The sequence below is a fragment of the Comamonas testosteroni genome (genome assembly GCF_030505195.1).
GTDB classification, from domain to species: domain Bacteria; phylum Pseudomonadota; class Gammaproteobacteria; order Burkholderiales; family Burkholderiaceae_C; genus Comamonas; species Comamonas testosteroni_G.
Genome location: NZ_CP129672.1, coordinates 3,560,652 through 3,618,322, shown reverse-complemented (window position 1 = coordinate 3,618,322; position 57,671 = coordinate 3,560,652). Strand labels below are relative to the sequence as shown.

The 57,671-nt window shown below is 63.3% G+C and carries 48 protein-coding genes (2 of these 48 cut by a window edge); 6 read left to right on the top strand and 42 right to left on the bottom strand.

From position 1 onward, the window contains the following. Positions 1–436, top strand: partial view of a LysR family transcriptional regulator gene (locus tag QYQ99_RS16605; RefSeq protein WP_302089179.1) — the 3' portion only. 455 nt of this gene lie to the left of the window's left edge; only the last 436 of its 891 coding nucleotides appear in the window; the start codon falls outside the window, past its left edge; the stop codon is at positions 434–436. A gap of 149 nt (positions 437–585) precedes the next feature. Here QYQ99_RS16605 and QYQ99_RS16600 read toward each other — a convergent pair whose 3' ends face one another. The 9 genes from QYQ99_RS16600 to arsC all read right to left on the bottom strand — a co-directional run bounded on the left by QYQ99_RS16600 (position 586) and on the right by arsC (position 10,424). Then, entirely contained in the window at positions 586–891 is a 306-nt protein-coding gene (locus QYQ99_RS16600; protein WP_114863172.1) for an MliC family protein, read from the bottom strand. Positions 892–1,074: 183 nt separating this feature from the next. Continuing rightward, positions 1,075–2,544 (bottom strand): sensor domain-containing diguanylate cyclase, encoded by a 1,470-nt coding sequence (locus QYQ99_RS16595; protein WP_302089178.1) that lies wholly within the window; start codon positions 2,542–2,544, stop codon positions 1,075–1,077. Positions 2,545–2,661: 117 nt separating this feature from the next. Next, positions 2,662–3,684: a sensor domain-containing diguanylate cyclase gene (locus QYQ99_RS16590; protein WP_302089177.1), complete on the bottom strand. Its 1,023-nt coding sequence runs from the start codon at positions 3,682–3,684 to the stop codon at positions 2,662–2,664. A gap of 155 nt (positions 3,685–3,839) precedes the next feature. Further along, positions 3,840–5,207, bottom strand: a complete 1,368-nt coding sequence (locus tag QYQ99_RS16585) for an ATP-binding protein (RefSeq protein ID WP_302089176.1) — start codon at positions 5,205–5,207, stop codon at positions 3,840–3,842. Next, entirely contained in the window at positions 5,204–5,863 is a 660-nt protein-coding gene (locus QYQ99_RS16580) for a response regulator (RefSeq protein ID WP_302089175.1), read from the bottom strand. Before QYQ99_RS16580 ends, QYQ99_RS16585 begins: the two co-directional genes overlap by 4 nt. Positions 5,864–6,006: 143 nt before the next feature. Continuing rightward, a complete protein-coding gene (locus QYQ99_RS16575; protein WP_182284477.1) occupies positions 6,007–6,411 on the bottom strand; it encodes a hypothetical protein in 405 nt (134 codons plus the stop codon). Between the two features lie 85 nt (positions 6,412–6,496). Continuing rightward, entirely contained in the window at positions 6,497–8,056 is a 1,560-nt protein-coding gene (locus QYQ99_RS16570; protein ID WP_302089174.1) for a phosphatase domain-containing protein, read from the bottom strand. Between the two features lie 285 nt (positions 8,057–8,341). Continuing rightward, positions 8,342–9,883: a Do family serine endopeptidase gene (locus tag QYQ99_RS16565; RefSeq protein WP_302089173.1), complete on the bottom strand. Its 1,542-nt coding sequence runs from the start codon at positions 9,881–9,883 to the stop codon at positions 8,342–8,344. Positions 9,884–10,043: 160 nt separating this feature from the next. Further along, a complete protein-coding gene (gene arsC, locus QYQ99_RS16560; protein WP_302089172.1) occupies positions 10,044–10,424 on the bottom strand; it encodes an arsenate reductase (glutaredoxin) in 381 nt (126 codons plus the stop codon). Between the two features lie 133 nt (positions 10,425–10,557). On the opposite strand from arsC, the gene QYQ99_RS16555 reads away from it, so the two are divergent. Next, positions 10,558–11,568 (top strand): Bug family tripartite tricarboxylate transporter substrate binding protein, encoded by a 1,011-nt coding sequence (locus QYQ99_RS16555; protein ID WP_302089171.1) that lies wholly within the window; start codon positions 10,558–10,560, stop codon positions 11,566–11,568. Between the two features lie 18 nt (positions 11,569–11,586). Here the strand turns inward: QYQ99_RS16555 and QYQ99_RS16550 are convergent, their stop codons facing one another. The 9 genes from QYQ99_RS16550 to QYQ99_RS16510 form a co-directional block, all read right to left on the bottom strand. Then, a complete protein-coding gene (locus tag QYQ99_RS16550; RefSeq protein ID WP_302089170.1) occupies positions 11,587–12,942 on the bottom strand; it encodes a nucleobase:cation symporter-2 family protein in 1,356 nt (451 codons plus the stop codon). A gap of 308 nt (positions 12,943–13,250) precedes the next feature. Continuing rightward, a complete protein-coding gene (locus QYQ99_RS16545) occupies positions 13,251–14,636 on the bottom strand; it encodes an 8-oxoguanine deaminase (protein WP_302089169.1) in 1,386 nt (461 codons plus the stop codon). 101 nt (positions 14,637–14,737) lie between these two features. Further along, complete coding sequence (locus QYQ99_RS16540) at positions 14,738–15,646, bottom strand: LysR family transcriptional regulator (protein ID WP_302089168.1); 909 nt, start codon at positions 15,644–15,646, stop codon at positions 14,738–14,740. Between the two features lie 50 nt (positions 15,647–15,696). Then, positions 15,697–16,458, bottom strand: a complete 762-nt coding sequence (locus QYQ99_RS16535) for a lysophospholipid acyltransferase family protein (RefSeq protein WP_302089167.1) — start codon at positions 16,456–16,458, stop codon at positions 15,697–15,699. A 187-nt stretch (positions 16,459–16,645) separates the two neighbouring features. Further along, a complete protein-coding gene (locus QYQ99_RS16530) occupies positions 16,646–17,938 on the bottom strand; it encodes a dihydroorotase (protein ID WP_302089166.1) in 1,293 nt (430 codons plus the stop codon). 186 nt (positions 17,939–18,124) lie between these two features. Continuing rightward, positions 18,125–19,087: an aspartate carbamoyltransferase catalytic subunit gene (locus QYQ99_RS16525; RefSeq protein ID WP_003051536.1), complete on the bottom strand. Its 963-nt coding sequence runs from the start codon at positions 19,085–19,087 to the stop codon at positions 18,125–18,127. 2 nt (positions 19,088–19,089) lie between these two features. After that, the gene (pyrR, locus tag QYQ99_RS16520) at positions 19,090–19,608 is read right to left on the bottom strand and encodes a bifunctional pyr operon transcriptional regulator/uracil phosphoribosyltransferase PyrR (protein WP_003075383.1); all 519 of its coding nucleotides are present in this window, start codon (positions 19,606–19,608) and stop codon (positions 19,090–19,092) included. Beyond that, positions 19,605–20,117, bottom strand: a complete 513-nt coding sequence (gene ruvX, locus QYQ99_RS16515) for a Holliday junction resolvase RuvX (protein ID WP_302089165.1) — start codon at positions 20,115–20,117, stop codon at positions 19,605–19,607. The genes pyrR and ruvX overlap by 4 nt, the downstream gene beginning before the upstream one ends. Next, complete coding sequence (locus QYQ99_RS16510; RefSeq protein WP_302089164.1) at positions 20,114–20,713, bottom strand: YqgE/AlgH family protein; 600 nt, start codon at positions 20,711–20,713, stop codon at positions 20,114–20,116. The genes ruvX and QYQ99_RS16510 overlap by 4 nt, the downstream gene beginning before the upstream one ends. Before the next feature lie 22 nt (positions 20,714–20,735). Here QYQ99_RS16510 and QYQ99_RS16505 point away from each other — a divergent pair, with 22 nt between their 5' ends. After that, positions 20,736–22,226, top strand: coding sequence for a cryptochrome/photolyase family protein (locus QYQ99_RS16505; protein ID WP_302089163.1), 1,491 nt, complete (start codon positions 20,736–20,738; stop codon positions 22,224–22,226). Positions 22,227–22,932: 706 nt separating this feature from the next. On the opposite strand, the gene QYQ99_RS16500 is transcribed toward QYQ99_RS16505, so the two are convergent. From QYQ99_RS16500 to QYQ99_RS16475, 6 genes are read right to left on the bottom strand one after another with little or no spacing between them, the layout of a single operon-like run. Then, the gene (locus QYQ99_RS16500) at positions 22,933–29,742 is read right to left on the bottom strand and encodes a hybrid sensor histidine kinase/response regulator (RefSeq protein ID WP_302089162.1); all 6,810 of its coding nucleotides are present in this window, start codon (positions 29,740–29,742) and stop codon (positions 22,933–22,935) included. A gap of 59 nt (positions 29,743–29,801) precedes the next feature. After that, positions 29,802–32,045 carry a methyl-accepting chemotaxis protein gene (locus tag QYQ99_RS16495; protein WP_302089161.1) on the bottom strand — a complete coding sequence of 748 codons (2,244 nt, stop codon included), beginning with the start codon at positions 32,043–32,045 and terminating at the stop codon, positions 29,802–29,804. Between the two features lie 19 nt (positions 32,046–32,064). After that, the gene (locus QYQ99_RS16490) at positions 32,065–32,592 is read right to left on the bottom strand and encodes a chemotaxis protein CheW (protein WP_302089160.1); all 528 of its coding nucleotides are present in this window, start codon (positions 32,590–32,592) and stop codon (positions 32,065–32,067) included. Between the two features lie 15 nt (positions 32,593–32,607). After that, positions 32,608–32,970: a response regulator gene (locus QYQ99_RS16485; protein ID WP_302089159.1), complete on the bottom strand. Its 363-nt coding sequence runs from the start codon at positions 32,968–32,970 to the stop codon at positions 32,608–32,610. Next, complete coding sequence (locus tag QYQ99_RS16480) at positions 32,967–33,374, bottom strand: response regulator (protein ID WP_302089158.1); 408 nt, start codon at positions 33,372–33,374, stop codon at positions 32,967–32,969. Before QYQ99_RS16480 ends, QYQ99_RS16485 begins: the two co-directional genes overlap by 4 nt. 50 nt (positions 33,375–33,424) lie before the next feature. After that, positions 33,425–33,577, bottom strand: coding sequence for a rubredoxin (locus tag QYQ99_RS16475; RefSeq protein ID WP_034399566.1), 153 nt, complete (start codon positions 33,575–33,577; stop codon positions 33,425–33,427). A 115-nt stretch (positions 33,578–33,692) separates the two neighbouring features. Between QYQ99_RS16475 and thiD the strand changes: the two genes are divergently transcribed. Both thiD and hemL read left to right on the top strand, forming a co-directional pair. After that, positions 33,693–34,661, top strand: a complete 969-nt coding sequence (gene thiD / locus QYQ99_RS16470; RefSeq protein ID WP_302089157.1) for a bifunctional hydroxymethylpyrimidine kinase/phosphomethylpyrimidine kinase — start codon at positions 33,693–33,695, stop codon at positions 34,659–34,661. Beyond that, positions 34,645–35,949, top strand: a complete 1,305-nt coding sequence (gene hemL, locus QYQ99_RS16465) for a glutamate-1-semialdehyde 2,1-aminomutase (RefSeq protein WP_302089156.1) — start codon at positions 34,645–34,647, stop codon at positions 35,947–35,949. The genes thiD and hemL overlap by 17 nt, the downstream gene beginning before the upstream one ends. A gap of 98 nt (positions 35,950–36,047) precedes the next feature. Here hemL and QYQ99_RS16460 read toward each other — a convergent pair whose 3' ends face one another. The 8 genes from QYQ99_RS16460 to QYQ99_RS16425 form a co-directional block, all read right to left on the bottom strand. After that, positions 36,048–36,683, bottom strand: a complete 636-nt coding sequence (locus QYQ99_RS16460; RefSeq protein ID WP_302089155.1) for a DNA-3-methyladenine glycosylase I — start codon at positions 36,681–36,683, stop codon at positions 36,048–36,050. 138 nt (positions 36,684–36,821) lie between these two features. Beyond that, positions 36,822–38,306, bottom strand: coding sequence for an amino acid permease (locus tag QYQ99_RS16455; RefSeq protein ID WP_302089154.1), 1,485 nt, complete (start codon positions 38,304–38,306; stop codon positions 36,822–36,824). 293 nt (positions 38,307–38,599) lie between these two features. Then, entirely contained in the window at positions 38,600–39,295 is a 696-nt protein-coding gene (locus QYQ99_RS16450) for a phosphatase PAP2 family protein (protein WP_302089153.1), read from the bottom strand. A 113-nt stretch (positions 39,296–39,408) separates the two neighbouring features. Further along, entirely contained in the window at positions 39,409–39,861 is a 453-nt protein-coding gene (locus QYQ99_RS16445) for a c-type cytochrome (RefSeq protein ID WP_302089152.1), read from the bottom strand. 183 nt (positions 39,862–40,044) lie between these two features. Beyond that, positions 40,045–41,643, bottom strand: a complete 1,599-nt coding sequence (purH, locus tag QYQ99_RS16440) for a bifunctional phosphoribosylaminoimidazolecarboxamide formyltransferase/IMP cyclohydrolase (RefSeq protein WP_302089151.1) — start codon at positions 41,641–41,643, stop codon at positions 40,045–40,047. Between the two features lie 88 nt (positions 41,644–41,731). Next, positions 41,732–41,965, bottom strand: coding sequence for a Fis family transcriptional regulator (locus tag QYQ99_RS16435; protein WP_158393409.1), 234 nt, complete (start codon positions 41,963–41,965; stop codon positions 41,732–41,734). Continuing rightward, positions 41,962–43,026, bottom strand: a complete 1,065-nt coding sequence (gene dusB / locus QYQ99_RS16430) for a tRNA dihydrouridine synthase DusB (RefSeq protein WP_302089150.1) — start codon at positions 43,024–43,026, stop codon at positions 41,962–41,964. Before dusB ends, QYQ99_RS16435 begins: the two co-directional genes overlap by 4 nt. 155 nt (positions 43,027–43,181) lie before the next feature. Next, complete coding sequence (locus tag QYQ99_RS16425) at positions 43,182–43,835, bottom strand: M15 family metallopeptidase (RefSeq protein WP_302089149.1); 654 nt, start codon at positions 43,833–43,835, stop codon at positions 43,182–43,184. A 289-nt stretch (positions 43,836–44,124) separates the two neighbouring features. Between QYQ99_RS16425 and QYQ99_RS16420 the strand changes: the two genes are divergently transcribed. Continuing rightward, on the top strand, positions 44,125–44,646 hold the full coding sequence (locus QYQ99_RS16420; RefSeq protein WP_012839739.1) for a YqaA family protein: 522 nt from the start codon (positions 44,125–44,127) through the stop codon (positions 44,644–44,646). Between the two features lies 1 nt (position 44,647). On the opposite strand, the gene QYQ99_RS16415 is transcribed toward QYQ99_RS16420, so the two are convergent. The 10 genes from QYQ99_RS16415 to QYQ99_RS16370 all read right to left on the bottom strand — a co-directional run. Further along, positions 44,648–46,015, bottom strand: coding sequence for a carbohydrate porin (locus QYQ99_RS16415; RefSeq protein ID WP_302089148.1), 1,368 nt, complete (start codon positions 46,013–46,015; stop codon positions 44,648–44,650). Positions 46,016–46,257: 242 nt separating this feature from the next. Then, positions 46,258–46,878, bottom strand: coding sequence for a response regulator transcription factor (locus QYQ99_RS16410; RefSeq protein WP_302089147.1), 621 nt, complete (start codon positions 46,876–46,878; stop codon positions 46,258–46,260). Further along, positions 46,871–47,971 (bottom strand): sensor histidine kinase, encoded by a 1,101-nt coding sequence (locus QYQ99_RS16405; protein WP_302093197.1) that lies wholly within the window; start codon positions 47,969–47,971, stop codon positions 46,871–46,873. Before QYQ99_RS16405 ends, QYQ99_RS16410 begins: the two co-directional genes overlap by 8 nt. Before the next feature lie 89 nt (positions 47,972–48,060). Continuing rightward, complete coding sequence (locus tag QYQ99_RS16400) at positions 48,061–49,386, bottom strand: TolC family protein (protein ID WP_302089146.1); 1,326 nt, start codon at positions 49,384–49,386, stop codon at positions 48,061–48,063. A gap of 38 nt (positions 49,387–49,424) precedes the next feature. After that, positions 49,425–52,595 (bottom strand): efflux RND transporter permease subunit, encoded by a 3,171-nt coding sequence (locus tag QYQ99_RS16395; protein WP_302089145.1) that lies wholly within the window; start codon positions 52,593–52,595, stop codon positions 49,425–49,427. After that, positions 52,592–53,737 carry an efflux RND transporter periplasmic adaptor subunit gene (locus QYQ99_RS16390; RefSeq protein WP_302089144.1) on the bottom strand — a complete coding sequence of 382 codons (1,146 nt, stop codon included), beginning with the start codon at positions 53,735–53,737 and terminating at the stop codon, positions 52,592–52,594. The genes QYQ99_RS16395 and QYQ99_RS16390 overlap by 4 nt, the downstream gene beginning before the upstream one ends. 423 nt (positions 53,738–54,160) lie before the next feature. Continuing rightward, positions 54,161–55,159: a tripartite tricarboxylate transporter substrate binding protein gene (locus QYQ99_RS16385; protein WP_302089143.1), complete on the bottom strand. Its 999-nt coding sequence runs from the start codon at positions 55,157–55,159 to the stop codon at positions 54,161–54,163. 102 nt (positions 55,160–55,261) lie between these two features. Continuing rightward, entirely contained in the window at positions 55,262–56,131 is an 870-nt protein-coding gene (gene nadC, locus QYQ99_RS16380) for a carboxylating nicotinate-nucleotide diphosphorylase (protein ID WP_302089142.1), read from the bottom strand. Positions 56,132–56,281: 150 nt separating this feature from the next. Further along, positions 56,282–57,220: an NUDIX hydrolase gene (locus QYQ99_RS16375; RefSeq protein WP_302089141.1), complete on the bottom strand. Its 939-nt coding sequence runs from the start codon at positions 57,218–57,220 to the stop codon at positions 56,282–56,284. Positions 57,221–57,266: 46 nt separating this feature from the next. Beyond that, positions 57,267–57,671: the 3' portion of a sensor domain-containing diguanylate cyclase gene (locus tag QYQ99_RS16370; RefSeq protein WP_302089140.1), read on the bottom strand. The gene runs 984 nt beyond the window's last position; the window shows 405 of its 1,389 coding nt (coding positions 985–1,389); its start codon lies beyond the right edge, outside the window; its stop codon occupies positions 57,267–57,269.

Sequence of the window (57,671 nt, the reverse complement as noted above, 5' to 3'; positions counted from 1 at the left end):
GGCCATTGGCTCTCCTGAACTCAACGCAAGCGTTCTGCATCAGACCCAGGCCGTCTGCGTCATGCATCCGGGCCATCCGCTGGCACAGCACAGCAGCCTGCATGTCCAGGACCTGGAAAACCAGCTGCTGCTGACTTTGAATTCGGACGACAACATCTACCTGCAACTGCAGCGAACCATGCTCGAGCATGATGTCCGGCCCAGCTCAACTGTCGAGACCACCTACTCTTCCACCATCTGCTGCCTCGCAGCGCAAGGTACAGGCTTGGGCGTAGTGAACCCCTACGTGGCGGCAACATTTGCGTCAAGCCTCTGCATCAAACCGTTCCTGCCCGAGTGCTCAGTAGAGGTGGCGCTAGCACTGCCAAGTCATTCGGCACCTTCGGAACGCACGCAATGCTTCGTCGAGGAGCTGCAAAAACAGCTGGCAACATAAGCAGCCCAGCTCTGCGGCATAGGCTAACCACTCAAGAAGACTCCAGCGTCAGATGGCTGCGAACGCCAAATGCGCCTCAACGGGCTGCGCCCGCAACAGTGCACATGCGCATGGATGCAGTTGAATTCCGGCGATAGTCAGAGGGCCCCTTACCGGGCCTTGCATTGGATCGGCACCATGCGGCCGACCTCGACCGTCAGATCCAGTCCTTTTCCTCGGATGGTATTGGGCCCGTTGCTGTAAACAAATCCGGAGCCGCTTGGCTGCTGTGGAAGCTCTATGCCTTGACCGCCGCGTATCAAGACTGCTTTGCTGTTGGCAGGCGAGAAACGCACCGAAATGGATTCTCCGTTTGCACAGGTGAATGCAACTTCACGGTCTGCATCTTGAGACGGCGCAGAACTGCAGGCACTGACGGCGATTGCGGCAAGCATGGCAAGCCCGATGACTTTCATAGACTTCTCCCGTGATATTTCAGGGCAAGACTCAAGCAGCCATGAAGAGCGCTTGTGTCTTGTAGCACTTCCAGAACTTGGCGGATCGCCTTTGCCTCGACAGGCTGGAATGCTCCAACCCGCTACAAGCTCCTGCAGTCAGACTGCAACGCGAAGCGGAACTTGATTGAGGCATGCCTGAGCTCAGGCTGAGTTCACACGTCTGTCGCGCTCCTTGTCCCGGTAAAGGCGTGCTTTTTCGGCATACATGGCCTTGTCCGCCCCTTGAACAATGCTTTCTATCGGCGTGCCTTCCTGGCCACAGGCATGGCCCATGGAGACATGGATGCTGTGACCCGGATAGAACTGATTGTTCAGCTCCAGCAAGGACAAGATGCGCTCCTTCAAGGCCACGGCACCGCGTTCATCGGTTCCCGGCAAAAGCACGACAAACTCATCGCCACCGATGCGCGCGGCGCAGGCCGGCGCATCCACTGCCTTGGCGAGAACTTCTCCCATACGCCTCAGCATGGCATCGCCTGCAGTATGACCATGCTCGTCGTTGACGACCTTGAGTCCATTCATATCGATGGCAAGCATGGACAAGGGCCAGGGCCCTTTGCGCGAAAGCCTGTTCAGCTCTTCGGTATAGAACGCGCGGTTGCGCAACTGGGTCAACACATCATGCTTGCCCAGATATTCAAGATAAGCCTCGGCCTTCTTGCGAGCGGTGATATCCACGAGCGACAGCAGCACCAAGCCCCATTTCTCCGCATGGCTGCTCATGATGGCGAACTCCATATGAATATGGAGCACATCGCCAGCCAGCCCGTAGTTCACCACTTCCCGCTGCTGCACCAGCTTACCCTCCCAAAGGTCTATCAGCTGCTCGGCAAACGAATCGTACATTTCGCCCCTGAAAACCTTGGACAGATTCTGCAGCAGTTGCTGCTTGCTCTGGGCACCGAACATTTGCAGCGTCTGGCGATTGACATCGAGCACCTGGATTTCCTGCAGGCAGCGGGTCACGAATTCCGGATGCACTTTCAGAAAAGTCCGGAAATCGGTGATTCCGCGCGCTCGAACATCGTCCATCAGGCGCTTGACCACGCTGAAGTCCTCGACCCACAGCGACACCGGCGAGTACTCGAACAGGTCTCTGGAGTATTGCTCGCTGCGCTGAAGCTTCATCGTGCTCTGCACCTCCGCAGTCACATCCTCCAGAGAAACCAGCACCCGGCTCCAGCTTTTCTCGTAACCCGGCAGTACACGCGCCCTCACCTGCACATCAAGTCGCCGTCCATCCAGGGCATAGTTGACCGAACGGGTCTCGAAATTGAGCGCACCTTCCCAGAGAGCGACCAGTTCGCTCATGATGCTGTCGAGCATGTCGCCGCGAAAGACCTCGCTCAGCCGGCTCTTCAGGGTTTCCTCATCTTCGGCCTTGAACAGCTCAAGCGTGTATTGATTGACCCGCAGCACCTTGTAGGACTGACTGCAAAGCTTGAGCCGCTCCGGATCTTCTTTGAGAAAACTGAGCAGATCGCTCACGCCCTGCGCCCGCCATTGATCGAAAATCTGTCTCAGGCCGCTGTAATCCTCCATCCAGAGCGATACCGGGGCCAGGTTGAACATATCCTCGAAGTCCAGACCTTCTGCGAGCGAATTTTTCACAAACAATACCTCCGCCAACGATTATTACCGAGACTTCAAGCCTGCACGCGGCCCTCTTTTACCAGGTCGATCGACTGTCGTGCAGCAATGAAAAAGACTCCCAGGGAGTCTTTTAAGTCAGATCACCTCAGGCTGTCTCTGCCTTGCGGCTTTCACTTTGTACATCGCAGCATCGGCTTTCTGCAAAGCATCGTCCACATCGGTGTCATCGGGCATCAAACAGACCATGCCCACGCTGGCTCCTGCGTACTCGATCTCGCGCCCGTCGGCCAATGGCAAGCTGGCGACAGAGGCCTTGCTCAGCCTGAGCTGCATCTGCCCGATCACAGCCTCAGCGTCTTCATCGAGCAAAGGCCCTGCACCGACCACGACGAATTCATCGCCACCGAAACGAGCCAGCATGTCACTGCTGCGCAGTCCTGCTCGCAGTTGTTCGGCCATGGCACGCAGCAACGCATCCCCAGCCTCATGACCAAACTGGTCATTGATCTGCTTGAAGCGGTCAAGATCCACAAAGCCCACCAGTACCCATTCACGGGTGCGGCGGCACTGAGCAATGAGCCGGTTGAGCTCCTCGGTCACGCAGCGGCGATTGGGCAATCCCGTCAAAGAATCGAGCATGGCCAACGAGGCCAGCTCCTCGTTGGCATGCTGCAGCGATCTCACCAGTTGCTCGCGCTCGGCAAAACCTGCAATGATCTTGGCAAACAGGCGCATCAGATCCTCTGCCTCTGCTGCCAGCGCGACGGAATGGTCGCTGGCTGCACACAAAGTGCCGAACAGCGCACCATTGGAAAAACGCACGGGCGTGCTCACATAAGTCTGGATACCCAACTGACGCGCCGCATCCGAGTCGCCCCAGCACTCGCCAACATTGTCAGTAAAGGTACGCCCTTCGTCGAGCGACCGCTTGCACAAGGTGTCGTGCCAGGGCACCTCCAGCCCTTCGGGGATCTTCATTCCTCCCGTATTCAAGGAGTACAGAACATTCTGAATGCCGCGTGCCTCATCAACGGTGGTGAGATAGGCCGACTCCAGATCAGTCACTTCCACCATGATTTCCAGAAGAGGTCGCGTGAAGCTGGGCAGATTCTGAGATGCGGAGACTGTCTGAGAAAGACGTTGAATAATTGATGGCATGGTGCAATTTGGGGTACGACCGAACGACAAGTGCGGCAGCTCAAGCAAAGCCTAGAGCCTGGGCATCATCACTTTCATTCGACTGAGACTATCTTTCAATCATGCAATGAAAGCCAGATTCCAACGCTCATATTTTCAAGCAATCGATTGTCAGACTAGGACCGAGGCCACAGAACCCTGACACGCAAACCGCCCAGTTGCGGCGACTCGTCAAGCAAAAGCTCAGCACCGCTGCTTTGCGCAATGCTTTGCGCAATCGCCAGTCCCAGGCCACTGCCGCCGGCCATGCCACCAGCGCCTTGACCTCGCACAAAGCGCTGCAGGACGCGCTGACGCTCGGCCTGTGCAATGCCAGGACCCGAGTCTTCCACCACCAGTGCACGTCCGTGTTCGTCCTGCAACCAGCCCACATCGACCCGTCCTCCGCCAGGCACGTATTTGATCGCGTTGTCCAGCAGATTGCGCAGCAGCACCGCCAGTGCCCCGGCGTCTGCAGGCACGCTGAATGCGGACTGCTGCTGCGGGTCTTCACTCAGGCCCATGTCCAGCCCCTTGGCCTGGGCAGCCGGCGCGGCATCAGCCAGGGCCTGCTCGACCAACACGCGCAAGTCAGCCAGCGGCGCATCTTCACTCTGCGGCCTGGCTTCCTGCCTGGCCAATGCCAGCAACTGCTCCACCAGTCGCCTGGCGCGCTCGATCCCTTGGGCCAGACGAGCCTGCGCTGCCTCGCGCTCAGCGCTGTCCGTCGCTTTGCGCAGCAGTTGCAATTGCAGCTGCAACGCGGCCAGCGGCGAGCGCAGCTCATGCGCTGCATCTGCCACGAAATTCTGCTGGGCCTCAAAAGCCTGCCGTACGCGCTGCAGCAGGCTGTTGAGCTCCTCTACCAGCGGGCGCATCTCATCCGGCAGATCATGCTCCGCCACGGGTGCCAGATCCTGGGGCTGACGCAGGGCCAACTCCCTGCGCACCCGATGCACGGGAGTCAGTGAACGGCGAATCACCCACCACACGGCCAGCGCCAGCAGCGGCAACAGCAACACCACAGGCAACAAGCTGCGCCAGGCGGCATCACGCGCGAGCATCTGACGCACGCGCATGTCCTGTGCAATCTGAATCACCTGAGAGCGTGTCTGCAGTGAAAACACACGGTAGGTCGTGCCACGCGCAGGCACATCGGCAAATCCCAGCACAGCCATCTGGGGCAAGGCATCACCCAGAGCCGACTCGAAGATTCTCAGTCCCTCATTGGTCCAGACCTGGACGATGAACTCGTTGTTTTCATCTTCAGGCGGCGTTCCCTGCGGCCGGCCTTTGGCGTCGACCGGCAGACCTGCCCGCAGTGCAAACGCCGTCTGCTGCATCTGGTAGTCGAACAGGGTATCGGTCTGCTCCAGAGCATTGCGATAGGCAAAAGCCCCCTGCAGAACAGCCACCAGCAAAATCGCCATGCCGATGAACAGCAGCAGGCGTGCGCCCAGCGAACCAGGCAGCTTCAGCCGCTTCAATGCCTGGTTTTTGCTCACGGTCTGGGCACCATATATCCAAGACCGCGCACATTGAGCACTGCTGCAGCGCCGAGCTTTTTGCGCAGCCCGTGGATATAGACCTCCACCGCATTGCTGCTGACCTCGTCGCCCCAGCCATAGAGCTTGTCTTCGATTTGCTGACGTGACAGCGTGGCCCCCGGCCTTGCCAGCAATGCCTGCAGCACTGCCCATTCACGACCTGACAGAGTGACCGGCAGACCATTCACGCTGGCCTCGCGAGTATTGGGGTTCAGCATGACGCCGCCATGTTCGTACACCGCATCCAGATGCCCCGCAGCACGCCGCGTTAGCGCGCGAATGCGGGCCAGCAGCTCATCCATGTCATAGGGTTTGATGACATAGTCATCGGCCCCGGCGTCCAGCCCCGCAATGCGGTCACCCACGGCGTCCCTGGCGGTTGCAACCAGCACCGGCGTGGCATCCTTGCGCGCACGCAACTGGCGCAGCACCTGCAAGCCATCAAGCTTGGGCAATCCCAAATCGAGCAGCACCAGATCGTACTGGTGGCCATGCAAGGCCGTATCGGCCTGGGCTCCATCCTGAACCCAGTCCACCACATAGCCCTCACCGCGCAGCAGCGCCAGCACGGCCTGGCCGATCATGGTGTCATCTTCAACGAGCAGTAAACGCATGGCGCAAGGATAGCGCCGCTACAGCAGGAATGCCCAGCACCAGAAACAAAGGGTGCAGCGCAAAGCCCAGTGCCCGCAAGGCGGCAAGCGAGGCAGCCCCACCCCAAGCAGGCAAGCCGCCACCTCACATGAGGGGCTGCCGGTTACACCGCAGCTTCGATGCCGGGCATCGCCATACGAGCCTTGGTCAATGCCATGCCCAGGTTGGCGGTACGGCGACAGACAAAGACTGCCACATAGTCGGGCACTGCCTTGCTACGCAGAAAGACGTGAATCAGGTTATCACTGTTGACGATGATTTCCTGAAAATAGTGGTGACCATCATCACTGAGACCGCGCGAACGCTTGAACAAGGTCTCGATCATGGAGATATTGGGGCCGTTGAACAGGTCGGCCGTAGCCGCCGCCACCAGATCAATCACCTCACGCGGATGGGAGTCCACGGTGCGAATCGACAGCAACATGCCCGAAGCAGCATCCACATAACCAGCGGCCAAGCACTCAGGGACCGAAGCCACGGCCTTCGTCAATACGGTATCCAAACTCATTACGCTCTCACTTTCCTGTTGCTAATCTTTCGCGTCATGGCCGTTTGCTGTCCGCAGCGGCCATGCTTTGGTGGTCCTGAAAACATCACGCCATCTTTTGCAGCAGTGCGTTTTCGAATTCATAAAGAAGCGCTTCCTGCGCCTCGGATTGCACATACTGAGCATCAATCAATCGCACACGGCGCAAAGCCTCTTCGGCAGTCAGGCCCTCGCGCACCAGCCAGGCGGCAAGCACGGTTCCGGTGCGGCCCAATCCGGCAAGGCAGTGCACGGCAAGCACTTCTCCACGGCGCAGGGCGACCGACATGCGTGCCAGCAGCATCTGCATCTGAGCCACTGTCGGTGGCTCTTGGTCATAGACCGGCAGGTGAAAGTTCTTGAGCCCATTGCGGGTCAAGGCATCCTGCGGGAAGTCCTTTTCCGTCAGCGTGATCAGCATGGTGATACCGCAACGGCTCAGAGCTTTGAGGTCGGAGTCCATGTCGTGCACCACGCCCGGCCAGGGCGTACCTGCCAGCCTCCCTGGCACCAGCCAGGAAAATCCGTTCGGGCCGCGGCTGGCTGGCATGGCATTTTCAGCAGCCAGCAATGGCTGCATTTCCATCAGCACAGCCGCATTCGGGGTGCGAGGCTGATAGCGGGCTGCGGGGGACAGGCCAGATGACGCGACCGCTGCCGGTTGCGGCAGAGCAGGTTCAGGCGCAGAGACCGACGTTGACGCAGGCAGCACGGGTTCCAATTTGAGGGGAGCCACGACCTCACTCACGACCGCCGAAGATGCAGGCAGGTCGGAAAATTCGGCAATGGCCGCCAAGGCGGCGGCAGGCAAGGGAGGTGGCGGCAGCACATCGTCGGCCAGCTCATTCAAGGGGGTACCCGGCATGGGGACAGCGCAGCTGCCGGTACGCAGGAATTGCTGACCGGCGGCACTGAGCGGCCGCTGAGTGAACGCAGCCATTGCTGCGGCTTCCTGGATACGCCCGCCTGCGAGCAACAGCATCTGCTGCGCAGCAGCCTGGGCATGCTGCTGCTGGTGCGTGATCAGCAGCACACTGCGCTGCTGACCGATCTGCCTGATCACGTCCAGCAGCAAAAATGCCTCATAGCCCTCCAGCTCAGCCGTGGGCTCATCGATCATCAACACCGCCGGCTTGGCCCAGGCCTCGCGCAAAATGGCCACGGCGCGTTGCTGCACCGCACTCAACAGCATGGTGGGCTTGTCCAGCATCTGGGCCAGCTCGGCCAGTCCATAGTGCTGCAGCTGCTCGCTCACCCAATGGCGCCACTCCAGTGGCGCACGCGGATCCCTCTGGCGCGCCTTCTCGATCAGTGCATCCAAGGTGTTGGCGCGCATGAGCCGGGCATGCTGCTGTACCAGGCTCGGCAAGGCCTGCACGCCGTTGGCGCTCCAAGGCATGTCCAACGGGCGATCGGCATAGACCACCTGTCCCCAGCTGCGAAAGCGCGGATTGCTCGCATTCAGCCCGGCCAGCGTGCGCAGCAGCGTGGACTTGCCCGTGCCCGCAGGACCCAGCAATGCGGTTACGCCTAATTGCGGCAGCGTGAAATCCACTTCAGCCAGAACCACGCGTTGACCAAATGAAGCGCCCAGGCCTTGCACCTGCAGACTGTGTTGCTGATTCAAAAACTCCTCCCGTCGCAACGCCTGCTCGGAGGAGCCGTCACGATGTATTTGCGGTCAAGCTGAATCGCCACCACATGACGTCAAAAAGACAAATGAATACGTCAACTTGACAGTCTATGGCATTACCTCTCCTGAAACTCGTTACTTCTTGAAATATGACAACATTATGTAAAAAATCATCGGATATTCATTTATTCATATATTTATTGTTTTAAATCAATAAAAGCAGATAAAGAAAAACCGCAACCCGGGAGGTTGCGGTTTTCTGCTTATTAAGTGCGTCAGTCAGCCCAGTCGCACCGGCACAAAGATTTTGTTGCCATCACGCCAGATCAGCACGGCCACGGTCTTGTCCGCTTTGGCGACTGCGGCCCGCACCTCATCGATATTTCCGGCAGGTGCGCCATTGATGGACAGCAGCACATCTCCCTGGCTGATGCCTGCTGCTGCAGCCGGGCCGCTGGCCTGAGCCACCAGCAGGCCGGTGTCCACACCAATCTGCTTTTTCTCCTCTGGCTGCAGGGGGCGCAGCGCCAGTCCCAGCTTGCCCTTGTCTCCATCGGGTGAAGACTTGGCCACCTTCACCGACTTATCGCTGGCATCGCCAAGGGTCGCACTCAGAGTCTTGGATTCACCCTTGCGCCAGACTTCCAGCGTCACTTTCTGCCCCGGCAAGGCCTGGCCGATAAAGGCTGGCAGATCGCCCGAACCAACAACGGGCTTGCCATCCACCTTGCGCACCACATCGCCTGGTTCCAGTCCGGCCTTGGCGGCAGGGCCATTCTTTTCGACACTGGCCACCAATGCACCTTCGGGCTTATCCAGCTTGAAGGAATCGGCAAAGGCCTGATTGACCTCCTGCACACTCACGCCCAGCTTGGCATGCTGTGCCTTACCCGTTGCCTGAATCTGCTGTTGCACTCGGGTTGCCAGTTCGATGGGAATCGCAAACGACACCCCTTGATACCCGCCCGAGCGGGTGTAGATCTGGCTGTTGATACCCACGACCTCACCCTGTGCGTTGAACAGCGGGCCCCCAGAGTTTCCGGGGTTGATCGCCACATCCGTCTGCAGAAAAGGCACAAAGGAGTCGTCAGGCAGAGAGCGCCCCTTGGCACTCACCACGCCAGCCGTCACGCTGTTCTCAAAGCCGAAGGGCGAGCCGATCGCCAGCACCCAGTCGCCCACACGCAGTTGGCTGGTCTGGCCCAGCTTGACCGTGGGCAGGCCGCTGGCGTCAATCTTGAGTACCGCCACATCGGTCTTGGGGTCGGCTCCCAGCACCTTGGCCCTGAACTCGCGACGGTCGTTGAGCTTGACCGTCACCTCCTTGGCTCCGCGCACCACATGGGCGTTGGTCAGAATCACGCCATCGCTGGACACGATAAAGCCCGAGCCTTGTCCGCGCATGGGTGTATCGGGCTGCTGTGCACGCGGCCCCATGCCCTGACCACCGGGCATGCCTGGAATGCCGAACTGGCGGAAGAATTCAAAGAAGGGATCGTCGGGGCTGATGCCCGGGCCCTGTTGCTGGCGTTCGCTGGTCTGGTCGCCTTCATCGTCGCTCATGGCACGAGAGGAACCCACCACGCTGATATTGACCACGGCCGCGCCGTTGCGCGCCGTGATATCTGCAAAATTGGGGGCATTCACCGCAGGCAGGTTAAGGGCTGCGGGCTGCGCAGCCACTGCAGATTGCGTCACCTGCGCCTGGGCAGCGCTGCGGGTTCCCACCAGGCCGGCGCCAGTAGCGCCCAGTGCGCCAATCGCACCAGCAGCCACCAGGGCCATCACCAGTCGGCGAGGTGTGGACAGAATTGTGTTCATGGTCATCCTTTCAAAGAAAAGCACCGGATCGGTGTCGTTGAAGGGAAGTTTGAACATGCACACTTAGGCCAGACTTAGGCCCGTGCAGCTTTGGGCCAAAGGCCTGATCCGGCAGCCGCCGGCTCGCACGCTGTCCGGCGTGCCCAGGCTCTTTGCAGCCTCAGATCAGCTCCAGCACCCGCTGCGGCGGACGGCAAAGCATGGCCCCCTTGGGCGTGACCACGATGGGGCGATTGAGCAGCACCGGGTGCGCGGCCACGGCCTGAATCAGCTGCACATCGCTGACAGCGGGGTTATCCAAGCCCAGCTCCTTGAACTGCGCTTCCTTGCTACGCAGCAAGTCACGCACGGGCACGCCCAGATGCGCCACCAGCTCGGCCAGCTCCGGCGCAGTGAGCGGCGTGGCGATGTAATCCACAATATTGGGCTCAATGCCATGCTCGCGCAGCAGCGCCAGCGCGCCGCGCGAATTGCTGCAGCGGTTGTTGTGAAAAATGGTGATGTCAGGGCGATTCACGGGGGTGTCTGTACTTGTAGCCATGACTGCAGTGTAGCGAGCCTGTGCCTGTCCAAGGCTTGGCAGGCAGTCACTGCATAGCAGCTATGCCTGCTGCACCAGAACCCGGCAGAGCGCCATCTCATAGACTGTCTGCAAAACATCATGAGGAGACAATATGCCCGCTTTCACCGCACGTGAACCCTCCACTCTGAACCGTCGCCAATGGAGCCAATGGGCTGCGGCCACCGCCTTGGGCAGTCTGGCCGGCACTGCTGTTGCGCAGGACTCAAGGTACCCCAGCAAGGCCATACGCATGGTCATCCCGTTCACGCCCGGCGGCTCTGCAGACATTCTGGGTCGCGCCATAGGTCATGAGCTGACGACTGCCTGGGGCCAGAGCGTGGTGCCGGAAAACGTCGCCGGCGCAGGCGGCAGCATTGGTGCGGACCGCGTGGCAAAGGCCAGTGCCGATGGCTACACCCTGCTCATGGGCCATGTCGGCACGCTGGCCGTTACACCCACGCTCTACCCCAAGCTGCCTTACGACCCTATCAAGAGCTTTACGCCTCTGGCCTGGGTGGCGCGTGTGCCCAACGTGCTGGTCGTGCATCCATCGCTGCCGGTCAATGATCTGGCATCGTTCATCAGCTACGCCAAGGCCAACCCGGGCGCAGTGAATTTCAGCTCGGGGGGCAACGGCAGTGCCGCGCATATGACCATGGCCTATCTGAGCCTGCAAGCCGGGCTGAAGATGCAGCATGTGCCCTACAAGGGCACGGCACCGGCCGTCAATGACCTGGTGGCCGGCCAGGTGCAGGCCTTGTTCACCGGCATCCCTGCCGTGCTGGCCCAAATTCGCGCCGGCCAGATCAAGGCGATCGCCGTTTCATCGCCCCAGCGCATCCCTGCACTACCCAATGTGCCTACCGTGGCCGAAGCAGGCTTGCCCGGCTTTGAGGCCGACCAATGGTATGGCGTGGTCGGCCCTGCCAATATGCCTGCCGACGTGGTCGCCAAGATCAATCAGCAAATCAATGCCTCACTCCGAAGCCCCGCCATCCTTGAGCGTCTGCAAAGCGAAGGCGCCCAGCCCATGCCCAGCACGCCCAAGGTCTTTGCCGACCTCATCGCCAAGGACCTCGCGCGCTGGCGCAAGGTCATCGTCGACAGCAAGATGACGCTTTAAGCGCCCAGGGCCTGCGTTTCATGCTGCAGCGGAACTGGTCGCAACCGGGGCTGCCGTTGCGGACTCCCGCTCTTCCTCGTGGGCATCGAACTCGCGCCCCGGCAGCAGCAGATTCAGGCCCACGGCCACCAGCGCACCCACGGTAATCCCCGAGCCGAAAACCTCGCGCACAAAGGCAGGCATCCTGGAGAGCAGATCGGGGCGCACCGTCACGGCCAGACCGCAGCCCAGCGAGACTGCAATGATCAGGCCGCTGCGGCGTGTTTGCTCGGCGCTGCTGAGCATGCGGATGCCCGCCAGGATGATCATGGCAAACATCATCAGGCCCGCACCGCCGAGCACTGGCTGGGGAATCGTCACCACCAGCGCTCCCAGCACCGGGAACAGTCCGGCCAGCAGCAGCATCACGCCGGTCAGCATCACCACATGGCGGCTGGCCACGCCGGTGAGCGACACCACACCCACGTTCTGCGCGAAGGTGGAAACCGGTGGGCTCGACATCACGGCGGCAAAGGCCGAGCCCACGCCGTCGCACAACATGCCGCTGGACAGGCGCTTGCCTCGGATAGGCGTCTGTGTTGCCGCCCCCAGGGCCATGAAAGTGCCCGTGGTCTCGACAATGGTCACGAGAAAGGCGATGGACATGGCAACGATGCCCGATATGGGAAAGCTCATGCCGAAATGCAGCGGCTGGGGAATCGCGAAGATGGGCGCCTCGCGCACTTGGGTGAAATCGATCAGACCCAGTGCCAGGCACAGCAGATAGCCGCAGGCAATGCCCAGAACCACGGCCGATGCCGAGATCACGCCCTTGCCCCATTGCACAAAGCCGATCACCAGCGCCAGCACAAAGCCGGCAATCGCCAGATTGCCCACCGCACCGTAGCTGCCGCTGCCCACGCCGCCTGCGGCCCAGTCCACGGCGACGGGCGTGAGCGACAGCCCGATCATGGTCACGACCACGCTGGTCACGGTATGCGGAAAGAAACGACGGATCACCGGCATGAAGAAGCTGCCGATGATCATCACCAGCGAGCCCACCAGCGAGGAGCCCAGGATGCCGGGCACGCCGTGCTCCAGTCCCACGCTGATGCCCGCGCCAACAAAAGCGAAGCTGGTACCCATCACGCAAGGCAGGCGTATGCCGACCGGCCCCACGCCACGGCACTGGATGATGGTGACCACGCCCGAGCCCAGCAACGCCGCATTGACCAGGGCCACGATCTGGTCGGCCGGCAGCTTGAGCGCACCGCCGAACACCAGCGGCACGGCGATGATGCCGCCCAGCGCGGCGAGCAGATGCTGCAGCGAAAGCAGCGTGGTGGTGATGAGGCTGGGTGGACGGTCTTCCACCCCGTAAAGCAGTTTTTCCATGGTTGTGTCTCCTTTTCCCTATGCGATGGCCTCTTCAGAGGCACTTGTAGATATGTCGTCGAGGGGTGCCCGTGAGGGCTTCACTGCGTGCTTGGTTGTGTCGTGGCATATCTCCTTGGTCGGATCGGCGGTTGCAGCGGTAGGCTCAATCCAGTCATTCGGGACTGCATTTTGAGAACTGACGCCCTCACCTCAGGGTCAGCGAGCAAGGGCCGCCCCCGCAGCGAGGCTGTCGTCCCCCTCCGGCGCAACGCGCCAGAGAGGGGGAAGCGGCGGGGCCGCCTAGGCAAAGCCGCTCAGGGGCTGCATTACTGTCCCGCGGCTCGCTCGAACAAGCTGCGCGCAAGACGGCGGTGCTGGCCCAGCACCACAGGCAGGTCGGCCGTGAGCAGGCGGCCGTCCTCGACCACCACGCGCCCGTTGATGACGCTGCTGGAGACATTGGCCGGCGTGCAGAACACCAGCGCCGCCACGGGGTCGTGGCCGGCTCCCGCGTAGCCGACGTCCTCCATGTCGAAGGCCACAAAGTCGGCCGACATGCCGGGAGCCAGCGCACCGATGTCGTCACGGTTGAGTACGCGCGCACCGCCCAGCGTGGCGATCTCCAGCGCCTCTCGGGCACTCATGGCCGCCGGGCCGTAGCCCACGCGCTGCAGCAGCATGGCCTGGCGCACCTCGCCCAGCATGTGGGCTCCGTCGTTCGATGCGCTGCCGTCCACACCCAGGGCCACGGGCACGCCGGCATCGCGCATGCTGCGGATGGGCGCGATGCCCGAGGCCAGGCGCATGTTGGAGCATGGGCAGTGCGCCACACCGGTGCCGGTGCGCGCAAACAGCGCAATGCCTTCGGGGTCGAGCTTGACGCAGTGCGCATGCCAGACGTCGCGGCCCACCCAGCCCAGGTCCTCGGCGTATTGCGCCGGGGTCAGGCCGAACTTCTCACGCGAGAAGGCCACGTCGTTGTCGTTCTCCGCCAGATGGGTGTGCAGCGAGACGCCATGCGCGCGCGCCAGCACCGCCGATTCGCGCATCAGGTCGCGGGTCACCGAGAACGGCGAACATGGGGCCAGCACCACGCGCAGCATGGAGTGGCGCGAGCCGTCGTGGTATTGCTGGATCAGGCGCAGGCTGTCGCGCAAGATGGCCTCTTCCTCTTCGACCACCACATCGGGCGGCAGACCGCCCTTGCTGCGGCCCAGGCTCATGGAGCCGCGCGCCGCATGAAAGCGCATGCCCATCTGCTGCGCGGCCGCGATGGAATCATCAAGGCGCGAGCCATTGGGGAACAGGTACAGATGGTCGCTGGTGGTGGTGCAACCCGACAGCATGAGCTCGGCCATGGCGGTCTGGGTCGAGACATGGATCATCTCGGGCGTCAGGTGCGACCACAGCATGTAGAGGTTCTGCAGCCACGAGAACAGCTCGGCGTCCTGGGCGGCCGGCACGGCACGCGTCAGGCTCTGGTACATGTGGTGGTGGGTGTTGACCAGGCCCGGCGTCACGACCTTGCCGCGCATGTCCAGCACGCGCGCCTGGCCCTCGTCGGCCATGCGGCGGTATTGCGCCGGCAGGTCGGCCGTGGCTCCCACCCACAGCAGGGCCGGGCCGTCGGCCACCAGAGCGCCACCTTTGATCTCGCGGCGCTGCGCATCCATGGTGACCAGTACGTCGGCATTCAGGGCTATCAGGGTCATGGGTTTCTCTCTCTAAACAAGAAGTGCAAGTCTAGAGAGGCACCCAAGCGCGCGATAGCGCCAAATTCCGCCAAGCATGTCCACAAAATGTGGACAGAAAATCAGTGCTTTCTGGCGTAGAGCCGCGCCAGCGCCGATTCGATGCTTGCGGCCATGAGCTCGGCAGCCGCACTCAGCTCCGCGCCCTTGCGCACGAACAGCATCAGGGTCTGGCGCTGCAGATGCGCATCGCGCAGGGGCACAAAACTGAGCGAGCCGCGATCGAGCTCCTCCAGCACATCCAGCGCGTTGAGCAGGGCAATCCCCTCGCCCAGCATGACCAGGCGCTGTATCAAGGCCATGGAGGTGGACTCGGCCACCGGCGTCACCTCGATGGCACTGCGCGCGAAGGCTTCGTCGAGCAGACTGCGTATGGTCAGAGCCGGTGCCGGCAAAATCAGCGGATGGCCCACGCATTCGCTGAGCAGCAGCGACGAATGATGGGCCAGCGGGTGCTTGATCGGCAGGATGGCTCCGATCTGCCATTCGCTGGCCGCCAGCATGCGCAGACCGGGCCTGGGGGTCAGATCGTAGGCAAGACCCAGATCCACCTCCCCGGCTTCCACGGCAGACACAATGGCCTGCGTCGGCAAGTCGATGACACGCACGACCATGCCCGGATGGCTGCCGCGAAAGTCATGTACCAGCGATGGCAGCAAGGAGCCTGCCAGGCCCGATGTGGCCGCCACCGTGATCTCGCCGCGTCTCATGCCCTTGAAGTCGGCAATGCGCTCGCGCAGCGCTGCATGTTCGCGCAAGGTGCTGCGCACATGGGTCAGCACCATCTCGCCCAGAGGCGTCAGGCGCAGGCGGTTGTGGATGCGGTCGAACAGCGGCGCCCCAAGCTCGGCCTCCAGATCGAGAATCTGCCGGTTCACGGCCGTGGGAGCCACATGCAGGTGCTCGGCCGCCTTGCGGATGGAGCCGCGGCGAACCACTTCATCGAGATAACGCAAAACTCTGGCGTGCATGCGCGCAGCCTACAGGGTTTGAATGGGTGCGCAAAGCGCCGGCAGAGCACCTAGTTCTGGCGCAGCCTGTCCACTTCGGTGTGCAAGTCCTTGGCCCAGGCGCGGCGGTCGCGCCCTTGTGCGCTCTGCGCATCGCCATAGTGCACCACGGCTATCAGCTGCTCCGAGCAAAGCACGCGCCAAATGGAGCCCAGCAGGGTCTCGTCGCCCACATAGGTTGCGGCATAGCTGGTGCTGCCGGTCTTGCCATCGACAAAGCGCAGCCCCACGGGCTGTACCGGCGCATCGCATTGCACGGCGGCTTCGAGCAGATTGGAGTGAAACGGGAGCAGGCTGCGTCCATCACCCGTCGTCCCTTCGGGAAAAACGGCGAGGATTTCGCCGCGCTTGAAGGCCTCTTCCATGGCTGCCACCATGCGCACGGCATCGCGGCGCGAGCTGCGCTGGATGTAGAGCGTGCCTGCAGCCGTCGCCAGCGTGCCGATGATGGGCCAGCCCTTGACGTCGGATTTGGAGATGAAACGGCAATGGCGCGCCGCATGCAGCAGCGGAATATCGAGCCAGGAGATATGGTTGCTGACCATGAGCACCGGCCCTTTGGCCGGTGGCTGCCCCTTGACCTGCAGTTGCACCCCGGCCCGCAGCAGCAGCGTTGCGGCCCAGGCCTGCACATGCTCGTGCTGCTGCAGGTAGTGCAGCTGTGGAAAGCGAAACGCCACGATCCAGGCGCCCTTGGCCACATGGGCCAGCAGACGCAGTCCGCGCCATACCGCACGCGAGCCGGTTCTGATTTTTTGCAAGCCGTTTGCCATGATTTCCGATGAGTGTAGCGACTCGCCTCGCACAAGTTGCACCAACTTGAAACCGGCAAGCGCCTAAGACTGGCGCAATGCAAAGTCAGAGGCACCGAGGAAGCGCCGCCGCGCACCGAGGGTGTCGTCCCCCTCCCGATGCAACGCATCGAGAGAGGGGGAAGCGGCAAAGCCGCTCAGGGGGAGCTTATCGTTGATAAGCGACAGCGCCGTCAACGATAGTCGTTACCACGCGCGCAGGCAGTTCGTAACCGTTGAATGGCGTGCTCTTGCCCTGGCTTTGCAGCGCCTTGGGATCGACCGTCCACTCAGCATCGGGGTCGACGATGCACAGATCTGCCACGCCGCCCACGTTAAGCTGCCCCAGCACAGACTGCTGCTCGCCCAGGGCGCTGCCCAGCACGGCCACGGGCGCCGAAGTCACGACAGCCAGTGCGCGGTTCAGCGGCACCTTGTAGTCGCGGCTCCACTTCACGGCAATCGACAGCAGCAGCTCCACGCCGGTCCCACCGGGTTCGGCTTCGGCAAAAGGCAGCACCTTGGCGTCTTCGTCCACCGGGCAGTGATCGGAGACCAGCGCATCGATGGTGCCGTCAGCCAGCGCGGCAGACAGCGCATCGCGGTCGCGCTGCTGACGCAGCACGGGCACCACACGGGCGCTGCTTTCGAAGTAGCCGATGTCGTTCTCGGTCAACAGCAGCGAGTTGATGGACACGTCGGCGGTCACGTTCAGACCTTCGGCCTTGGCTCGGCGCACCAGCTCCACGCCGGCGGCGCTGGAGATGCGGCACAGGTGAACCCGGGTCTGCGAGCCACGGATCAGCTCGAAGATGGTGTGCAGCGCAATCGTCTCTGCCGCCACGGACACCCCGGCCAGACCCATGCGGGTGGCCAGCGCACCACTGGCGGCCACGCCTCTGCCCAGATCCTTGTCCTGCGGGCGCAGCCACACGGCATAGCCAAAGGTGTTGGCGTAGCTCAGCGCACGGCTCAGTGTGGTGATGCTGGACAGCGGCACATCTGCCTGACCGAAGGCCACGCAGCCGGACTCGGTCAGCTCGGCCATCTCGGTCAGCGTTTCGCCCTTGAGACCGATGGTCAGCGCCCCCATGGGGAACAGACGCGACTTGTGCTGCTTCTCGGCACGGAACTTGAGCATTTCCACCAGGCCCTGCTCATCAAGCACGGGCTCGGTATCGGGCAGGCAGACCAGGCTGGTCACGCCGCCGGCCACGGCAGCAGCCATCTCGGACTGCAGCATGCCCTCATGCTCGTGACCGGGCTCGCGCAGGCGCACGGCCAGGTCCACCAGACCGGGCAGCACCCACTGGCCCGAGGCGTCGATTTCACGCTCGGCCACAAAACCATCGGGCACCGTGCCGATGGCGACGATCACGCTGCCATCGATGGCGATATCGGCCTGCTGGTCGAAACCTCGTGCCGGGTCCATCACCCGGCCATTGCGAATCAGAATCTTCATGGTTTGGCACCAAATTGGCTTCTAGCCCTTGCCACACAAGCGCTAGCAGCTACAAAAATATTACTTATCTGAAAACCGGCGCGCTCCAAGCCAGGGACGCCGAGCAAGAGCCGCCTCGCAGCGAAGGCGTCGTCCCCCTCCCGCGTAGCGAGAGAGGGGGAAGCCGCGCAGCGGCTCAGGGGGTGTTCAAGCCTCATTCCCCGCAACGATCGACATGACAGCCATGCGCACGGCAATACCGAAGGTCACCTGCGACAGGATCACGGCCTGCGGGCCGTCCACCACGGCGGAGTCGATCTCCACGCCGCGGTTGATGGGGCCGGGGTGCATGACGATGGCATCGGGCTTGGCCAGCTCCAGGCGCTTTTCGGTCAGGCCGAAGCTCTTGAAGTATTCCTGGCTCGAAGGCAGCAGCGCGCCGCTCATGCGCTCGTTCTGCAGGCGCAGCATGATGATGACGTCGCAGTCCTTGATGCCCTCCTCCAGATTGTGGAAGACGCGCACGCCCATGCTGGCCATGTCCGAGGGCACCAGGGTGCGCGGTCCGACCACGCGCACCTCGGCAGCGCCGAGCGTGGTCAGGGCGTGGATGTCCGAGCGCGCCACGCGCGAGTGCAGCACGTCGCCCACGATGGCCACGCGCAGATTGGAGAAGTCCTGCTTGTAGTGGCGGATGGTGTACATGTCCAGCAGGCCCTGGGTGGGGTGGGCATGGCGGCCGTCGCCGGCATTGACCACATGCACATGGGGCGCCACATGCTTGGCGATCAGATAGGGGGCGCCCGACTCGCTGTGACGCACGACAAAGATGTCGGCCGCCATGGCCGAGAGGTTGTCGATGGTGTCCAGCAGGGTTTCGCCCTTGCTGGCAGAGCTGCGCGCGATGTCCAGGTTGAACACGTCGGCCGACAGGCGCTTGGCCGCAATTTCGAAGGTGGTGCGGGTACGCGTGCTGTTCTCGAAGAACAGATTGAACACGCTCTTGCCACGCAGCAGCGGCACCTTCTTGACTTCACGGTCGTTGACGCTGACGAAGTTGCTGGCCGTGTCGAGAATCTGGGTCAGGATGTCCTTGGACAGGCCTTCGGTGGAGAGCAGGTGGATCAGCTCGCCGTTCTTGTTGAGTTGGGGGTTGCGCTTGTACAGCACGATCAGGCCTCTTGAATGCGGAAGTGGAAAACACCGCCCTCGTCGCGCGCCAGCGCCAGGGAACGGTCGGCCGGCAGCGCCACGCGCGCTGCGGCAAAGTCGGCCTGGATGGGCAGCTCGCGCCCTCCCCGGTCCACCAGGACGGCCAGTCGCACGCTGGCGGGACGGCCGTAGTCATAGAGTTCGTTGAGCACGGCACGCACGGTGCGGCCGGTGTAGAGCACATCGTCGAGCACCAGCACATCGGCGCCGTTCACATCGAAGGCGATCTGGGTCTGGGCGCTGGAGGCCATGCCGCGCTGGGCAAAATCATCGCGGTGCAGCGAGGAAGACAGCACGCTGGGCTTGCCCTTGAGGTTCAGATCCTTGTGCAGGCGCTCGACCAGCCAGGCACCGCCCGAGGTGATGCCCGCCAGCCGGGTGTTCGGCCCCATGATGCGCTGCACGCCGCGCAGCAGCTCGCTATACAGGGCTTCGGCGTCCAGGATCAGGCTGCCCTGACCCGCAATGGTTTCACTCATGGGAGACTCCTCAAAAACTGTTCAAGAATGATGCAGGCCGAAGCCGCGTCGGCGTCGCGTGCGCCACCCGCCAGGGCTTCAGTCGTGCTGTAGCGTTCGTCCACCTCGTACACCGGCAGCTTGAAGCGGCTTCTGAGCTGGCGGCCGAATTTCAGGGCCCGGGCCGTGTTCTCGTGGGCCGCGCCATCGGGGTGGTAGGGCACGCCTATCACCAGGGCATTGGGCTGCCACTCGCGGATCAGCTTTTCCACTGCGGTCAGGCGTGCATCCGCCCCTTCGGCCTTGATGGTGGGCAGCGGGTTGGCGCCGCCCAGCACGCGGTTGCCCGAGGCGCAGCCCGTGCGCTTGATGCCGAAGTCAAAGCCCAGGAACTGCTGGAAATGGGCAGGCACCTCGGGCTTTTGCGGCGCGGGCGCTGATGCTGGCCTGGCAGCCGCATTTTCGGCCGAGGAAAAAGTCGAGGAAAAGGCCGCATCGGCGGCCTTGTTGGAAGAGGAAATATCGTTCATGCGCGACCCGACTCTGGGGACAACATCCAGCGCTGCAGTCCCAGCAGGCCCAGAGCGCGGTCATAGCGCTCCTCCACCGGGGTGCTGAAGATCACATCGGGGTCGGCTTCCACGGTCAGCCAGGCGTTTTCACCGATTTCGGATTCGAGCTGCCCCTCATCCCAGGAGGAGTAACCCAGCGTGACCAGCACGCGCTTGGGGCCGGCTCCGTCCGACAGGGCTTCGAGCACGTCCTTGGAGGTGGTCATCTCCAGGCCGCCTGGAATGGTCATGGTCGAGGCATAGGCCGATTCGTTCTCGGGTGCGCCTTCGATGACCATGGGCTCATGCAGCACAAAGCCGCGATCGGTCTGCACCGGGCCACCGGTAAAAACCTGCTGGTCGCGCAAGTCATCGCGCTTGAGACCCAAATCCACTTTTTGCAGCAGGCCTTGCAGGCTGAGCTTGGAGGGCTTGTTGATAATCAGACCGAGCGCGCCACGCTCGCTATGCTCGCACAGGTAGACAACGCTGCGCGAAAACGACTCATCTTCCAGGCCGGGCATGGCAATCAGGAAGTGGTGCGTCAAGTTGATAGGCGCAGATTCTGCAGACATACAGCGATTTTACTGGCGATCCATGACTCCTTCTTACCCTGTGGGCTTGATCTGGCTGCGGCGCGACCTGCGCCTGGCCGATAACGCTGCCCTTTACCATGCATTGCAGCAATGCGAAAAGCTGTATTGCGTCTTTGTCTTCGACGACGGCATTCTTGCCGCCCTGCCCCACGCCGACCGCCGTGTGGAGTTCATCTGCCAGAGTCTGGCCGAGCTGGATGCAGCCCTGCGCGAGACCTCGGGACGCCCGCAGACAGGGCTGATCACCCGGCGCGGCCTGCCCCAGGACATCATCCCGGCCCTGGCCCGGCAACTGGGCGCAGGTGCCGTCTTCTGCAACGACGACGACGAACCGTCGGCATTGGCCCGCGACGCCCTGGTGGCGCGCAGCCTCAAGAGCCAGGGGCAGTTGCTGCTGCGCTTCAAGGACCACCGCATCTTTGCGCGCGACGAGGTGCTGACCCAGAGCCTGACGCCGTTTTCGGTCTTCACGCCCTACAAGAACGCCTGGCTCAGGAAGGTCACGCCCTTTTACCTCTCGGCCTACCCCAGCGAGCGCGATCTCGCGGCCAGGCTGGCCGATCTGCCGGACACCGAGCGCCGCCCGACGCCCTCGGCTGCGGATCTGGGCTTTGCCCCGGACGCGCTGGCCGGCCTGCGCCTGCCCACCGGCGTCAGCGGCGCCCGCCAGTTGCTGGCCGACTTTCTTCCGCGCCTGCCGCAGTACAAGACGGCGCGCGACTTTCCGGCCCTCAAGGGGCCCAGCTACCTCAGCGTGCATCTGCGCTTTGGCACCGTCTCGATACGCGAGCTGGCCCGCCTCGCCCACGAGGCGGCTCACAACGAGGACTGGTCTGCCGCGGCGCGCGAAGGCGCGGCTACCTGGCTCAGCGAGCTGATCTGGCGCGACTTCTACTTCCAGATCCTGGCCCACCAGCCCTATGTCGTGGAGCGCAGCTTCAAGCCTGCGTATGACGCTATCGAGTGGGAGACGGGAGCCGAGGCCGACGCCCTCTTCGCCGCCTGGTGCGAGGGCCGCACCGGCTACCCGCTGGTCGATGCCGCCATGCGCCAGCTCAATACCAGCGGCTATATGCACAACCGGCTGCGCATGGTCACGGCCAGCTTTCTGGTCAAGGACCTGGGCCTGGACTGGCGCCGGGGCGAGGCCTATTTCGCCGAAAAGCTCAATGATTTCGACCTGGCGGCCAATAACGGCGGCTGGCAATGGGCGGCCTCCACGGGCTGCGATGCCCAGCCCTGGTTCCGCATCTTCAACCCGGTGACCCAGAGCGAGAAGTTCGATCCGGACGGCAAGTTCATCGCGCGTTATGTGCCTGAAGTGGCTCCGCTGCCGAGCAAACTGCGGCATGCCCCCTGGCTGGCCAAGCCGCTGGAGCTGGCGGCCGCTGGTGTCGTGCTTGGAAGCAGCTACCCGTTGCCTGTGGTGGATCATGCTGTCGCCAGAGAGAGGACGCTGGCGCGGTATGGGGTTTTGAAGAAGGAGTCTTGAGGTTTTTTTCTGCTTGGCTGGCGACAGAGGCCGGAAATTCGCTGCGGCGGGCGACCTACCATCTTCAGCAAGAAAGCAGGCAAAGAGCCAGCCCCTGCTGCCCAAGTGATAACGATGCAGTTTCACTCTGCGGTGCAACTGCACGCCGCAAGAGGCCGCCGTCGCAAGCGTGGGCACAAAGGGGCAATACCGTAAACGGAATAGCTCAGAAATAGATTTGATAGCTGCCACCGCAATTCAGGCAAGCGCTTGAGCCCGATTTCGCCACAAGTCTTGCAGGCTCTCCGCTCCCACCCGTCTGGCTGCGCCTGCGGCACGCGGTTCAGGCGGCAGGCAACGCTGCCGAAGGACAGCGTTGCTTTGCGATCTGGCTTGCGGCAACGTGTTTGAACGCAGCGCCAAGGGCGCGCAGCGAGTTTTGCCGCACCTCAGCCTGAATTGCGTGACGCAGGTTTGCCCGGAGCGAAGCGCAGGGACGCAGGCAATCGGGGCGTGTTCTTTTGCCTTCTTTGCTTGCACGAGCAAGAAAAGAAGGTCGCCTGGGGGGTGAGTCCCGGCCTCTGCATCAAAAACAAACCACGACACCCAAAGAAGCACACACCAAAAACAGAAGCGGCTTGCGCAAGTCCCTCATGCATTTCAGATTGATATCAATCTGAAATTCAATAATGACCAGCGCAAGCCGCTCCCTTATCAGTAGCAAACCTTATTCGACTACAGCTCCCACCCCATCCACCACGGGCCCGCCAAGCGGGCTGCGCTCGGGTGCAGGGCCGCTGCGCTGCAAGGCGTAGTGCTGGATCAGACCCAGCAGCTCCTCATCGGAGTAAGGCTTGCCCAGGTAGTGATTGGCGCCCAGGTCACGGGCCATTTCACGGTGCTTTTGGGCAATGCGTGAAGTGATCATGACCACCGGCAGGCCTTCGAGCTTCTGATCGGCGCGAATATTGCGCAACAGATCGAAGCCGTCCATGCGTGGCATTTCGATGTCGGACAGCACCAGGGTCGGGCGCTCGTCCTGCAGACGCTCCATGGCTTGCAGGCCGTCGGCAGCCAGCGTGACACGGTAGCCTTCACGCTGCAGCAGACGCTGGGTGACGCGGCGCACGGTGATGGAGTCATCCACCACCAGCACCAGTGGCACCGTGGTCTGCGCAGCTTCGGCACCCAACAGATCGGCACCGCCTGAACGCGCCTGCAGTTCGCCATCGGCCGCGGCCTGCTCGGCCTTGGCCAGCATGGCACGCACATGCTCGCCGTGGACGTTGGCCAGCGCCACCGGGTTGTAGATCTGCACCACGGCCCCCGAAGGCAGCACGGACATGCCGGTCAGGCCCGGCAGGCGCGACAACTGCGGGCCCAGGTTCTTGATCACCACTTCCTGGTTGCCCAGCACTTCGTCCACATGCAGCGCCACGCGCTGCGAGGCACTGCGCACGATCACCACGGGGCGCGTGCGGCCAAGGTTCTCCTCGCTGCGCAGCGAGGTCTGCCACAGCGCGCCGGCCCAGTAAAAAGGCATGACTTCGCTGCCGTCCTGGAACTCCTGCTTGCGGTAGCTTTCCTCCAGCACATCGACGGGCACGCGGCGCACGATTTCCACCAGGTTGGCGGGAACGCCCATGGATACGGCACCCATGCGCAGCATCACCACCTGGGTCACGGCCGTGGTCAGCGGCAGCACCAGACGGAAGGCGCTGCCCCTGCCGGGTTCGGTATGGGTCTCGATACGACCGCCCAGCGCGTTGACTTCGGAGCGCACCACATCCATGCCGATGCCGCGACCGGCAACGCCCGTCACCTCGGCGGCGGTGGTAAAGCCCGGCTCGAAGATCAGACGCGCCGCCTCTTCCAGCGTCATGGGACGCTCGTCGGTCCACAGCTTGAGGCTGATGGCCTTGCTGCGAATCCGCTCCAGATCCAGACCGGCGCCGTCGTCTTCCACGGACAGCGCCACGTCGTTGCGCTCCTGACCCAGCACGATCTCGATGGTGCCGACAGCCGGCTTGCCCAGCTCCTGGCGCCGCTCGGGCGATTCGATGCCGTGAGCCACGCAGTTGCGAAGCAGATGCTCGAAGGCCGGCATCATGCGCTCCAGCATGCCGCGGTCCATTTCGATGGTGCCGCCCAGGATGTTCAGGCGCACCTGCTTGCCCATTTCCTTGGACGTCTGGCGCACCACGGCGTACAGACGCTCGGCAAAGGAGTCGAACTCCACCATGCGCGTGCGCAGCAGATCGCGCTGCAGATCACGCGCCTGCCGGCCCTGGGCCACCAGATCGTCTTCGGCAGCGGCCAGGTCGCGCTGCAGATTGCGCTGCACGGTGGCCACGTCGTTGACCGACTCGGCCATCATGCGCGTGAGCTCCTGCACGCGGGTGAAGCGGTCGAACTCCAGCGGATCGAAACCGGCTGCCGTGTCCTTGGACAGGGCCAGACGCGACTGCATCTGACTTTCGGCCTGCACCTCGATGTCGCGCAGCTGCGTGCGCAGGCGCTCCAGGTTGCCCGTCAAGTCATTGAGCGCCGAACGCGCCTGCGACAGCCGCGCATCGACACGCGAGCGGGCAATCAGCACTTCACCGGTCTGGGAAATCAGGCGGTCCAGCAGCTGCGCACGCACACGCACAGTCTGCTGCGATGCGGCGCGTGGCACCACCGGCGCAGGCAGCTGAATCGCCTGCGCGGTCTCTGTGGTGCTCTTCTCACCGGCTTCAGCAGCCGTCGCGGTCGGCGTCGCCTCGGGCTCTGCCGTACCCAGATGCAGTGCAGGCTGTGCCAGGTGGTCGTCCAGTTGCGCCAGCGGCTGCTCGGGCTCCTGCTCACCCGCCATGCGCAGCACATCGAAGCTGGCTTGCAAAGCGTCAAAGCTGCTCAGCAGCGGCTCTATCGCGTCGGCTGCGGGACGCTCCTGGTCGATACGCTCCACCGCCGATTCCAGGCGGTGGGCCATCTCACCCATGCGCATGGCACCCGCCAGGCGGGCACTGCCCTTGATGGTGTGCAGCGCGCGCAGGGCTTCGTTGCGAGCCTCATCCAGTTTCGGGCGCCCATGCCAGCGGCGCAGTGCAGCACCGAGCTTGGGCAGCAGGTCGATGGCCTCTTCCTCGAAAATGGGAAACAGGTCGGCATCGACCTGGTCGAGCACATCGATATCGTCTTCGTCATCTCCGGCATGCACCGCCAGAGCAATGGCTTCATCGATGCGGCGCTGCAGCTCAGCCTCATGCGCCATGCTGCCTGCGGCAGGCACCATGGAATACGGTGCCTGATCTGCGGCTGGCACCACGGCACCGAGCAACGGGTCGGCTGCCGATGCTCCCGCATCTTCCTCGGCCACCGCCTCGAGCCCATCACCCGCACGCTCGGGCAAGCTCGGCTCCTGCGACAGCTCGGCAGCAAAGTCCAGTGGCAAGTCCTTGGGATCTGCAGGCGGCTGCAGCACCTGCACCTCGGGCCACTGTGCCTCATCCAGCTCGGCCAGATCGGTCAGAGCGGACAGCTCAAGATCGGCAGTGTCAGCTGCTGCACCGGCATCGATCGGAGTATTCAGGATGTCACGCAGCGCGTCTTCGACAGCGGGCAAGGCGTCCTTGAGGAAGCCTGCCGCAAACTGATGCAGCAAACGGCGCACTTCATCGGATGCGGTCACGCATTGCTGAATCTGCAGCGCACTGGCATAGCCCTGAGGCTGCAGATGCAGCAGTGCATGCTCGAGCAAACGCGCCAGCTCCGACAAGGCCTTGAAGCCCACGGTGCCGGAGCTGCCTGCCAGCGAATGCGCCAGCGCGATCGCATCGTCGGGAATGGCTTCGGCCGGCTCTTGCAGCCACTGCTGCAACGCCTCGCCCAGTCGCTCGGACCAGTCATCCGCTTCGTTGAGATAGACGTTGTACAGCGCTGCGCTGATGCGCAGGCCATCAATATTGCGATAGCCGTCGTCCGGCTCCTCGGCTGTCTGCCCGGACACCGGCTCCATCGCCGGGACTTCGGGCTCGGCCTGAACGGGCTCTGCGGCCTGAACGGGTTCTGCTGCCTGAACGGGTTCTTCGGCCATGACCGGCTCGGGCACGCCATCCAGCAAGGCTTCAATGGCCTCCAGCTCGCGCACAGCCTCTGCGGATGGCAACTCGGCCACCGTTTCAACAGAGGCCGTCTCTGCGGAGGCCGCCTCTGCGGAGGCCGCCTCTGCGGAGGCCGTCTCCTCGGGGCCAGTCTCCATGCCGGTCTGCACGGCGATGGCAGCCTCTTCGCTTTCGCGCATGGCCGCTTCGAAGGCGGCGAAGTCCAGCTCCTGCACCTCGTCCGCACCGCTGCCTTGCTCTGGCGAGGGCTGAGCCTCGACCACCGCATCGGCAGCAGCGTATTCGGTCTGCTCCGGCTCGCGCTCTCCGTCCAACTCCAGCGTGGGCAGCGCGGATGCTTCGAGCAGCTCCGGTGCTGCCAGCTGCTGCAGCAGATCGTCGGGAATATCCAGCTGCGGCAAGGCAAAGTCGGCCGTTGCCGATTCCGGCTCAGGCACAAGCTCAGGCTCAGGCTCCTGCACAGGCACGGAGGGCAGCTCCTCCAGGGAGAAGTCCAGTTCCGGCATGGCAAATGCGGGCTCGCTCTGGGCTGGCTGGGCATCGGCGCCGAGCTCTGCCGCCACGGCCCCGGACTGCGGCGGCCACTCCAGCTCCTCGGCCAGTGCGGGCGGCAGCTCCTGCACTGGTTCCTGCACTGGTTCCTGCACTGGCTCGTGCACTGGTTCCTGCGCTGCGGAGGCTGACGCCTCGGCCATGTCCCACAGCGGCTGCGCGCGCTGCACGCGCTCGGAGCGACGCGGAACCAGGGCCACATCGGCACGCTCGCCCTGCAGGCGCATGGCGTCGGCGGCAGCGCGGAAGGCCGTGGCCGACCAGTTCTGCGCCTGCTGGTTCTCGATATCCTGTGCCCAGACCGCAAAGGCTTTCAGGGCGTCCTGAGCCAGTTGCTGCATGGCCTGCGGCATGGGCCGCTGCTCTGCCAGCCAGGCATTGAGCATCTGCTCCATGGCCCAGCCAGCTTCGCCAAATTCATCCAGCCCCACCATGCGCGAGCTGCCCTTGAGCGTGTGAAACGCCCGACGCAGCGTGGTCTGCTCGCTCAGGTTGCCGGGCTCATCGGCCAGCGCCTGCAAGGCTTGCAGGCCGTTATCCACGACTTCACGGGCTTCCTCCAGGAAGATGGACAGCAGCTCGTCGTCGCCATCGAGCTCTTCGGCACTCAGCTCGGCGGACGCAGACGGGGGCTCTGTCGCAGCCGCTGCTGCGCTGCTCGGGCCGGCCAGATCCTGGCCTGAATGGGAGGCGGCGGCGGCGTCATCTGCTGCCGCTCTGCCCGATTGCATGTCCGCAAACACCTGGGCCATGGCATCGGCCAGAGCATCGGAGCCTGCCACTGCCGGCTCGGCCACAACGGGTGCGGCCATGGCCTCGAAATCGGGCAAGGCACCGGGCTCGGTCGCGGCCCAGGGCGGGCTGTCCTCGTCGTCAGTGAGTCGGGCGTGCAAGGGCTGTGGCTGAGCCACCGGCCGCACTTGGGTGGGCGGCGGCGGTGCAGCGACCGAAGGCTCGACGGCCGCTGCAGCTGTTGGGGCGGCAGCTGTTGGGGCGGCAGCTGCTGGGGTGGCCGCTGTGACGGATGCAGAGACCGCAGGCTGCGCAGACGGCACGCCGTCCATGGGAATATCCACGGTCGGACGGAAGGCTTCGGGGCCGCGACTGCGGCTGTGACCCATGACGATGCGCAGCTCGTCCTTTTCCTCGTCATAGACGAACAGCTTGCGCGCCATATTGCGCTGGTAGCTGAGCATGTCGATGAGAAAACCCATGGCGCCCAGACTGCTGCCCAGCTTCTCGAAGATACGCGGCTGATTCTCGACCGTCACCTCGCCGAGCATCAGATGCTCGACGGTGTCACGCATGCGCTGCATGGCGGTCGCGGCCTGCTCGAAGCCCAGCACCGACAGCACGCCACGCATTTGCCCCATCTGGCCCGGCACCGAGGCCAGCACCGAGGTGTCAAAGGGGTTGCGAAAGAACAGATCCAGATGCTTCTCTGCCTCGCCCAAGGTGATGCGCAGCTCGCCCACCACCGATCCCATGGTCTGCTGGTCGCTGGCCTGGCGGTAGAGCTCCTCCATCCAGATTTCCAGCGGCTCGGACTGAGCACCATGCAGCGCCGCATCCAGACGCTGAACCAGCACCCTGGACTGGGCGGCCTGTATTTCGTCGTCATGCCCGGCCGTCATGAAGCTGGCCTGCAGATACAGCACTGCGGTCGCCACCTCCATGGCCAGCTCGGCCGGAGGTGGCTCGCCGATGCGCTCCACCGTCTCGGCGACACGAATCAGCGCGCGCGCCAGACCGTGGCTGACAGGCTGCAACTTGACCAGCGACTCGGACACCAGCCCGAACTGCTCGGCCATGGATCTGATCTTGCTGCGATCGCCACCAGCGACCGCTGACCAGGTTTCGGCGGCGGCCGCAATGCGCTTGCGCGCCTGCACCAGCACCGAGGGATCGAAACGGCCATAGCGCGCCACGTGGTAGTCCACCACCGGCATGTGCTCCATGGCATAGGCCTCGTGCACGGCCTTCAGGCTGTCGCCGGCCTGCTCGCGGGGCCTGGCCTGCGCGCAGAAGAACATCAGGTCCTGCAGCAAACGGGCGGGCGGCAGGCTGTCGCCCTTGGCCATGCTGGCGTACTGCATGAGCACGCGCGAAGCCATGCGCTTGACGTAGATGTCGGCGGTGATGAGCCCGCGAGCCTGAGCATCAAAGAAGGCCGCGGCAATCTTCCAGAAGCTGCGCGCCGCCACATCTTCGGGCTGAGCGGCTGCAAAGCGCCGGCAAAGCTCGCACATCTGCGCTGCCGCCTCCCGGTCGTCGCTCTTGACCATGCGCAGCACCACGCCGTCCAGCATGGCACGTGCATGCGGGCCATAGGCCAGAGGCTCGGGCATCGCTCCGGTCCAGCGGGGCTCGCGCGCACGGCGCTCCGCCGGCCACAGGTCTGCCGGGTGTGCCTTGTCGTTGCCGGCCAGCATCTGGGTCTCACGATATTGGGGGAACAAGGCTACGGCGGAGACCTGCTGGCCGGCCAGCACGGCCTCCAGGAATTCCATCAGCGCAAAGTGCGTGCGCTCCAGCGTGGTCGCCGCTTCCTGCGTGCAGTATTCGGGACGCTGTACAAAGCGGTTGACCGCAGCTTCCATGCTGCGCATCACCTGCGCCGGAGCGTTGACGCCCACCATCTCCAGCGCGCCACAGGCCTGGTGCAGCTGCTGGCGAGCAATGCGCAGTGCCGATGTATCCAACTCCTCAAGATCAGACAAACGGGCTGCATCCGCATCGCGCATGAAACGGTTCACCGCCTTGGACGCGGCCTCCAGCGACTTGCGCACTTCATCGAGCACCCAGGCCAGCGGCCCCAGATCCTGCTCTGCAGTTGCAGACATGGCTGCACGTATTGGCGAGTCGTCAACCACTGACATGCTCTAGTTCCTTAACCCTCAAGGGTCGTGCATTTTTATGAGAGAAAGAGCCAGTCAAATCAGGCAATCTTGAATCGGGAAACGGACTGACGCAGCTCTTCAGCCATATGGGAGAGCTCGCGCACCTGCTGTGCCGTGGTGCGGGTGCCCTCGCCGGTTTGTTCGGTCACGGCAAAAATGTGCTGAATGTTTTCCGCCACGCCGTTGGCCATATTGGCTTCACGCGAAGTGGAGCTGGAGATCTGCTCGATCAGCTCGGCCAGTCGGCGCGACACGCTGTCGATTTCAGACAGTGCGGTACCCGCAGAGTCGGACAGACGAGCCCCTTCGACCACACCCTGGGTAGAACGCTCCATGGCGGCCACGGCATCCTGGGTATCGGTCTGAATCGCCTTCACCAGCGCGGCAATCTGTCGCGTGGCGTCTGCCGAGCGTTCCGCCAGACGCTGCACTTCTTCGGCCACCACCGAGAAGCCGCGACCGGCTTCACCGGCAGATGCGGCCTGAATGGCGGCGTTCAGCGCCAGCACGTTGGTCTGCTCGGTAATGTCCGAAATCAGTTCGGTAATTTCACCGATCTCCTGGGACGATTCGCCAAGGCGCTTGATTCGCTTGGAAGTGTCCTGGATCTGATCGCGGATGGAGTTCATACCGCCGATGGCGTTCTGCACGGCCTTGAGACCCGAGTCCGCAGCCTGCAGCGACTGGCGGGCCACCTGGGCCGACTCCTGCGCCTGGGCCGAGACGTTGTTGATACGGCCGGCCATGTCCAGAATCGACTTGCCGGTTTCGCGAATTTCATGCAGCTGCTCGTTCGATGCAGCCAGCAGCTCGGTCGATGTGACGTCCACCTGCTCGGTGGTCTGGGCCACGCGGGTCACGGTGTTCTGCACCGAGCCCACCAGCGCGCGCAACTCTTCCACCGTGTAGTTCACCGAGTCGGCAATCGCGCCGGTGATGTCCTCGGTCACGGTGGCTTCCTGCGTCAGATCGCCTTCGGCCACCGATTGCAGCTCGTTCATCAAACGCAAAATGGCGGCCTGGTTGGCATCGTTGATGCGCTTGGCTTCCTGTTCCTGCAAACGGGCATCGACCTGGTGGCGCTCGGCTTCCTGCTGGCGCGCCCGGCTGTCCAGCAGTTGCACGCGCGAGATGCCGACACCGCTCAGAACCACGGTCAAGATGGCGATGGTCAGCAGAGCCAGCTGCAGCACGCTGACCCCACCCTGTCCCTGCAGAGCCGTCTGCAGCTGCTCCAGCTGCTGGCGCAGCAGTTCGCTGTCGTTGTTGATGCTGGCCTGCGCTTCACGGGCCGACACCAGACCTTGCAGATTGCCCAGAATGGCGCTGGCCTGCGTGCGCGTATCGTCGTACTGCTTGATCAGCGTCTCGAGCTGTTCACGCACCTGGGGGTCGCGTGCCGCCGACAGCCGCATCTCGGCGTTGCCGTTGAGCAGACCTTCGGAGATTTCCTTGAAGGAGTTCAAGTCCTTGCCCAGCAGGAAAACGGCCTCGGGGCTCACACCCTCCAGGGTCTGGAATTCGTTGGCCGACTTGGCAATCCGCTGGGTCAGCATCACGAGCTGGCCGGCTGCAGAGATCTCGGCCGCGCCGGCGCCTTGCTGCAGCTTCAGCGATGAAATGGTTTCTGCGGTTTCCAGCAGATCGGAGGACTGACGGTTGATGGTGCGCAGCGCGTCGCCCACCTGGGTCAGCGTCTTTTGCTGCCCGAGGATCAGCCCCGCACTCTTTTCAGCGCGCTCCATCAGGGTGCTGATGGAGCTGAGCTCGTCCTGCAAACCACCGTCCAGTGCATGCACGCCCAGATCGGAATCGCCGGCAGCCAGCGCTCGCACGTTGCGCGCCAGAACACCGGCGCTGTCCTTGACGTCGGCAAACGCGGGAGCGGCCCCTGTCATGGCGATGGAGACCGACTTGGCCAGACGCTGAGACTGCATGAGCGCCTGACCGGTTGCCGCCAGCTGCTGGTTGGAGTTGCCGGCTTCGCGCAGCATCCAGGCCGACAGCACCACCAGCACCAGCACCGAGCCACCGAGCAGGGTGAACAGGGTGCGCTGGTGCTTGGCCGTCGTGGCTGTGCCGAGAATGGGCAGGCTCACCAGCTCATCCGCACGGGCCGCTTCCTCGACGCCGAAGACGGAAGGTGCTCCCTGCACGCTGTTGAGCGAGCCGTCATACAGATCCTGTACGACCGTGTCTCCCATCATGCTGCTATCACCACTGGCGGCTGCCGCATTGGGCTTGCGTCGGAACAACTTATTTATTTTCTGTGCAAAGGACATAGCGCTGTATCCAGGAACCTCAAGCACGAATGCTCAAAAATTTGGCGGTTTGAGACAGGGGCTGCAATTTCAGCTCCTGCCAGCGGCGGCCGCTCGCATCGATATGGACGGCTCCGAAGAAACTCGGGGAGTGCTCAGGCGGGGGCTCGGACCTGGAAAACGCGTCGGCGCCACGCAGGCCAAGCAGACGATCGGCCAGCAGGGCCGCGTTGACCTCCAAGGCAGGGTTGAAGGCCAGCAGGCTGCAGTCCATCAGTTCCTGCTCATTGCGGACATTTCCATGGCCCAGCAATTGAGCCAGGTCCACAACCCCCATCAAAGCACCGCGCAGATTGGCGATACCCAGAAACCAGGCCTGTGTGTATGGGACGGGCTGAACGCCAGTCCAGGGAAAGATTTCTCCCGCCTGATTCAGCGGCAGCAAATAATCCCGTCCGCCAGCCTGCACTGCCAGCCAGGCAGCCACGCTGACGCCTTCGCTGCGTGCTGCCTGCAGACGCCCGGCCAGACGGGATTGAAGATCTCGGAGGGCTTCACGGTTCGCCATAAGCAGCGCAGCTCGTTACAGAGCGGCGATCTTGGCTTGCAGCTCGGCTGCATCCACGGGCTTGGTGATATAGCCACGTGCGCCCTGACGCATGCCCCAGACCCGGTCGGTTTCCTGATTCTTGCTGGTGCACATGATGATGGGCACATCGGCATACAGAGGATCGCGCGAGATGGCGCGCGTCAGCTGAAAGCCGTTCTGTCCGGGCATGACCACGTCCATCAGGATCAGGTCGGGCTTGTCTTCGGCCAGGCGCTTCATCGCTTCATCGCCATTTTCCGCAGTACGCACCTGCATGCCCTGCTTTTGCAAAATATCGCTCAGAGCCATCAGCTCCGTCTTGGAATCGTCAACGACCAGAACTTTTTGAATTGTCATGATGCAGCTCCCACATCTGCAGCTTGCAGCGCGAATTGTTGTACGGCTTGCAGCAATTGATCTTTGGTAAATGGTTTGGTCAGATAGTCTTGACAGCCCACCATGCGACCGCGAGCCTTGTCGAATACACCGTCCTTGGATGACAGCATCACGACGGGCGTACTGGCAAAGCGAGCATTGCGCTTGATGATGGCGCAGGTCTGATAGCCATCGAGCTTGGGCATCAGAATGTCGCAGAAGATGAGCTGGGGCTGGTAGTCGTTGACCTTGGACAATGCATCGAAGCCATCATCGGCAAGAAGAACTTCGTGACCACCTTGCTTGAGGAAAATTTCAGCGCTGCGGCGGATGGTGTTGCTGTCATCCACAACCAGAACGCGCAAAGGCGCAGCAGATGCTGTCACGGTGAATCCCTCCCAATTCGGTCATCCATGGAATCGAGTGTCTGTGGCACTCAGATTTCCACCATTTCAAAGTCTTCTTTGCGTGCACCGCATTCCGGGCATGTCCAGTTCATGGGCACATCTTCCCAGCGGGTGTTCGGAGCAATTCCATGTTCGGGGCAGCCTTGGGCTTCGTCATAAAGCCAGCCACAGGTCAAACACATCCAGGTTTTAGGGTCAGTCACAGCTTAAAGGGGCTTCACATAGAATGCAACGATTGTATCTAGTCACAACCCCGGCTCCCACCCTTGCATTCCCGGGTGCAAACTGGGGTGCGCCATGGCATTGAATCCCATCTCCTCCTCCCCCCCTCGCCGCACCCGCCAGGAAGAAGCGACAGAGTCCGCTCCCGTCTGCGTGCTGTCCTTCAACAGCAGTGACCCCTGCGGAGCCAGCGGACTCTCGGCCGACATCGCCACCATCTCCTCCATCGGCGGTCATGCGCTGCCGGTGGCCTGCGGTGCCTATGCCAGAGACACGGCCCGCATCTACGAGCACTTTGCACTCGACGACGAGGCGGTGACCGAGCAGGCGCGCATGGTGCTGGAGGACATTGCCGTCACCGCCATCAAGGTCGGCTTCGTGGGCAGTCCCGCCAATCTGGCCGCCATTGCCACGATCTCCTCGGACTACCCGGACATTCCCATCATCAGCTACATGCCGGACCTGTCCTGGTGGGAGGACGACAAGCAGGATCAGTACCTGGATGCGTTCAAGGAGCTTGTCCTGCCTCAAACCTCGGTGTTGGTTGGAAACCACAACACGCTGTGGCGCTGGCTGCTGCCGGACTGGGAAAACAGCCGCGCGCCCACGGCGCGCGATATCGCCATGGCCGCCGAGGCGCTGGAAGTGCCTTATGTGCTGGTGACCGGCATCCCCCTGCCCGACCAGTTCGTGGACAACGTGCTGACCACGGCCCAGTCCGTATTGGGCAACAGCAAGTACGAGCTGTTTGACGCCACGTTCACAGGTGCCGGTGATACGCTGTCCGCAGCGATCACGGCCCTGCTGGCCACCGGCAACGATCTGGGCGCCGCAACCCTGGAGGCGCTGGAATACCTGGACCACAGCCTGGATGCAGGCTTTCGCCCCGGCATGGGCCACTATCTGCCGGATCGTCTTTTCTGGGCCCAGCCCACCGAGGACGAGGAGTCCGAAGACGAGCAGGCCGAAGACGCCACTGATGACGAACCCGACTCCAAGCCGATTGAAGGCTTTGTGATCCCCTCTCATGACACAAAACACTGATCTGAATATCGCTTTGTTCGAACGCGCCAAGGGCGTGATCCCCGGAGGCGTGAACTCGCCCGTGCGCGCTTTTGCCGCCGTGGGTGGTACCCCCCGCTTTGTGAAGCGCGCGCATGGCGCCTATTTCTGGGACCAGAACGATCAGCAGTTCACCGACTACATCGGCAGCTGGGGTCCCATGATCCTGGGCCACGGCCACCCCGAAGTGATCGAGGCCGTGCAGGCCGCAGTGCTCGAAGGCTTCAGCTTCGGCGCCCCCACCGAGCGCGAAGTCGTGCTGGCCGAGAAGATTCGCGCCCTCATGCCCAGCATGGACATGGTGCGCCTGGTCAGCTCCGGCACTGAAGCCGGCATGAGCGCGCTGCGCCTGGCGCGCGGCTACACCGGCCGCAACAAGATCATCAAGTTCAACGGCTGCTACCACGGCCATGCGGATGCGCTGCTGGTCAAGGCCGGCTCGGGCCTGGCCACCTTTGGTGCCTCTTCCTCTGCGGGTGTGCCTGCCGATGTGGCCAAGGACACCATCGTGCTGGAGTACAACGACGTGGCTCAGCTCGAAGAGGCCTTTGCCAAGATGGGCAGTGACATTGCCTGCGTCATCATGGAGCCGATTGCCGGCAATATGAACTTTGTGCGCGCCTCGGTGGACTTCACCCGTCGCATCAGCGAGCTGACCCGCGAGCATGGCGCGCTGCTGGTCTATGACGAAGTCATGACGGGCTTTCGCGTTGCCCTGGGCAGCGCCCAGAGCCTGTACGCCAAGGAAATCGAAGGCTTTGCGCCCGACATCACCGTGATGGGCAAGGTCATCGGCGGCGGCATGCCCATGGCGGCGTTCGGTGCCCGCCGCGAGATCATGGAAAAGCTCTCGCCGCTGGGCCCCGTCTACCAGGCCGGCACGCTGTCGGGCAACCCCATTGCCACAGCCTGCGGCCTGAAGACGCTGGAGCTGATCAGCCGTCCCGGCTTCCACGCCGAGCTGCACCTCAAGACCGGCCACCTGATGCAGGGCCTGAAGGCCGAAGCCAATGCCGCCGGCATTCCCTTCAGCGTGGACTGGCAAGGCGGGCTGTTCGGCTTCTATTTCCTGCCCGAGCTGCCCACGCACTACGCCCAGGTCATGAAGACCGACGGCAAGGTCTTCAACAAGTTCTACCACGGCATGCTGGAGCGCGGCCACTACTTTGCTCCGGCGCTGTACGAGGCAGGCTTTGTCAGCGCGGCGCACAGCGACGAAGATATCGACCGCACCATCGAAGCGGCACGCGAAGTGTTCAAGACGCTGTAAATCCCCGCCCGCCCACCAGGCCCTGCAGCCTATGCCTGCAGGGCTTTTTGTTGTTGCGGCCGACAGTGAGCGCAGCTGGGCAGCTCGCCGAGCTTTTCTCAGGGTCGCTGAAAGGCGGCTCTGGCGCGCTCCACTTCAGCTCTGGTGATGCAGCCCGGCGCATGGTCGTTGACCATGCCCATGGCTTGCATCAGCGCATACATGGTGGTCGGCCCGACAAACTTCCAGCCGCGCTTCTTGAGCTCCTTGGACAGGGCTTGCGACTCCGGCGTCTGGGCCTGAATGGTCCCTCCCGTCGAGGGCACAGCCGGCTGATGGCGCCAGAAGAACGCGGCCAGCGAGCCTTCGGCCTGGACCATTTCGATGGCCCGCTGGGCGTTGTTGATCACGGCCTCGATCTTGCCGCGATGGCGCACGATGCCGGCGTCCTGCAGCAGGCGCTGCACATCGGCCTCGCCGAACTGCGCCACGCGATGGAAATCGAAACCCGCAAAGGCGGCACGGAAGTTCTCGCGCTTGTTGAGAATGGTCAGCCAGCTCAGGCCGGACTGAAAGCCTTCCAGACAGAGTTTCTCGAACAGGCGCTGATCGCTGTCCACCGGGAACCCCCATTCGCGGTCGTGATAGTGCACATAGCCCGGCGTGGCCAGACACCAGCGGCAGCGCTGCTGGCCGTCTTCGGCGGACTGGGTGGGGGAGCGGGTCGGCGTGGTCTCGGTGGGTTCGGTACTCATGACCAGCACTCTAACCAATGTAAAAGCCCTGCAGGGCATTCCCTGCAGGGCTTTTATTTTGATAGCTACTTTCGCTTTATATCAAACGATTTCAGATAGAAAACATACTGAAATCATTTACTATCATGCGCTATCAGCTCACTTTTTATCTGCCTGAGCCAGTCGCGAATGGCGCATGCCATAGGCCATGTAGATCAGCGCTCCCAGCGCCATCCAGCCCACAAAGCGCAGCCAGGTCAGCGTGGTCAGATTCAGCATCAGATAAAAGCACAGCAGGACCGAGAGCACAGGCAGCACAGGCACAAAAGGCACTCGGTAGCCGGCTCCGGCGTCGGGACGCTTTTTGCGCAGCACCAGCACGCCGATGCTGACCAGCACAAAGGCCGACAGCGTGCCGATGTTGATCATCTCCTCCAGCAGCTCCACCTTGGTAAAGCCTGCCAGCAATGCGACGACGGCACCCACCATCAGCTGCAGGCGTACCGGCGTCTTGCGCCTGGCCGAGGTCACGCTCCAGCTGCGCGGCAGCAGGCCGTCGCGCGATAGCGCCATCAGGATCCGGGCCGAGCCCATGAGCAGCACCATGACCACCGTGGTCAGACCCAGCAGCACGCCCACGGCGATCACCTGGGCAGCCCAGTTGGCGCCCACGCTGATGAAGGCTGTGGCCAGCGAGGGATTCTCGGCCTTGGCCAGCTCGGTATAAGGCACCATGCCGGTCAGCGCCAGCGTGACCAGGATGTAGAGCACCGTCACCAGCGCCAGGCCGCCGAAGATGCCGCGCGGCAGCGTTTTCTGTGGCTCCCTGACTTCTTCGGCCGAGGTGGCGACCACGTCGAAGCCGATGAAGGCAAAGAACACCAGCGATGCGCCCGAGATCACGCCCAGCCAGCCGTACTGGCTGGGGCGGGCACCGAACAGCCAGGCCAGCATGGGCTGGCCCCAGACATCGGCGGTCACGCCATGGCCTGCCACGGGCGGCTGGGCCGGCGGCACAAAGGGCGTGAAGTTCTTCAGGTCCATATAGGTGAAGCCCACCACGATCACGAACAGGGTGATGGCGATCTTGATCAGGGTGAACACATTGTTGACCCGGGCCGACTCCTGCGTGCCCAGGATCAGCAGCCCGGTGAACACCGTCACGATGAAGAACGGCCCCCACTCCAGGCTGATGGCTCCCAGATGCAGGGTGCTGGGAATATCCACACCTGCCGTGGCAAACACCGTGGACAGGTAGATGCCCCAGTACTTGGCGATTACCGCGCCGGCGGCAATCATCTCCAGCAGCAGATTCCAGCCGATGATCCAGGCCACGCCCTCGCCCAGCGTCAGATAGGTATAGGTATAGGCGCTGCCCGTGACCGGCACGCTGGAGGCAAACTCCGCATAGCACATGGTGGCCAGCGCGCAGGTGGCGGCCGCCAGGATGAAGGAGAAGATCACGGCCGGTCCCGCAAAGCTGCCCGCCGCGCGCGCACCCACCGAGAAAATGCCGGCCCCGACGGCCACGGCCACGCCGAGAATCATCAGGTCGAACGCGCCCAGGCTGCGTTGAAGTTGACGGCCCGGCTCGTCCGAATCGGCCAGCGCCTGTTCAATGGTTTTGGTTTTCAGCCACTGCATGCATATCCCCAGGCTCTTGGCCGCACTTTTGGCGCGGCGCCTTCGGCCCGGTCCTTTTGTTCAAAACGGCATCCTAGGGATTTCACCAATAACGCGCAGATTCCCTGCAGCATCACCAGTCCATTTGCATGTTTTGTGCAGGCCCGGCTGCACACCCGTCTCAAAACAGACTAGTCAGGCCCACGCTTCACAAAGCCTGCACCGCGCTCAAAAATCGCGCTGCAGTCCTGCATGCAAGCGAGCACTGACGCAAGATTCAAAAAAGGGCCCGCGGCACAGCGGTCCTGCCGCGCTCAGATGCGCGGAGGCTGCGGGGGCACATCGGCCGGGCGAATCAGCAAGCACAGCACCGGCACCAGCAGCAGCGCAGTGACCACATCCAGCACATGGTGCTGATGCACCAGCATGGTTGAGGCGCAGATGGCCGCGCTCCATAGCGCAATCAGCAGACACAGCCCCCAGCGACCACGCTGCCATTGCGCCTGGCAGATGGCCAGACAGGTCAGCGCCGTGTAGACGATGTGCAGCGAGGGCAGCAGATTGTGCGGCTTGTCCACCAGGAACATGGTCGCAAAAATGCTGCGATAGGGCTCGAATTCGGGAGTCGCGCGCTCGAAGGCCAAATTTGCCGGGAACAGCACGAAGATCAGACCGCAGATCAGCGTACCCAACACCTGGCGCTTGCCCAGCGCCGCCGTACCGGGCTGTCCCACCAGCCAGAACGGCAGGGCCAGAAACGGGAAAAACGAGAAATAGACAAAGATGAATTCCGGCACCAGCGGAATCATGGCATCCCAGCGCGTGATGAAGTCATAGCGCTGCTCGCGCAGGCTGGCCAGCCAGTTGGCCGTGGGATAGATCGCGTAGGTGGCGATGTTCACCCATATGGCCCAGAAGACAAAGCCACGCTGACGGGCCTGGGCGTGCACAGGCCTGTGCAGGGCTTGATCGGCTTGACTCGGCACAGGAGCGGGTGCGGGTTTTCTCATGTGCGGATTATGAAAGCAAGGCCGGCCCCCCTGCGTAGGCTGCAAAGCAAAAAAAGCTGCCAGCGCCAAGCGCCAGCAGCCTTTGAATTCACGCAGGATCTCCGCAACCGGGCTTATTGCGCCGCAGCCGATAGCGCCTGAGCCGACAGCACCCAACGGGCCATCTGCAGAGAATCGGCCTCACTGATTTGCGGGTGGCGCGGCATGATCACATTGCCCCAGACACCCACGCTGCCGCTGCGAATCTTGTCTGCCAGATAGCTCTGGGCATCGGCTTGCAAGCCGTACTTCTGTGCGATCTCCGTAAAGCCCGGGCCCACAAATTTGCGGTCCAGACCATGGCAGCGCATGCAATCTGCGCTCTCCACCAGCTTTCGGGCTGCCGCCAGCTCGGGCTTGGCAGCCACCAGCGTATCAGCGGCCTTCTCGGCCGTGCTGACCCGCATGATGCGCCAGCCGATATTGGCCACCCCTAAGGCGCTAGCCACCATGACCAGCCCGATCAGCCAGCCAATCCAGCGTGGACGCGGCGGGTAGTTTTCTTCGTCGTCGATGGGATCAGTCATACCAAAGCAGATTCACAAAAAAGTATGGCCGGCAGACGCCAGCCATTGAGCACATTACCCGAACAAGCATGTCCCATCAAAGGGACAGCGAGCAAGAGCCGCCTCGCAGCGAGGCTGTCGTCCCCCTCCCGATGCCAAGCATCGAGAGAGGGGGAAGGCGCGATAGCGCCTCAGGGGGAGCAATCAGTGCCTGAAGTGACGCACGCCGGTGAACACCATGGCCACGCCACGCTCATTGGCCGCATCGATCACTTCCTGATCGCGCATGGAGCCGCCGGGCTGGGCCACGCAGGTCGCGCCTGCATCGACCACCACGTCCAGGCCGTCGCGGAAGGGGAAGAAGGCGTCCGACGCCACGACCGTGTTCTGCAGCGACAGCTTGGCGGCTTCGGCCTTGATGGAGGCGATGCGTGCCGAATCCAGGCGCGACATCTGACCGGCACCCACGCCCATGGTCATGCCGTTCTTGCAGAAGACGATGGCGTTGGACTTGACGAACTTGGCCACATTCCAGGCAAACAGCAGGTCCTGAAGCTCTTCAGGCGTGGGCTGCTTGACGGTCACGACCTTCAGGTCGGCCAGCTTGAGCTCATGGTTGTCCGAGGTCTGCAGCAGCAGGCCGGAACCGATGCGCTTGGATTCGATGGCGTTGCGGCCGTTGTCCCAGTCGGTTGCGCCGCCGGCGGGCAAAGCGATCTTCATCAGGCGCACATTGACCTTGGACTTGAAGATTTCCAGGGCTTCGGCGCTGAAATCGGGAGCCATCAGCACTTCGACGAACTGCTTGGACACGGCTTCGGCAGCAGCCTTGTCCACCGGGCGGTTGAAGGCAATGATGCCGCCAAACGCGCTGGTGGGGTCGGTCTGGAAGGCCTTGGAATAGGCTTCGAAGGCACTGCCGCCAATCGCCACGCCGCAGGGGTTGGCGTGCTTGACGATCACGCAGGCGGGCACGTCAAAGCTCTTGACGCATTCCCAGGCCGCATCGGCGTCGGCGATATTGTTGTAGCTCAGCTCCTTGCCCTGCAATTGCACGCCCGTGGCCAGCGAGCCGGGAGCGGGGTACAGGTCGCGGTACCAGGCGGCTTGCTGGTGGCTGTTTTCACCGTAGCGCAGATCCTGCACCTTGATGAAATGGCCGTTGGACTGGCCGCCGAACAGGGCGCGCTCGGGCACGTATTCCTCGCTGAGCTTTTCGTCTTCGAACTTGACGCTAGACAGGTAGTCGCTGATCGCTCCGTCGTACTGGGCAATGCGGTTGAAGGCTGCCACGGACAGCGCAAAACGCAGCTTGTCGGACAGCTTGCCACTCGCCTTGAGTTCGGCAAGCACGGCTTCGTACTGGTCGGCGGCGGTCAGAACGCCCACGTCTTTCCAGTTCTTGGCGGCGGAGCGCACCATGGCGGGGCCGCCGATGTCGATGTTCTCGATGGCGTCAGCCAGGGTGCAGCCGGCCTTGGCCACGGTGGCTTCGAAGGGATACAGATTGACCACCAGCAGGTCGATGGTCTCGATGCCATGCTCCTTCAAAGCAGCCATGTGCTCGGGCAGGTCGCGACGAGCCAGCAGACCGCCGTGCACCATGGGGTGCAGGGTCTTGACGCGGCCGTCCAGCATCTCGGGAAATTGGGTGACTTCGGCCACTTCGGTCACAGGCAGGCCCACACCTGCCAGCAGCTTGGCCGTGCCACCGGTGGACAGCAGCTGCACGCCAAGAGCGTGCAGGGCTTGCGCAAATTCGACGATACCGGTCTTGTCAGAGACGGAGATCAGAGCTTTCATGGGCGTCAATTCAAAGTTTGGATAAAAACAAGCTGCAAGTGCAGATATATCAATCGCTTGCAGCTATGGATTCGGTAGCTTTATCGATTCAGAGCAGCTGGTGATCGACCAGCTTTTTGCGCAGGGTGTTGCGATTCAGGCCCAGCCATTCGGCGGCGCGCGACTGGTTGTTGTCGGCCTGGCCCATCACCACTTCCAGCAGCGGTTTTTCGACAAGACGAATCACCATGTCATAGACATTGGCCGGTGTTTCGCCCTCGAGATCGCGGAAATAGCCCTCCAGGCTATCGCGAACGACTTGTTCTAAATTCTGATTGCTCATGCAGCCATTTCTGCCGGTTCGTCCAGCTCGCTGCCTGGTTCAGCAGCGGCCGTGGCCGCCGGGATCCGCTCCATCTGCTGCCCCAGGGCATCCAGATAGTCGGCCACGGCCTGCCATTGCACCGCACAGTCCTCAATAGTGTTGATGTGTTTTCTGAACTCTTCCCCGCCCGGCAGAGCTCGCAGATACCACGCAATATGCTTGCGGGCGCTGCGCACGCCGACTCCCTCGCCATACAGGCTGTAGTGATCTTGCAAATGCTCGAGCAGCAGACGACGCAGCTCGGCCACCAGGGGGGGAGCCAGATGCTCGCCGGTGGCCAGAAAATGCGCGATCTCGCGGAAGATCCACGGTCTGCCCTGGGCTGCACGGCCGACCATGATGGCGTCCGCCCCCGTATAGGCCAGCACATCGCGGGCTTTTTCAGGGCTGCTGATATCGCCATTGGCCACCACGGGCACCTTGACGGCCTGCTTGACGGCCGCAACCGTGTCGTACTCGGCAAAGCCCTTGTAGCCTTGCTCGCGCGTGCGGCCGTGCACGGTCAGCATCTGGATGCCGACATCTTCAAACTGGCGCGCCAGCACCACTGCGTTCTTGTGCGTATCGCACCAGCCGGTGCGCATCTTCAGGGTGACGGGCACGTTGTAGGGACGTGCGGCCTCCACCACGGCCTGGGCAATTTCCACGGCCAGCGGCTCGTTCTGCATCAGGGCGGAGCCCGCCCATTTGTTGCAGACCTTCTTGGCCGGGCAGCCCATGTTGATGTCGATGATCTGCGCGCCGCGCTCGATGTTGTAGATGGCAGCCTCGGCCATCATGGACGCTTCGGTGCCGGCAATCTGGACCGAGATCGGCCCAGGCTCGCCTTCATGGTTGGCTCGGCGACTGGTCTTGAGACTGTTCCACAAGTCCTTGCGGCTGGTCACCATCTCGCTGACCGCGTAGCCGGCCCCCAGTGCCTTGCACAGCTGACGAAACGGCCGGTCCGTCACACCCGCCATGGGAGCGACAAACAGACGATTTGCCAATGGAATATGACCAATGTGCAGGGCGGGCATGGAGAGAATTGGGTTTCTGCGGCAGGCAATGTCTGACACAGACCGGGCGCTGGAAAAGAGGGCTGAATTATACCTGCTTAAATTTTCAGCAAAACCAAACTCCATGCATCACCCTGCGAGGCGAGTCACTATCGAGCCATGGCACCACCGGCGTCTCAGTTTTTACGCACCGGCATCTCAAAGTACTGCTCTGGATAGGGCTCGCTGACCAGCGTGTAATGCCACCACTCCTCGGGCAGATTCTTCCAGCCATTGCGCTGCATCAGGCTGCGCAGCCAGCGGCGGTTGTGCTGCACATCGGGCGACTGCTGGGCATTGTCGGTATGCGACTGCTCGTCAAAGAGATCGAAGGGCGTGCCCATGTCCACCTCGATACCGTCAGCCAACGGCCCACGCACCAGCTTTCCGGCGCGCTTGGCATCCACCACCACCAGCGTCATGTCCACAGTGCTGGCGCGGCTGTGGCCCGATTTCTCGGCGATGTAGCCACGCTTGAAGAGCTCGCTCTTGGGCACGCGCGGGTAATACATATCCTTGTTTTTCTGATCGGCCATATCGCGACCCCAGCGCACAAAGTCGTCGACGGCCGCCTGGGGGCGGTAACAGTCATAGACCTTGAGGGCCAGTCCCTGCCCTGCCAGTTCCTTTTGAACAGCTGCCAGGGATTCGGCGGCCACGCGGCTGAGCCAGCAAACCCCGGCCTCATAGCCAGCCACAGGGCGGCCCATGAAGTTGTGCTTGGAGACATAGCGCATGTCCTGCTTGATGCCGGGCGCCAGCGTCGCCAGCGGCACCAGATCGGCAGCCACCGTGGCCGCTGGTTTGGCATCAGACGGCGCGATGGTCTTTATGTTCGGTGCGCAACCAGCTATCAAAAGCAAAGCGACCGCCAAGCCTGCTGCCTGACTCGATCGCATCATTTTTTTTAGAGGGCTGAAAGCCATTCCTACTCCCATTGATCTGGCGTTACCGGATAACACCCGTGCACGCATTTGGATACGAAACCATATATCAACCGCCTGCAACCGGGCTGATGACTGAGAAATGACAGGATGCAAAGTTCAGGGAATTGAGCGACCCGCCTAAACTAGCCGCCCTATGGAAGCGTGGATACATCAGTTGCTGCAATGGCTGGCCCTGCCGGAGCTGGGCCTTAGCACCGTGTTTGTCGTGGCCCTGGTCTCGGCCACCCTGCTGCCGCTGGGCTCAGAGCCCGTGGTGGCCGCCCTGGTATCAGCCAACCCCGACCTGTTCTGGCCCGCCATTGTGGTCGCCACGGCGGGCAACACGCTGGGTGGGGCCATCAGCTGGTGGATGGGACTGGCCGCCAACCAGGCCTGGAACAAGGCCAAAAAGCTGCGCCGACATGGAGAGCCGCCGCCTCAGAACATGCACCACAAGTCACGCTGGAACCGCATCGCCCGTTACTGGCTGCGCAAATACGGCGCCAAGGCCTGCCTGCTGAGCTGGCTGCCCGTCGTCGGCGACCCGCTATGCGCGGTCGCCGGCTGGGTGCGCCTGCCTTTCTGGCCTTGCGTCGCCTATATGGCAGTGGGCAAATTCCTGCGCTATACCTTGATGACGGCAGGCCTGCACCAGATCATCCTGCGGTTTTTCTAGATCAGAACTCGGTGTGCAAACGCACAGCCAGTGCGTTGACGGGCCCACGGTCCGCGTTGTATGCAGGGTTGCGGATATGCTGCCAGTCAAAGCTGATGCTGGATTGTTTGCTGATCGCCACGCTGTAGAACATCTCAAGAATATTCTCGGGCTTGTAGTTCAGACGCCCGTCACCAATGAACGCCCCCACTCCGCCCTCTGCCAGATACTGGCGGTGTGAGGACGAGAGGAAATTGCGCGCCACGCCTATGCCCAGCGTATCGTTCGCCCTGCCCCATTTGCGCCCCTGAATCAGCAGGCCTGCAGAAAGAGAGCGGTCGATTTCCGTGAAGGCATAGATTTCCGTCTTGCCATCCGCCCAGCTGCCACGAGCAAACAGACCCACGTCATCACTCAGTGCCTGCTCCAGGTTGATGCCGAAGCCCTGCTTGCTTCTGGCACCGTAGCGCGCAGCATTCAGATCCGGCACCGCCCCGGTCTGCGCCGCCAGGCTCAGTGCATCGCCATAGCGCGTCATCACGGCGTGGTTGCGGAAGACCAAAGCCCGCAGCTTTCCCGGCTGGCCGGCCAGCGTGTGTGCGTGGGCTACTTCCAGCTGATCGCCGTAGTGTTTGAAAATTCGATAGTCCAACGGCTGTCCGTTGGGCTCCTTGGGCTGGATGAAGCGACCGAAGCGCACCTCCCAGTCGTCGTGAAACCACTCCAGCACCGCTCCCCAGCTATAACCTCGGGCATCTGCGGCATAGTCAAACGCGCCTTGAGCCATCAGTGACCAGTTCATGAACTGCGTGCGCGGATCATGGCTGTAGCGGTTGTTGTCAAAGAGATCGATGACCGCCAGATTGCCCACCGTGAGCACAGTACGGCGCTTGTCCACCATGCCCGCCAACTGCCTTGCCCCTGACTCCACCGCCTCTTGCTCACCCCCCTGATTCCAGGTCTGGCGCAAGAATGCACGGGCGCGATAGAGCTTCAATTTTGCTCCCGAGGTTTTGGCCAATTCCCCATTGGTAAAGCCACCCAGGCCTGCCAGTCCCGACAGAGGAATGCCCTGCGCGCCTTCCAGATCAAGATAGACCTCCCCCCCGGCCCATGGACGGTATCCGAGAGATGCAGTGGTCGTGAAGGAGTAGCTGCGCTCGCGCCCTGGCAGCAAGCTTTTCTCTCCGGAGTAGGGGGCAGAAAAGGACGGCTTGCGCTGCCAGACATAGGTGGCCTGGAACTTGGCATTCCACTTCTCGGGCTCTGCGCCTGCCCCACCCGCATCAGTGGCTGACGCTGCTGCAGAGGCTTCTTCACTGCCTGCAGGGACTGGCTCTGCACTGTGCTGCGCATGAGCCGTCAGCCCCCACATCAAGCACAAGGACATCAAGGTGCCCGTGCAAAGCTTTCCGAAACCCATTTTGTTATTGAATGTTCTTTGCTGACGCATTGACCGCTCCTGGCGAACCCGCCATTGTGAACTGGCAAACCCGTACACGTTCCAAAAAATGCATGCGCAAACTGCACAAGGAAACCGACACGAACAATTTTTACGTTCGCCGTACAGCCCCCCGCGACACCCGCTGCGCCCGCGAAATGACGCCCGGCAGGCCAACCATGCGGCCAGCATCAGCGGATGCTCAGCTTCTCCAGCATGCGCACCAGCTCGGCAACCGAGCCAGCGTCCATCTTGCGCATAGCTTGAGATCGCCTGACTTTGATGGTGATCTCGCTGACATCCAGCTCTGCCGCGATCTGCTTGTTGAGCAGGCCTCGCACCACGCCAATCAACACCGACTGCTCCCCACTGGACAGCGAATTCCAACGCGAACGCAACTCCAGCAACTGCCCATCCTGCGCACGGCGCTGGCGATCAAGCGCAATACCTTGCTGTATGGCATCCAGCAGATCCTGATCGCGAAACGGCTTGGTCAGAAACTCTATGGCCCCGGTCTTCATGGCCTCCACGCTCATGGGAATATCTCCATGCCCGGTGATGAAGATGGTGGGAAAGCGCAGGCCCTGCTCCAGCATCTGGCGCCTGAACTCCATGCCGCTCTGGCCCGGCATGCGGATGTCCAGCACCAGGCAGGCCGGCCCCTGGGGCGGACTCAGCTCCAGATGGGCGAGAAAGTCACGCGTCGCGCCGAAGGCGGACACGGCCAGGCCCACGGAGAGAAGCAAATCCTCGATGGCCGCGCGCACCGAGGCGTCGTCATCGATCACATACACGGTTTCGAGTTCAGCCAAGCTGGTGTCCTCCTGCTGCGGGCTCCCCCGGGGCGACGAAAGCCGCGATGCTCACATGGAACACTGCGCCGCAGCGCCCATCCTCGCGGTCCGTGGCCCAGATGCGGCCACCGTTGGCCTCGGCCATGTGACGGCTGATGTTCAGCCCCAGACCCATGCCCTCGCGCTTGGTAGTCCAGAAGGCATCGAACAGATGGCTTTTGGCCTGCAGCGACAGCCCCTCTCCCGCATCGGTGACGGTCAGCACCAACTGCTGGCCCAGCGCCTGGGTGGCCACGGAAATGCGCCGCTGCACGGCCGCAGTGTCCTGCATGGCGTCCATGGCGTTGAGCAGCAGATTGCCCAGCACCTGCAAAAACTGCACTCGGTCGCACCAGGCGGGCGCCAGGCCCGGCGCCAGTTGCAGGTCCATGGCGATGGAGCGCTGGTTCAGGTCCGCGCCCGACAGATTCACCATCTCACGCACCGCCTCGTTGAGATCGAACTTCTGCTTGCTCGGCCCCTCGCCGCGTGCCATGGAGCGGATACGCGCAATGACATCGCTGGCGCGCCGCGCATCGCCCAGGATGCGCTCCAGCGCCTGGCCGGCTTTTTCAAGATTCGGCGGCTGCTGGGCCAGCCAGCGCTGGCAGGCATTGCCGCTGGTGACGATGGCGGCCAGCGGCTGGTTGACCTCATGGGCGATCGAGGCCGTCACCTGTCCCAGACTGGTGGCCTGAGTGATGCGCAGCAGCTGGGTCTGTGCCGCGTGGGCCGCATTCTGGGCGGCCACCATCTTCAGGCCCAGATAGGCCGTGATGACGATGGCCAGGATGCTGATGCCCGTGTTGATGAGTCCGGTGCGGTAGGCACCGGCCGGCGTCAGCGCAAAGCTGGCCAGCGTAAGCGCTATGCACAGCGCCGTGACGCCTATCACCAGGCGCGGGCTGAACCATCGCACCGCCACGAGGATGACGGCCGTGTGGAACACGGCCGCGGCCACCGCATACTCGGTCAACGTATCCAGCGCGAAGATGGCGGCCATGGTCGCGGCCAGGCCGGCCAGGATCAGGGCCCGGCGCAGATGCACAAAGCGTTGCGGTTCGGCGGTCATGGCATGCAGGGCAGAGCTCAGGGCGTGAAAGACCCGCTGATTGTGGCGCAAGATGCGCGCGCGCCAGCCCTGTCCACCGACTGCGCTCATCACAGCGCGGGCCGCTGGCCTATGCTCAGTTGCAGGTCCACAGTGGCCTTGGCCAGATCGGCATCGGCCTGCAGATAGCCGAGATAGGCATCATCGGCCGAGCGCTGGGCCGACAGCAGCTCCAGCAACGAAGCCTGGCCGTGGCGGTAGGACAGGCGAATGCTCTCGAGCACGCGCTGCGCATCGGCCAGCACATTGCTGCGATAGCGCTCCACGTTCTCCTGCGCCGCCGCGAAGCGGAAGTAGGCGGAACGCACACCGGCCTCGGCCTTGTGCTGCGACTGCTGCAGCCCCAGCATGGCCTGGGTCACGACGGCCTCGGCCTGCAGCACCTCGCCGCGGTTCAGGCGCGAGAACGGGATGGGCATGCTCACCGAGACCGAGAGCATGCGCGAGCGGTTGCCCGCGTCGAAGGCATTGCCCTGGACATCCACACCCGCGGATGTGGCCGCAATGGCGGTCATGCCCACGGCCAGCGTGGGATTGACCCAGCGGTTGGCCTGGGCCACACCGGCGTTGTCGCGAGCATTCTCCAGCGTGGCCTGGGCCACACGCACATCGCTGCGCACCTGCAGGGCCTGGACCACCAGGGCTTCGATGTTCTTGTCGTTCGCAAAGGGCTGGAAATCGCATTGCAGTTCCTCGGAGCCGAAGACCTCCGAGAGCTTGCGCCCCAGCGGCACGCTCAGGGCCAGACGCGAGGTCTGGGCATCGGCGCGCGCCTGGGTCACATCGGCCTGGAACTGGTCGCGCTCCACGCGCGACTGCCGCCACTCCACTGTGCCGATGTCGCCGGCCTTGCGCCGCACCTCGTTGGCCTTGACCACATCGGACAGGGCCTTGAGCGTCTGCTCCTTGCGCTCCAGCGCCTGGCGGTCGCGGCAGGCCTGGGTGAAGTCCTGGGCCGCATCGGAAAACAGCTGAGTGCGGAAGCCCTCGACGCCGGCCTCGGCCAGCTTCACCTGGCTGCGTGCGGCACGGATGCGGGCCGAGCGCTTGCCGCCGGTCTCCAGCTCCATGCTGAGCTCGTAGGTCCGGTTCAGCGGGCGCGGCAGGCCGCTGCTGACCTGTTCGCGCGCGGCCCCCAGCGAGAGCTGGGGATCGGGGCGTATGCCCGCGATGCCGATACCAGCCTGGGCCGACACCACGTTCTGTTGCTCGGATTGCAAGTCCAGGCTGTGCTGCTCGACGGCGTTCAGATAGTCGATAAAGCGCAGCCCGGCGGCCGCAGGCTGCGCTGCTGCCTGGGCCAATGCCGCGCCGCCCAGGCCCAGCGCCGCCAGCAGCAGAGCCAGGCGCTTGAGGGAGAGGAAGGGAGATTGCATGGTGCTTCCAAGTTGATAGGTATCGCGTGGGCCCGGACTCAGGGGGCCATGCGCTCTGCGGCGGCCGATGTCGTCACGGCAGCGGCATCCTCGTCGTCGAGTTCGCCGCGCTCGGCCGCACGCCGGCGCTTGCGCTCTGCCGCGCGCTGGGCACGCAGCTCGATCACGTAGTAGAGACTGGGCAGCAGCAGCAGCGTCAGCAAGGTGGCGCTGACCAGGCCGCAGACCACCACGGTGGCCAGGGGCCGCTGCACATCGCTGCCCAAGCCCGTGGCCAGCATGGCCGGCATGAGGCCGAAGGCCGCCACGGTGGCCGTCATCAGCACCGGGCGCATGCGGCTGGAGGCCCCCTCGAGCACGGCCTCGCGCAGCTGCAGCCCGTCCTCGCGGCGCAGCCGGTTGATCTGCGAGACCATGAGCACGCCCGACAGCACGGCCACGCCAAACAGCGCGATAAAGCCCACGGCACTCGATACATTGAGCGTCATGCCGCGCAGGTGCAGTCCGGCAAAGCCGCCGATCATGGCCAGCGGCACCACGCCCAGCACCAAGAGCGGCTGGCGCAGATTGCCGAACTCGCCGAACAGCAGCACCAGCATGATGCCCAGCGTCAGCGGCAGGATGACCAGCAGCCGCGCCTCGGCACGCTGCAGGTTCTCGAACTGGCCGCCCCACTCGATATGGGTCTTCTGGTGGTCGTACTGGAGCTGGGTATCGAGGGCATCGTGTGCATCCTTGAGGAAGCCCGCGAGATCGCGGCCGCGCACATTGAGCTTGACCAGAATGTGGCGCTCGCCGCCCTCGCGCACGATCACGCTCTGGCCCACCGTGGTGCTGATGCGCGCCACGTCGGCCAGCGGCACCTGGGCGCCGTTGGTCGCGGCCAGGCGCAACGCGCCTATGGCCTCGGGGTTGCTGCGCGTGCCGGGCGCGAAGCGCACCGTCATGTCGTAGCTGCGTTCACCCACGTAGAGCTGGCCTATGGAGGCCCCGCCCACGCCCGTGGAAATCAGCTGCGCCACATCGGCGGCATTGATGCCGTAGCGTGCGGCGGCCGCACGGTCCAGGTCTATGCGCAGATTGGGCAGCGGCGGCTCGATGTCCACGGCCACATCGGCCGCACCGGGCACCTTGGACAGAATGCCCACCATCTCGTCGGCCACGCGCCGGTCCTCGCTCAGGTCCTGGCCGTAGACCTTCACGGTCAGATCGCTGTGCGCGCCCGAGAGCTTGTCCTGCACGCCGTCGATCATGGGCTGCATGAAGCCCACTGTATAGCCGGGCAGCTTCTCGAAGCGCTCGGCCATCTTGGCAATCAGCTGCTGCTTGTTCAGGCCCGACTTCCATTGGTCGTAGGGATGCAGGCCCACGCTGGCCTCGATGTGCGAGGGCGTCCAGTAGTCGGTGCCGTCGTCGTTGCGTCCGGTCTGGGTCACGATATAGGACACCTCGGGGAACTCCCGCGTGGCCCGGCGCAGTTCGTCGGCCATGTCACGCGCCTTGTCCAGCGTGATGCCCGGCGGCATCTGCACCTGCAGCCAGATCGAGCCTTCGTCCAGATAGGGCAGGAAGTCGCGGCCTATGGAGCCGGCCAGCAGCACCAGCGCCACCAGTGCCGCCGCTACGGCCCCGACCAGCCAGCGCATCTGCCCCACGGCCGCGCCGAGGAAGCGGTCATAGCGCTCGCCCAGGAAGTGGAGCACGGGGTTGTGGAAGATCTTGCGCGGACGGCGAAAGGCCAGCCAGGCCAGGCCCGGCGTGAGCAGCAGCGCCACGGCCAGCGCCCCCACCAGGGCCGCCCCCACGGCACTGGCCATGGGCGAAAACAGCTTGTACTCGATGCGCTCGAAGCCGAACAGCGGCAGATAGGCGGCCGCGATCACACACATGCCGAAGAAGATGGGACGCGCCACCTGCAGCGTGGCCGAGATGGCATCGCGCGGGGTCAAGGGCTTGTCCCGCTGGGCCTCGCGGCGGCGCAGAATGTTCTCGACCACGACCACGGAGCCGTCGACCAGAATGCCGAAGTCGATGGCTCCCAGCGACAGCAGATTGGCCGGGATCTTGGCGTGATGCATGAACACAAAGGCCAGCAGCAGCGCCATGGGAATGGTCAGCGCCACAATCAGCGCCGCGCGCGGGCTGCCCAGGAACAGCAGCAGCACCAGGGTCACGACGATCATGCCTTCGGCCAGTGTCTTGCCCACGGTATGCGTGGTGCGCTCGATCAGCGTGGCGCGGTCCAGATAGGGCACGACCTTGACGTCGGGCGGCAGCAGCTTCTCGTTGAGCTCCTTCACCGCAGCATGAATGCCCTCCAGCGCCTTGGAGGGATTGGCGTCCTTGAGCAGCAACACGATGCCTTCCAGCGTGTCGGAGTTGTCGTCCTTGCCCAGAATGCCGCGGCGCTCCACATTGCCATAGGTCAGCTGCCCCAGGTCCTTGACCAGAATCGGCGTGCCGTTGTCCGAGGTCTTGACCACCACATTCCCCATGTCGTCGAGCGATCTCAGCAAGCCCACGCCGCGCACCACATAGGAGACATCGCCCCGGTCTATGACGCTGCCGCCGCCGCTGGCGTTGTGGGCATTGATGGCATCGATCACCTGGGACAGGGTCAGCCCGTACTGCAGCAGGCGCGCGGGGTCGAGCTCGAGCATGAACTGCGTGGTCAGGCCGCCGAAGTTCGTCACGTCCACCACGGACTGGGCTTTCTTGAGCCGCGGGATCACCACCCACTGCTGCAGCTCGGACAGCTCGCGCAGGCTGTGCGTGGGACTCTCCAAGGTATAGCGGTAGACCTCACCCGTGGGCGAGCTGTAGGGGTCGAGCGCGGCGCGCGCGCCATAGGGCAGATCGACCTCGTCCATGCGCTCCTTGAGGCGCTGGCGCGCCCAGTAGCCGTCGACCCCGTCCTCGAACACCACGGTGATCAGCGACAGGCCGAACAGGCTGCGCGAACGCAGCACATGCATGGCCGGCGTGGCCAGCAGCGCACGCTCCAGCGGAATCGTGATCTGCTGCTCGATTTCCTCGGCCGCCAGGCCCGGCACCTGGGTGACGATCTGCGAGGTCACATCGGCGATGTCGGGATAGGCTTCCAGCGGCAGCTGCTTCCAGCTGAACCCGCCATACAGGGCCGCGAAGATGAAGATCAGCCACACCACGCCCCGGCGCGCGAAGCTGAGATTGACGATGCGCTCGATCATTGCAGCAGCACTCCACCGTTGATGACGATGCGCTCGCCGGCAGCGAGACCAGAGCGGATCTCCACCTTGCCGTCCTGCTGCACGCCGACCTGCACGTCGCGCGGCTCAAAGCGCGCGCCCTTGTCCGTTCGGCCCTTGTCCACGAACACCCGCGCGCTCACATTGCCCTGGAGCAGCGCCGTGGTCGGCACCATGAGGGCGTCGCGGCCCGGGCCGTCGAAGCTCACGCGCGCAAACATGCCGGGGCGCAGCCGCCCTTCGCGGTTGTCCACCGCCACGCGCACCTTCACGCTGCGCGTGGCGGTGTCGACGATCTCGCCCACGTATTGCACACGGCCTTCGAGCTTGAGATCGGGATAGGCGGTCAGCGCGATATGCGCCTCCTGGCCCACATCCACATGAGCGAGGTCGCGCTCGGGCACGCTGGCGCTGAGCCAGACCTTGCTGAGGTCGGCCACGGTCATCACCGAGGCATTCACATCATTCCAGTAGCCGCCCTGCGAGCCCGCCATCTCCACCACGCGCCCGCTGATCGGCGACTTGATCACATAGCTGCCGCGCGAGCTGGCCTGCACATCGGCGCCCAGCTGGGCCAGGCGATCGGTCGCCGCGCGCGCATCGGCGCTGGCTGCGGCCAGGGATTGCTGCGCGGTCTCATAGTCCTTGCGCGCCGCGATCTCGGCATCGAACAGCAGCTTCTGGCGGTCGAACTCCTGGCGCGCCAGCAGCAGCGCGGACTGGGCCTTGGCATTGTCGGCCCGGGCGCCCGAGATATCGGAGGAGTCCATGGTGATCAAGGCCTCGCCGGCCTTGACCGGGTCGCCCAGCTGCCGGTGCAGACGCACCAGCCGGCCCGCGACCGGAGGCGTGATCTTGACCATCTTTTCAGGCTCGGCCTCGATATTGGCCGGCGCCGAGATCAGGGTCTGGACCTGCTCCTGGGTGACCTGGGCGAGCTTCAGCTGCACCAGCACCGGAGATTGCGGCGGCACCACGACCAGATTGCCTTCGCGGTACAGCGCAGTCCGGCTATCGGCAGCGGCGGCCGGCGTCTGTTTGTCGCCGTTGCAGGCAGCGAGCGCCAGACACAACAGCAGGCAGGCAGGCCCCACGGGACTGCAGGAGTTCAGGACTGGTTTCATAAGCAGCAAACAGTGGCATCGATAGGGCCAGGGCAGGTCCCGGCCCGGGATTGATCCTGTCTCGCTCTCGCAACTTCTTGAATGCAGAAGCCGCTTTGCAGCAAGACAGAGAAGCGGGAGAGCATGGGGAAGCCGCACGCCATGACGCCGTCAAGGAATGGTCATCCAAGGGGAACTCCTCCATGCGATGGGCGGCAAAGCATGCCGCCGTGGCGCCAGGGTCTGTTGCCCTGATCACTGCCTTTGATTATCAAACCCGCCAGTCGGCAAAGCGAGCCTGCCTTGGGAAGAGAGGCTTGGCTTTTGGTTGATCCCAGCTATACCTTCGTATAGCGAACTCGTCATATGCCTGAAACAGAACAGGCCACCTTTGCAGGTGGCCCGTCACGTACATTGCGTCTGGCGTCGGCCGCCGGCCTGCACTCAATCGACCGTGAGCCCGAGCTGCGCGGTCACGGCCGCATAGCGCGCTATGTCGGCTGCGATGAGCTTGCCGAACTGGGCGGCAGACTCCCCGGCCGGCGTATAGCCCTGCTCGCGCAGCGCCCGCTGCATCTCGGGCTCGGCCAGGATCTGCGTCAGCACCTGGTGCAGACGGGCGATCACGGGCTGCGGCGTGGCGGCCGGCGCCAGCAGGCCATGCCACTGCTCGACGGCAAAACCGGCCAGACCCTGCTCGGCCACCGTGGGGATATCGGGCAGGGATGCGACGCGGGCCGGTGCCGTGACGGCGATGGCGCGCACGCGGCCTGCAGCTATCAGGGGCGCAGCGCTGCTGGCCGTGACCACAGCCATAGGTAGCTGGGCAGCAGCCACCGCAGTGATGGCCGGGCCGCAACCCTTGTAGGGCACATGCTGGAGGCTTGCATGGGCGGCCTGGGCCAGCATCTCACCCGCCATATGCTGGGGCGTTCCGTTGCCGCAGGAGGCAAAAGGCAAGGGCTGGCCGGCGGTCGCGCCGGCCAGCGCATCGTGCAGATTGCGCACGCTGCTTTGGCTGGGCACGACCAGCACCGAGGCGATGCTGCCGGCATTGAACACGGCCTTGAAGTCCCGGCGCGGATCGAAGTCCAGATGTCGGTAGACACCGGGGTTGATGGCAAACGAGCTGTTGACCATCAGCAGCGTGGCGCCGTCGGGGGCGGCCTCGGCCACGGCGCGCGCGCCGATATTGCCGCTGGCGCCGGGCCGGTTCTCCACCACTACGGACTGGCCCAGGCGCTGCTGCATGGCCGCGCCCAGGCGACGCGCCAACAGGTCCGTGCCGCCGCCTGGCGGAAAGGTCACAACGATGGTGATGGGCTTTTCAAAACGGACTGCGGCCGTGCCCGCGCGGGCATGCCAGATCCCCGCCGCCGTCACCGCCAGCGCTGCAGCAACCAGTACCGCCCAGCTGCGGCGCTCCTTAAGCACGGCCTTCATCAATGCCCCCTAAAACAAGGGAGCGCAAGCAAGCGCCGCTGCGAAGCGAAGCTTGCCTCCTGCCATGGAGGCAAGCGCCAAAGCCGCTCGGGGGGCAGGCCATCAAGCGTCCAGACCTATATCGAGAACGCGCGCGCTGTGCGTGAGCCAGCCCACGGCGATCTGGTCCACGCCCGTGGCAGCCACGGCAGGTGCGGTTTCGGGGGTAATGCGCCCCGAGGCTTCGGTGATGGCCCGGCCCTTGCACATGCCGACCGCAGTGCGCAGATCATCCAGACCCATATTGTCCAGCAGCACCACATCCACGCCCAGTTGCAGTGCCACATCCAACTGGGCCAGCGTATCCACTTCCAGCTCGATCTTGACCATATGACCCACGCCGGCACGAGCACGCCCCACAGCCGTGGCGACATCGCCGGCCAGTGCAATGTGGTTGTCCTTGATGAGTACGGCGTCGTCCAGGCCAAAACGGTGGTTGCTGCCACCACCGACACGCACGGCGTACTTCTGCAAGGCTCGCAGGCCCGGCATGGTCTTGCGCGTGCAGGTCACTCGGGTGCCAAAGGGCTTGATGGCCTCGGCAATCGAATGCGTGGAGCTGGCCACGCCGCTGAGATGACAGAGATAGTTGAGCGCCGTACGCTCGGCCGTGAGAATGGCTCGGCTTTTGCCACGAATGCGTGCGATCTCCATGCCTGGCTGCAGCAGCGTGCCGTCTGCGCAGCGGACGTCAAATGCCATGCGAGCATCCATCAGCACAAAGGCCAGACGTGCCAGATCAAGTCCGGCCAAGATGCCATCCTGCCTGGCCACCAGGCGCAACTCGCCTACCGCATCGGCAGGAACAATGGTGTCGGTGGTCAAGTCTGCGGCGCGTCCCAGATCTTCCAGCAAGGCCATGCGTACCAGCGGCTCCAGCATTACATCGGGCAGGGCGGGAACGGGCAAGGCTGCAGTTTTATTAATGCTCATTTTGAGTATTTGTAGTTCAATAAAAAACGCAAAGACTTCCAGATCGCTTTCAGGCCTTACGCAAACCGACTTATGCTAAGTCTGAGCATTATCTAAGTCAAGCCACTCCCGCAGTGAAAACAGTCCTCCATCCGAAGACTGGCTCAGGGGCTAATGACTTCTTGCCAGCGGCAGCTTGTTGCCAGCAATGGCGCGCTCAAGCATGACATTGCGTCGGAAGCGGAACAGCTTGGCCGGGCGACCCGCACCTACGGCCGTCATCTGGCCGGTTTCCTCAACCAGGGCCTGCTGCTCTATCAGGCGCCGGAAGTTCTGCTTGTGCAAGCCGCGCCCCGCCAATGCCTCCACCGTCTGTTGCAACTGCAGCAGCGAGAATTCCTCGGGCATCAGTTCAAACACCACGGGCCGATATTTGATCTTGGCGCGCAAACGGGCCATACCGGTCGCAAGAATGCGGCGGTGATCATTACTCATGGCGGCACCGGGCAGCAATTGGGCAGCGCGTGCTTCATCGCCCTCACCCCAGGCTTCAGGCACCACACCTGCCTCGAACAGCAGCTCGTAGCGCTGCAGAACCAACTCCTCGTTCCATTCGTGCTCATCCAGGCCAAAAGTCATTGAGGCTCTTTGCCAACGTGCGCTTCTAGCGACACTATCTGAAGCAGCTTCGCTCCAGGCATGCAGCGCCGGCGCAATGCGCTCGGCGATCACGCCGGGCATACCGTCGCGCCAGTCCTCCCAGGGAAAGTAGCGATACCAGTCCTGCCAGCCCGGCTGTGCGGCGCCGACCTCGTCCAGCTCCTGCGTCAGCGCCAGATAGCTGATGGAGATGACATGCATGCCCAGTTGCTGCGAGCGCTCCCGGTCTGCAAAGGTGTAGAGCTGCTCCACAAAGCCCAGAGGATGGTGGGTCTGTTTCTCCACCCAGGCACGCAGGCTGGCCTGCAGCGAGCGGTGGTTGCTGGTAAAAGGCCCGGCAGGCAAGGCACGCCCGGACCCGGTGGTCAGGATACGGGGCTGGCCACCCGTGACGGCAACCAGCACTGCCACCAGATCGGCCTGCACGGAATGCAGTTCGGAATTGTTCAAACCACTCAAAAGCTATGAAGACGAGGACAGGGAGGAAGAGCAAATTCTAAGGTGAGGCAGCCCCTGTCCACGGCTTATCCGGACTCTTCCCCGAAAAGGTCAAGGAATCGCCCTGCGCCAGCAGCTCGGGTGCGTGCACCAAAGGCATGTTCATCGACCCCGTGGCGATGGCCACCTGATTGCGCCCCCGATGCTTGGCCCTGTAGAGCGCCGCATCTGCGCGCTTGAGCAGATCGTCCTCGGTTTCACCCGGCTCCCAGAGCCCAACCCCCAAAGAGATGGTAAAACGCCCCACCTCAGGATCCGCGCATTCCTCCACGGCACAGCGAATGCGCTCTGCCAAGCCTGCAGCCACACCGAGGCTGGCATCCGAGAGGACGATCAGGAACTCCTCTCCGCCCCAGCGCACGGCATGGTCATAGCGACGAACCTTGCCGGAAAGCACATGTGC

Excerpts from the sequence above, each read along its gene's own strand:
- QYQ99_RS16535 (WP_302089167.1), bottom strand. The coding sequence starts at position 16,458 with ATGGCAAACGGCTTGCAAAAAATCAGAACCGGCTCGCGTGCGGTATGG.
- QYQ99_RS16540 (WP_302089168.1), bottom strand. The coding sequence starts at position 15,646 with ATGCACGCCAGAGTTTTGCGTTATCTCGATGAAGTGGTTCGCCGCGGC.
- pyrR (WP_003075383.1), bottom strand. The coding sequence starts at position 19,608 with ATGAGTGAAACCATTGCGGGTCAGGGCAGCCTGATCCTGGACGCCGAA.
- QYQ99_RS16580 (WP_302089175.1), bottom strand. The coding sequence starts at position 5,863 with ATGCGTTTACTGCTCGTTGAAGATGACACCATGATCGGCCAGGCCGTG.
- QYQ99_RS16505 (WP_302089163.1), top strand. The coding sequence starts at position 20,736 with ATGACTCCTTCTTACCCTGTGGGCTTGATCTGGCTGCGGCGCGACCTG.
- QYQ99_RS16390 (WP_302089144.1), bottom strand. The coding sequence starts at position 53,737 with ATGAAACCAGTCCTGAACTCCTGCAGTCCCGTGGGGCCTGCCTGCCTG.
- QYQ99_RS16395 (WP_302089145.1), bottom strand. The coding sequence starts at position 52,595 with ATGATCGAGCGCATCGTCAATCTCAGCTTCGCGCGCCGGGGCGTGGTG.
- QYQ99_RS16400 (WP_302089146.1), bottom strand. The coding sequence starts at position 49,386 with ATGCAATCTCCCTTCCTCTCCCTCAAGCGCCTGGCTCTGCTGCTGGCG.
- QYQ99_RS16450 (WP_302089153.1), bottom strand. The coding sequence starts at position 39,295 with ATGAGAAAACCCGCACCCGCTCCTGTGCCGAGTCAAGCCGATCAAGCC.
- QYQ99_RS16420 (WP_012839739.1), top strand. The coding sequence starts at position 44,125 with ATGGAAGCGTGGATACATCAGTTGCTGCAATGGCTGGCCCTGCCGGAG.
- arsC (WP_302089172.1), bottom strand. The coding sequence starts at position 10,424 with ATGGCTACAAGTACAGACACCCCCGTGAATCGCCCTGACATCACCATT.
- QYQ99_RS16490 (WP_302089160.1), bottom strand. The coding sequence starts at position 32,592 with ATGGCGAACCGTGAAGCCCTCCGAGATCTTCAATCCCGTCTGGCCGGG.
- QYQ99_RS16455 (WP_302089154.1), bottom strand. The coding sequence starts at position 38,306 with ATGCAGTGGCTGAAAACCAAAACCATTGAACAGGCGCTGGCCGATTCG.
- QYQ99_RS16445 (WP_302089152.1), bottom strand. The coding sequence starts at position 39,861 with ATGACTGATCCCATCGACGACGAAGAAAACTACCCGCCGCGTCCACGC.
- hemL (WP_302089156.1), top strand. The coding sequence starts at position 34,645 with ATGACACAAAACACTGATCTGAATATCGCTTTGTTCGAACGCGCCAAG.
- QYQ99_RS16565 (WP_302089173.1), bottom strand. The coding sequence starts at position 9,883 with ATGAACACAATTCTGTCCACACCTCGCCGACTGGTGATGGCCCTGGTG.
- ruvX (WP_302089165.1), bottom strand. The coding sequence starts at position 20,117 with ATGAACGATATTTCCTCTTCCAACAAGGCCGCCGATGCGGCCTTTTCC.
- nadC (WP_302089142.1), bottom strand. The coding sequence starts at position 56,131 with ATGAGCATTAATAAAACTGCAGCCTTGCCCGTTCCCGCCCTGCCCGAT.
- QYQ99_RS16460 (WP_302089155.1), bottom strand. The coding sequence starts at position 36,683 with ATGAGTACCGAACCCACCGAGACCACGCCGACCCGCTCCCCCACCCAG.
- QYQ99_RS16510 (WP_302089164.1), bottom strand. The coding sequence starts at position 20,713 with ATGTCTGCAGAATCTGCGCCTATCAACTTGACGCACCACTTCCTGATT.
- QYQ99_RS16435 (WP_158393409.1), bottom strand. The coding sequence starts at position 41,965 with ATGAGCAATCAGAATTTAGAACAAGTCGTTCGCGATAGCCTGGAGGGC.
- QYQ99_RS16555 (WP_302089171.1), top strand. The coding sequence starts at position 10,558 with ATGCCCGCTTTCACCGCACGTGAACCCTCCACTCTGAACCGTCGCCAA.
- QYQ99_RS16385 (WP_302089143.1), bottom strand. The coding sequence starts at position 55,159 with ATGAAGGCCGTGCTTAAGGAGCGCCGCAGCTGGGCGGTACTGGTTGCT.
- QYQ99_RS16485 (WP_302089159.1), bottom strand. The coding sequence starts at position 32,970 with ATGACAATTCAAAAAGTTCTGGTCGTTGACGATTCCAAGACGGAGCTG.
- QYQ99_RS16500 (WP_302089162.1), bottom strand. The coding sequence starts at position 29,742 with ATGTCAGTGGTTGACGACTCGCCAATACGTGCAGCCATGTCTGCAACT.
- QYQ99_RS16550 (WP_302089170.1), bottom strand. The coding sequence starts at position 12,942 with ATGGAAAAACTGCTTTACGGGGTGGAAGACCGTCCACCCAGCCTCATC.
- QYQ99_RS16530 (WP_302089166.1), bottom strand. The coding sequence starts at position 17,938 with ATGAAGATTCTGATTCGCAATGGCCGGGTGATGGACCCGGCACGAGGT.
- QYQ99_RS16600 (WP_114863172.1), bottom strand. The coding sequence starts at position 891 with ATGAAAGTCATCGGGCTTGCCATGCTTGCCGCAATCGCCGTCAGTGCC.
- QYQ99_RS16415 (WP_302089148.1), bottom strand. The coding sequence starts at position 46,015 with ATGTCCTTGTGCTTGATGTGGGGGCTGACGGCTCATGCGCAGCACAGT.
- QYQ99_RS16405 (WP_302093197.1), bottom strand. The coding sequence starts at position 47,971 with ATGACCGCCGAACCGCAACGCTTTGTGCATCTGCGCCGGGCCCTGATC.
- QYQ99_RS16590 (WP_302089177.1), bottom strand. The coding sequence starts at position 3,684 with ATGCCATCAATTATTCAACGTCTTTCTCAGACAGTCTCCGCATCTCAG.
- QYQ99_RS16545 (WP_302089169.1), bottom strand. The coding sequence starts at position 14,636 with ATGACCCTGATAGCCCTGAATGCCGACGTACTGGTCACCATGGATGCG.
- dusB (WP_302089150.1), bottom strand. The coding sequence starts at position 43,026 with ATGCCCGCCCTGCACATTGGTCATATTCCATTGGCAAATCGTCTGTTT.
- QYQ99_RS16495 (WP_302089161.1), bottom strand. The coding sequence starts at position 32,045 with ATGTCCTTTGCACAGAAAATAAATAAGTTGTTCCGACGCAAGCCCAAT.
- QYQ99_RS16575 (WP_182284477.1), bottom strand. The coding sequence starts at position 6,411 with ATGAGTTTGGATACCGTATTGACGAAGGCCGTGGCTTCGGTCCCTGAG.
- thiD (WP_302089157.1), top strand. The coding sequence starts at position 33,693 with ATGGCATTGAATCCCATCTCCTCCTCCCCCCCTCGCCGCACCCGCCAG.
- QYQ99_RS16475 (WP_034399566.1), bottom strand. The coding sequence starts at position 33,577 with ATGTGTTTGACCTGTGGCTGGCTTTATGACGAAGCCCAAGGCTGCCCC.
- purH (WP_302089151.1), bottom strand. The coding sequence starts at position 41,643 with ATGAAAGCTCTGATCTCCGTCTCTGACAAGACCGGTATCGTCGAATTT.